Source organism: Rhizorhapis suberifaciens, from assembly GCF_014200045.1.
Classification (GTDB): Bacteria; Pseudomonadota; Alphaproteobacteria; order Sphingomonadales; family Sphingomonadaceae; genus Rhizorhapis; species Rhizorhapis suberifaciens.
The window spans coordinates 114814-172165 of the sequence record NZ_JACHOV010000008.1 but is presented as its reverse complement, the minus strand read 5'-3'; the positions used below and the strand labels follow the sequence as shown (position 1 = coordinate 172165).

50 protein-coding genes (2 of these 50 running past the window's edge) are annotated in these 57352 nt (G+C 58.9%); 25 read left to right on the top strand and 25 right to left on the bottom strand.

The genetic code is table 11. The features are described from left to right. The 4 genes from HNQ99_RS11515 to dnaN all read right to left on the bottom strand — a co-directional run. A protein-coding gene (locus tag HNQ99_RS11515) for a 2-oxoglutarate dehydrogenase E1 component (protein WP_184475797.1) crosses the window boundary here: on the bottom strand, positions 1 to 1316 show its beginning. Its footprint begins 1594 nt before the window's first position; only the first 1316 of its 2910 coding nucleotides appear in the window; the start codon lies at positions 1314 to 1316; its stop codon lies beyond the left edge, outside the window. A 92-nt stretch (positions 1317 to 1408) separates the two neighbouring features. Further along, positions 1409 to 2302 (bottom strand): succinate--CoA ligase subunit alpha, encoded by an 894-nt coding sequence (gene sucD / locus HNQ99_RS11510; protein ID WP_184475796.1) that lies wholly within the window; start codon positions 2300 to 2302, stop codon positions 1409 to 1411. Between the two features lie 199 nt (positions 2303 to 2501). Continuing rightward, positions 2502 to 3464, bottom strand: coding sequence for a malate dehydrogenase (gene mdh, locus HNQ99_RS11505; protein ID WP_184475795.1), 963 nt, complete (start codon positions 3462 to 3464; stop codon positions 2502 to 2504). Between the two features lie 230 nt (positions 3465 to 3694). Then, a complete protein-coding gene (gene dnaN, locus HNQ99_RS11500; protein WP_184475794.1) occupies positions 3695 to 4807 on the bottom strand; it encodes a DNA polymerase III subunit beta in 1113 nt (370 codons plus the stop codon). 166 nt (positions 4808 to 4973) lie between these two features. On the opposite strand from dnaN, the gene HNQ99_RS11495 reads away from it, so the two are divergent. Further along, the gene (locus HNQ99_RS11495) at positions 4974 to 5462 is read left to right on the top strand and encodes a hypothetical protein (protein WP_184475793.1); all 489 of its coding nucleotides are present in this window, start codon (positions 4974 to 4976) and stop codon (positions 5460 to 5462) included. Between the two features lie 111 nt (positions 5463 to 5573). Next, positions 5574 to 6827, top strand: coding sequence for a 23S rRNA (adenine(2503)-C(2))-methyltransferase RlmN (gene rlmN / locus HNQ99_RS11490; RefSeq protein ID WP_184475792.1), 1254 nt, complete (start codon positions 5574 to 5576; stop codon positions 6825 to 6827). Between the two features lie 20 nt (positions 6828 to 6847). Here rlmN and HNQ99_RS11485 read toward each other — a convergent pair whose 3' ends face one another. Next, positions 6848 to 7537, bottom strand: a complete 690-nt coding sequence (locus HNQ99_RS11485; RefSeq protein ID WP_184475791.1) for an alpha/beta fold hydrolase — start codon at positions 7535 to 7537, stop codon at positions 6848 to 6850. A 99-nt stretch (positions 7538 to 7636) separates the two neighbouring features. On the opposite strand from HNQ99_RS11485, the gene HNQ99_RS11480 reads away from it, so the two are divergent. Beyond that, entirely contained in the window at positions 7637 to 10372 is a 2736-nt protein-coding gene (locus HNQ99_RS11480; RefSeq protein ID WP_184475790.1) for a valine--tRNA ligase, read from the top strand. Positions 10373 to 10431: 59 nt separating this feature from the next. Here the strand turns inward: HNQ99_RS11480 and HNQ99_RS11475 are convergent, their stop codons facing one another. From HNQ99_RS11475 to HNQ99_RS11465, 3 genes are all read right to left on the bottom strand, one after another. Continuing rightward, entirely contained in the window at positions 10432 to 11628 is a 1197-nt protein-coding gene (locus HNQ99_RS11475) for a type III PLP-dependent enzyme (RefSeq protein WP_184475789.1), read from the bottom strand. A 198-nt stretch (positions 11629 to 11826) separates the two neighbouring features. Further along, on the bottom strand, positions 11827 to 12999 hold the full coding sequence (locus tag HNQ99_RS11470; RefSeq protein ID WP_184475788.1) for a carboxynorspermidine decarboxylase: 1173 nt from the start codon (positions 12997 to 12999) through the stop codon (positions 11827 to 11829). Between the two features lie 120 nt (positions 13000 to 13119). Beyond that, positions 13120 to 14325 carry a saccharopine dehydrogenase family protein gene (locus tag HNQ99_RS11465; RefSeq protein WP_184475787.1) on the bottom strand — a complete coding sequence of 402 codons (1206 nt, stop codon included), beginning with the start codon at positions 14323 to 14325 and terminating at the stop codon, positions 13120 to 13122. Positions 14326 to 14500: 175 nt separating this feature from the next. On the opposite strand from HNQ99_RS11465, the gene HNQ99_RS11460 reads away from it, so the two are divergent. Next, positions 14501 to 16105 carry an MFS transporter gene (locus tag HNQ99_RS11460; RefSeq protein ID WP_184475786.1) on the top strand — a complete coding sequence of 535 codons (1605 nt, stop codon included), beginning with the start codon at positions 14501 to 14503 and terminating at the stop codon, positions 16103 to 16105. 22 nt (positions 16106 to 16127) lie between these two features. Then, entirely contained in the window at positions 16128 to 17174 is a 1047-nt protein-coding gene (alr, locus tag HNQ99_RS11455; protein ID WP_184475785.1) for an alanine racemase, read from the top strand. Between the two features lie 15 nt (positions 17175 to 17189). Here alr and HNQ99_RS11450 read toward each other — a convergent pair whose 3' ends face one another. Both HNQ99_RS11450 and HNQ99_RS11445 read right to left on the bottom strand, forming a co-directional pair. Further along, on the bottom strand, positions 17190 to 18035 hold the full coding sequence (locus HNQ99_RS11450; protein WP_184475784.1) for a glycosyltransferase family 2 protein: 846 nt from the start codon (positions 18033 to 18035) through the stop codon (positions 17190 to 17192). Between the two features lie 8 nt (positions 18036 to 18043). Further along, positions 18044 to 19042, bottom strand: a complete 999-nt coding sequence (locus HNQ99_RS11445) for a 2-hydroxyacid dehydrogenase (RefSeq protein ID WP_184475783.1) — start codon at positions 19040 to 19042, stop codon at positions 18044 to 18046. 142 nt (positions 19043 to 19184) lie between these two features. On the opposite strand from HNQ99_RS11445, the gene HNQ99_RS11440 reads away from it, so the two are divergent. Then, on the top strand, positions 19185 to 19661 hold the full coding sequence (locus tag HNQ99_RS11440; protein ID WP_322790363.1) for an SH3 domain-containing protein: 477 nt from the start codon (positions 19185 to 19187) through the stop codon (positions 19659 to 19661). 62 nt (positions 19662 to 19723) lie between these two features. Here the strand turns inward: HNQ99_RS11440 and HNQ99_RS11435 are convergent, their stop codons facing one another. Beyond that, positions 19724 to 22054, bottom strand: coding sequence for a patatin-like protein (locus HNQ99_RS11435; RefSeq protein WP_184475782.1), 2331 nt, complete (start codon positions 22052 to 22054; stop codon positions 19724 to 19726). A gap of 40 nt (positions 22055 to 22094) precedes the next feature. Beyond that, positions 22095 to 22790 (bottom strand): endonuclease/exonuclease/phosphatase family protein, encoded by a 696-nt coding sequence (locus tag HNQ99_RS11430; protein ID WP_184475781.1) that lies wholly within the window; start codon positions 22788 to 22790, stop codon positions 22095 to 22097. A gap of 128 nt (positions 22791 to 22918) precedes the next feature. Here HNQ99_RS11430 and radA point away from each other — a divergent pair, with 128 nt between their 5' ends. From radA to HNQ99_RS11405, 5 genes are read left to right on the top strand one after another with little or no spacing between them, the layout of a single operon-like run. Beyond that, positions 22919 to 24286 (top strand): DNA repair protein RadA, encoded by a 1368-nt coding sequence (gene radA / locus HNQ99_RS11425; protein WP_184475780.1) that lies wholly within the window; start codon positions 22919 to 22921, stop codon positions 24284 to 24286. 9 nt (positions 24287 to 24295) lie between these two features. Further along, positions 24296 to 24820 carry a CvpA family protein gene (locus HNQ99_RS11420; RefSeq protein ID WP_184475779.1) on the top strand — a complete coding sequence of 175 codons (525 nt, stop codon included), beginning with the start codon at positions 24296 to 24298 and terminating at the stop codon, positions 24818 to 24820. Next, on the top strand, positions 24817 to 25254 hold the full coding sequence (locus tag HNQ99_RS11415; RefSeq protein WP_184475778.1) for an iron-sulfur cluster assembly scaffold protein: 438 nt from the start codon (positions 24817 to 24819) through the stop codon (positions 25252 to 25254). The genes HNQ99_RS11420 and HNQ99_RS11415 overlap by 4 nt, the downstream gene beginning before the upstream one ends. After that, complete coding sequence (locus tag HNQ99_RS11410; RefSeq protein ID WP_184475777.1) at positions 25251 to 27059, top strand: cation:proton antiporter domain-containing protein; 1809 nt, start codon at positions 25251 to 25253, stop codon at positions 27057 to 27059. The genes HNQ99_RS11415 and HNQ99_RS11410 overlap by 4 nt, the downstream gene beginning before the upstream one ends. Continuing rightward, positions 27056 to 27382: a DUF423 domain-containing protein gene (locus tag HNQ99_RS11405; RefSeq protein ID WP_184475776.1), complete on the top strand. Its 327-nt coding sequence runs from the start codon at positions 27056 to 27058 to the stop codon at positions 27380 to 27382. The genes HNQ99_RS11410 and HNQ99_RS11405 overlap by 4 nt, the downstream gene beginning before the upstream one ends. Positions 27383 to 27403: 21 nt before the next feature. Here HNQ99_RS11405 and HNQ99_RS11400 read toward each other — a convergent pair whose 3' ends face one another. From HNQ99_RS11400 to HNQ99_RS11380, 5 genes are all read right to left on the bottom strand, one after another. Next, a complete protein-coding gene (locus HNQ99_RS11400; protein ID WP_184475775.1) occupies positions 27404 to 28423 on the bottom strand; it encodes an arginine N-succinyltransferase in 1020 nt (339 codons plus the stop codon). Next, the gene (locus HNQ99_RS11395; RefSeq protein ID WP_184475774.1) at positions 28420 to 29628 is read right to left on the bottom strand and encodes a hydrolase; all 1209 of its coding nucleotides are present in this window, start codon (positions 29626 to 29628) and stop codon (positions 28420 to 28422) included. Before HNQ99_RS11395 ends, HNQ99_RS11400 begins: the two co-directional genes overlap by 4 nt. A gap of 63 nt (positions 29629 to 29691) precedes the next feature. Continuing rightward, the gene (locus HNQ99_RS11390; RefSeq protein WP_184475773.1) at positions 29692 to 30960 is read right to left on the bottom strand and encodes an SAM-dependent methyltransferase; all 1269 of its coding nucleotides are present in this window, start codon (positions 30958 to 30960) and stop codon (positions 29692 to 29694) included. 70 nt (positions 30961 to 31030) lie between these two features. Beyond that, positions 31031 to 32050: a 2-oxoacid:ferredoxin oxidoreductase subunit beta gene (locus HNQ99_RS11385; protein WP_184475772.1), complete on the bottom strand. Its 1020-nt coding sequence runs from the start codon at positions 32048 to 32050 to the stop codon at positions 31031 to 31033. Positions 32051 to 32137: 87 nt separating this feature from the next. Further along, positions 32138 to 34012, bottom strand: a complete 1875-nt coding sequence (locus tag HNQ99_RS11380) for a 2-oxoacid:acceptor oxidoreductase subunit alpha (protein WP_184475771.1) — start codon at positions 34010 to 34012, stop codon at positions 32138 to 32140. Between the two features lie 357 nt (positions 34013 to 34369). Here HNQ99_RS11380 and HNQ99_RS11375 point away from each other — a divergent pair, with 357 nt between their 5' ends. Together HNQ99_RS11375 and HNQ99_RS11370 are read left to right on the top strand one after the other, a co-directional pair. Beyond that, positions 34370 to 35248, top strand: a complete 879-nt coding sequence (locus tag HNQ99_RS11375) for an alpha/beta hydrolase (protein ID WP_246414915.1) — start codon at positions 34370 to 34372, stop codon at positions 35246 to 35248. Next, positions 35238 to 35717, top strand: coding sequence for an RNA pyrophosphohydrolase (locus tag HNQ99_RS11370; protein WP_184475769.1), 480 nt, complete (start codon positions 35238 to 35240; stop codon positions 35715 to 35717). The genes HNQ99_RS11375 and HNQ99_RS11370 overlap by 11 nt, the downstream gene beginning before the upstream one ends. Positions 35718 to 35741: 24 nt before the next feature. Here HNQ99_RS11370 and HNQ99_RS11365 read toward each other — a convergent pair whose 3' ends face one another. From HNQ99_RS11365 to HNQ99_RS11355, 3 genes are all read right to left on the bottom strand, one after another. Then, positions 35742 to 36455, bottom strand: a complete 714-nt coding sequence (locus HNQ99_RS11365) for an SDR family NAD(P)-dependent oxidoreductase (protein WP_184475768.1) — start codon at positions 36453 to 36455, stop codon at positions 35742 to 35744. Between the two features lie 107 nt (positions 36456 to 36562). Further along, positions 36563 to 38026 carry an amidophosphoribosyltransferase gene (gene purF, locus HNQ99_RS11360; protein ID WP_184475767.1) on the bottom strand — a complete coding sequence of 488 codons (1464 nt, stop codon included), beginning with the start codon at positions 38024 to 38026 and terminating at the stop codon, positions 36563 to 36565. Between the two features lie 179 nt (positions 38027 to 38205). Then, the gene (locus tag HNQ99_RS11355) at positions 38206 to 39003 is read right to left on the bottom strand and encodes a pseudouridine synthase (protein WP_184475846.1); all 798 of its coding nucleotides are present in this window, start codon (positions 39001 to 39003) and stop codon (positions 38206 to 38208) included. Between the two features lie 170 nt (positions 39004 to 39173). On the opposite strand from HNQ99_RS11355, the gene HNQ99_RS11350 reads away from it, so the two are divergent. Further along, the gene (locus HNQ99_RS11350) at positions 39174 to 39593 is read left to right on the top strand and encodes a response regulator (protein WP_184475766.1); all 420 of its coding nucleotides are present in this window, start codon (positions 39174 to 39176) and stop codon (positions 39591 to 39593) included. Between the two features lie 100 nt (positions 39594 to 39693). Further along, entirely contained in the window at positions 39694 to 40983 is a 1290-nt protein-coding gene (locus HNQ99_RS11345) for an AmpG family muropeptide MFS transporter (protein ID WP_407692317.1), read from the top strand. A gap of 2 nt (positions 40984 to 40985) precedes the next feature. On the opposite strand, the gene HNQ99_RS11340 is transcribed toward HNQ99_RS11345, so the two are convergent. Then, positions 40986 to 42638 carry an acyl-CoA dehydrogenase family protein gene (locus tag HNQ99_RS11340; RefSeq protein WP_184475764.1) on the bottom strand — a complete coding sequence of 551 codons (1653 nt, stop codon included), beginning with the start codon at positions 42636 to 42638 and terminating at the stop codon, positions 40986 to 40988. Positions 42639 to 42733: 95 nt separating this feature from the next. Beyond that, entirely contained in the window at positions 42734 to 45055 is a 2322-nt protein-coding gene (gene rnr / locus HNQ99_RS11335) for a ribonuclease R (RefSeq protein ID WP_184475763.1), read from the bottom strand. 16 nt (positions 45056 to 45071) lie between these two features. On the opposite strand from rnr, the gene glpD reads away from it, so the two are divergent. Together glpD and HNQ99_RS11325 are read left to right on the top strand one after the other, a co-directional pair. Further along, positions 45072 to 46592, top strand: a complete 1521-nt coding sequence (gene glpD, locus HNQ99_RS11330) for a glycerol-3-phosphate dehydrogenase (RefSeq protein ID WP_322790362.1) — start codon at positions 45072 to 45074, stop codon at positions 46590 to 46592. Then, positions 46589 to 47440: a D-amino-acid transaminase gene (locus HNQ99_RS11325; RefSeq protein ID WP_184475762.1), complete on the top strand. Its 852-nt coding sequence runs from the start codon at positions 46589 to 46591 to the stop codon at positions 47438 to 47440. Before glpD ends, HNQ99_RS11325 begins: the two co-directional genes overlap by 4 nt. 105 nt (positions 47441 to 47545) lie before the next feature. On the opposite strand, the gene HNQ99_RS11320 is transcribed toward HNQ99_RS11325, so the two are convergent. Both HNQ99_RS11320 and HNQ99_RS11315 read right to left on the bottom strand, forming a co-directional pair. Then, positions 47546 to 47998 carry an NfeD family protein gene (locus HNQ99_RS11320; RefSeq protein ID WP_184475761.1) on the bottom strand — a complete coding sequence of 151 codons (453 nt, stop codon included), beginning with the start codon at positions 47996 to 47998 and terminating at the stop codon, positions 47546 to 47548. 5 nt (positions 47999 to 48003) lie between these two features. Then, positions 48004 to 48987, bottom strand: a complete 984-nt coding sequence (locus tag HNQ99_RS11315; RefSeq protein WP_184475760.1) for an SPFH domain-containing protein — start codon at positions 48985 to 48987, stop codon at positions 48004 to 48006. Between the two features lie 81 nt (positions 48988 to 49068). Here HNQ99_RS11315 and HNQ99_RS11310 point away from each other — a divergent pair, with 81 nt between their 5' ends. From HNQ99_RS11310 to dapD, 6 genes are all read left to right on the top strand, one after another. Further along, a complete protein-coding gene (locus HNQ99_RS11310; protein WP_184475844.1) occupies positions 49069 to 49890 on the top strand; it encodes an HpcH/HpaI aldolase/citrate lyase family protein in 822 nt (273 codons plus the stop codon). Positions 49891 to 50059: 169 nt separating this feature from the next. Beyond that, positions 50060 to 51517, top strand: a complete 1458-nt coding sequence (gene guaB, locus HNQ99_RS11305) for an IMP dehydrogenase (RefSeq protein ID WP_184475759.1) — start codon at positions 50060 to 50062, stop codon at positions 51515 to 51517. A 152-nt stretch (positions 51518 to 51669) separates the two neighbouring features. Further along, positions 51670 to 52854 carry an RsmB/NOP family class I SAM-dependent RNA methyltransferase gene (locus tag HNQ99_RS11300; protein WP_184475758.1) on the top strand — a complete coding sequence of 395 codons (1185 nt, stop codon included), beginning with the start codon at positions 51670 to 51672 and terminating at the stop codon, positions 52852 to 52854. Positions 52855 to 52904: 50 nt separating this feature from the next. Next, positions 52905 to 53432 (top strand): tetratricopeptide repeat protein, encoded by a 528-nt coding sequence (locus HNQ99_RS11295; protein WP_184475843.1) that lies wholly within the window; start codon positions 52905 to 52907, stop codon positions 53430 to 53432. A gap of 95 nt (positions 53433 to 53527) precedes the next feature. After that, positions 53528 to 54193 carry a pyrimidine 5'-nucleotidase gene (locus HNQ99_RS11290; protein ID WP_184475757.1) on the top strand — a complete coding sequence of 222 codons (666 nt, stop codon included), beginning with the start codon at positions 53528 to 53530 and terminating at the stop codon, positions 54191 to 54193. A gap of 8 nt (positions 54194 to 54201) precedes the next feature. Continuing rightward, positions 54202 to 55041, top strand: a complete 840-nt coding sequence (gene dapD / locus HNQ99_RS11285) for a 2,3,4,5-tetrahydropyridine-2,6-dicarboxylate N-succinyltransferase (RefSeq protein WP_184475756.1) — start codon at positions 54202 to 54204, stop codon at positions 55039 to 55041. A 33-nt stretch (positions 55042 to 55074) separates the two neighbouring features. Here dapD and HNQ99_RS11280 read toward each other — a convergent pair whose 3' ends face one another. Further along, positions 55075 to 55845 (bottom strand): Crp/Fnr family transcriptional regulator, encoded by a 771-nt coding sequence (locus tag HNQ99_RS11280; protein WP_184475755.1) that lies wholly within the window; start codon positions 55843 to 55845, stop codon positions 55075 to 55077. Between the two features lie 594 nt (positions 55846 to 56439). Between HNQ99_RS11280 and HNQ99_RS11275 the strand changes: the two genes are divergently transcribed. Together HNQ99_RS11275 and HNQ99_RS11270 are read left to right on the top strand one after the other, a co-directional pair. Beyond that, positions 56440 to 56604, top strand: coding sequence for a hypothetical protein (locus HNQ99_RS11275; RefSeq protein WP_184475754.1), 165 nt, complete (start codon positions 56440 to 56442; stop codon positions 56602 to 56604). A 535-nt stretch (positions 56605 to 57139) separates the two neighbouring features. Then, positions 57140 to 57352, top strand: partial view of an MBL fold metallo-hydrolase gene (locus HNQ99_RS11270; RefSeq protein ID WP_184475753.1) — the 5' portion only. The gene runs 654 nt beyond the window's last position; only the first 213 of its 867 coding nucleotides appear in the window; the start codon lies at positions 57140 to 57142; its stop codon lies beyond the right edge, outside the window.

The following is a 57352-nucleotide window of genomic DNA, read 5'->3' as shown; positions in this document are numbered from 1 at the left end:
TTCACGTGGAAGATGGGCGCCTGCACCCCCTTGGCCACATCGCTGGGATAGGGTGAGGAGCGTGCGAACTGCGGCGAGGTGGTAAAGCCCACCTGGTTGTTGACGATGAAGTGGATGCAGCCGCCAGTATTGTATCCGCGAATGCCCGAAAAACCGAGGCATTCCCAGACGATGCCTTGACCTGCAAAGGCCGCATCGCCGTGGATGAGAACCGGCAGCACTTCCTTGTGCTGCGCGAGGTCGTCGCGAATCACCTGCTGCGCGCGGACCTTGCCGAGCACTACCGGATCGACGGTTTCAAGGTGCGATGGGTTAGGCACCAGCGACATGTGGACGTTGACGCCGTCGAACTCGCGGTCGGTCGAGGTGCCAAGGTGATATTTGACGTCGCCTGATCCTCCGACGTCCTCGGGATTGGCTGTGCCACCCGAAAATTCGTGAAAGATGACGCGGAAGCCCTTCGCCATGACATTGGCCAGCACGTTGAGGCGGCCGCGATGCGCCATGCCGTACACGATCTCGCGCACGCCATAATGGCTGCCATATTTAATGACGCTTTCCAGCGCCGGGATCATGGATTCGCCGCCATCCAGGCCAAAGCGCTTGGTCCCGACATATTTCTTGCCGAGAAATTTCTCATATTGCTCGGCGTGAATGACCTTGGCCAAAATCGCTTTCTTGCCTTCCGGCGTGAATTCAATGGCCTTGTCCTTGCCCTCCATGCGATCCTGAAGGAAGCGGCGCTCCTCCACGTCGGAGATGTGCATATATTCCAGCCCAACATTGCCGCAGTAGTTGGCGCGCAAGATGTCGACCAGTTCACGCACGGTAGCGTTTTCAAGGCCCAGAGCGCCGCCCAGATAAACAGGCTTGTCAAGATCAGCGCCGGTAAAGCCGTGATATTCAGGGGTCAGATCCGCAGGCAAGTCCCGCTTGCTAAGGCCGAGGGGGTCGAGATTGGCGGCCAGATGCCCGCGCACGCGATAGGTGCGAATGAGCATCATGGCACGGATCGAGTCCGCGGCGGCGGCGGCAATGTCGGAGGCCGAGACAGCAGCCTTGGCCGGCTTGGCCGACTTTCCCTCAACCACCATCTGGGTTGGATCGAGGGCAGCCGTTAAACTGTCATCGTTTACTGGGGGCCAGTTCTTCCGCTGCCAGCTCGGCCCGGAAGCGCTTTGTTCCAGCCCGTCGAACCAGCGCTGCCATTCAGGCGCGACGCTCGAGGGGTTGACGGCAAACTGGCGGTAGAGCGATTCCACGAAGGAGGGGCTCACGCCCTCAATGCCTTCGAAATCCTGACCCTCGAAACCCATGAGACTTGTCCTTGATTGCCGGCCCGCCGCCGGGAAAAGCGGCGGGCTTTCTGGCTTGTTCTGAAAACAGAACGGATCGGCGTGCTATCGCCTTAGGCGGGAACGCCCTTCAGCAACGCGGCAAGGGTGGTGCCGAGTTCGGACGGGCTGGGGGACACGCGAATGCCCGCCGCTTCCATGGCGGCGATCTTGTCCTCCGCGCCGCCCTGGCCACCGGAGACAATCGCCCCAGCATGGCCCATGCGGCGGCCCGGAGGAGCAGTACGTCCGGCGATGAAGCCGACCATCGGCTTCTTGCGACCGCGCTTCGCCTCATCCTTGATGAACTGCGCGGCCTCTTCCTCAGCGCTGCCGCCGATTTCGCCGATCATGATGATGGATTCAGTGGCATCGTCCGCCAGGAATAGTTCCAGCACGTCAATGAAGTTGGTGCCGTTGACCGGGTCGCCGCCGATGCCGACCGCAGTGGTTTGTCCAAGGCCGGCTGCCGTGGTCTGATGCACGGCCTCATAAGTGAGCGTGCCAGAGCGGGAAACAACGCCGACGCTGCCCTTCTGGAAAATGCTACCCGGCATGATGCCGATCTTGCATTCATTCGGCGTCAGGACGCCCGGGCAATTGGGGCCGATCAAACGCGACTTGGAACCGCTCAGTGCCCGCTTTACGTGCACCATATCAAGAACCGGGATGCCTTCGGTGATGCAGACGATAAGCGGGATTTCCGCGTCGATGGCTTCCAGGATGGAGTCAGCCGCGAAGGGCGGCGGCACATAGATGACGCTGGCGTCCGCGCCGGTCGCCTGCTTGGCCTCCTGCACCGTGTCGAAGTTCGGCAGGCCGATATGGGTCGTGCCGCCCTTGCCCGGCGTCACGCCGCCGACCATCTGCGTGCCATAAGCCAGCGCCTGCTCCGTATGGAACGTGCCGGTCGCGCCGGTCATCCCCTGAGTAAGCACTTTCGTGTTTTTGTTCACGAGAATTGACATCTAATTCCGTCCTTTCAGTACCCCGGCGAAGGCCGGAGCCCAGTTGCTACGCCAGAGACAAAAACAAATCGTCCCTACCGGGATTCTCCGCCTCGATCTCGCAAATTTTCGGTGCCCGGCGCCATTCCTTCATATGCATTTCCACCTAATTATCTGGACGATTGGGCAGAGCTGGACGCGCCTTGCGCCGGGATATATATCAGGCGAGTGAACCGTCGATATTCTTACAAGCGACCAACAGTTCCTTCACCGCATCGATCGACACGTCCAGATTTGCCTTGGCCTCTTCGCTGAGCTTGATCTCGATGATCTTCTCCACGCCGCCCGCGCCGATCACCACCGGTACGCCGACATAGAGGCCGTCGACGCCGTACTGGCCATCGACATAGGCCGCGCAGGGCAGGACGCGCTTCTTGTCCTTGAGATAGGCTTCGGCCATCGCAATGCCGCTGGTCGCGGGCGCGTAAAAGGCAGAGCCGGTCTTGAGCAGGCCAACGATTTCGCCGCCGCCCGAACGGGTGCGCTGCACGATCGCGTCGATGCGCTCCTGCGTTGAAAAGCCCATTTCGATCAGGTCGGGAATGGGGATGCCCGAAACCGTCGAATATTCGATGACCGGAACCATCGTGTCGCCGTGGCCGCCGAGCACGAACGAAGTAACGTCTTTCACCGAGACATTGAACTCTTCGGCAAGGAAATGGCTGAAACGCGCACTATCCAGCACGCCCGCCATGCCGACGACCATGTGGTGCGGTAGGCCGGAAAACTCGCGCAGCGCCCACACCATCGCGTCAAGCGGATTGGTGATGCAGATGACAAAAGCGTTGGGAGCGTTGTTCTTGATGCCCTCGCCAACCGCCTTCATGACCTTCAGGTTGATCCCCAGCAGATCGTCGCGGCTCATGCCCGGCTTGCGAGCAACGCCGGCAGTGACGATGATCACGTCCGCGCCCGCTATGTCGGCATAATCATTTGAGCCGGTGATTTTCGAATCGAAGCCCTCGACCGGACCGCACTGCGCCAGATCAAGCGCCTTGCCCTGCGGCACGCCCTCGACCACGTCGAAGAGGACGACGTCGCCCAGTTCCTTCGATGCAGCGAGATGCGCCAGCGTCCCACCGATATTGCCGGCACCAATGAGCGCAATCTTCTTACGGGCCATGATATCAACTCCCAAAGGGCCGGCAAACGACCGGCAGAGAAAAAGCCCCGCCCGCTTAGGGATAAATTATAAAGAGTTCAACCGCTCAAAAGCGCCTGAAGCCGATTATCTTTGCAACTCATTCGCAAGCGCAATAATCTTCAAAAAGATATCAAGGGAAGTTTGTATAAGGTCAAACAAAAACGCCCCGCTGGTGGGCGGGGCGTTCATGATTTTTACGGGGCGAAGCCTTAGACTCGCATCGGCATCAGCACATAAAGCGCCGCGCTCTTGTCATTTTCGCGCAACAATGTGGGCGCTGCGGCGTCCGCCAAGTGAAGCTCGACCAGATCGCCCTGCATCTGCTGCAATATGTCCAGCAGATAACGGGCGTTGAAGCCAATCTCAAACGCTTCGCTGCTATAGTCGCCCGGCACTTCTTCGGCCGCGGTGCCGTTTTCAGGGCTGGTAACGGAAAGAGTGATCTTGTCACGGTCCAAAGCCATCTTCACGGCGCGGGTCTTTTCCGTGGCAATCGTGGCGACGCGGTCAACGCCTTCCTCAAAGCTGCGTGGGTCGATCCGGAGCAGCTTGTCATTGCCGGTCGGGATGACGCGGCTGTAATCGGGGAAAGTACCGTCGATCAGTTTGCTGGTCAGAATCGCACTGCCCAGGCCAAAGCGGATCTTGCTGGCGCTCAAGTCGACCAGCACACTGCCGTCCACTTCGTCGAGCAGCTTGCGCAGCTCACCGATGCATTTGCGCGGCACGATGATGTCCGGCATCCCTTCCGCACCATCCGGCCGGGGAACGGTTACCCGGGCGAGGCGATGACCGTCAGTCGCAGCAGCCTTCAGCACCGGTTGGGCTTCATCCGACACGTGCAAGAAGATGCCGTTCAGATAATAACGCGTCTCTTCAGTCGAAATGGCAAAGCGCGTCTTGTCGATGATCTGGATGAGGGTAGAGGCGGGCAGCTCGAAACTGACCGGCAGATCACCCTCGGCAATCACGGGAAAATCGTCGCGGGGCAAAGTTTGCAGGCTAAACCGGGCGCGGCCTGCATTGACCTGCATTTTGCCCTCCGCCGCCGACAATGACACCTGGCTTCCCTCGGGCAGCTTGCGGACAATGTCGAACAAGGTATGCGCGGAAACCGTGGTTGCGCCAGGGGTCTCCACCTGGGCTTGAACGGTGTCAACAATCTGGAGGTCGAGATCCGTCGCCATCAGTTTGATCGCGCCGTCGGAGGTGGCCTCGATCAAAACATTGGACAGGATGGGAATGGTATTGCGCCGTTCCACCACCGATTGCACGTGGCTAAGGCTTTTGAGCAAAGTCGCCCGTTCTATTGTCGCCTTCATTCCCTGTTCCGCTTCTATTCTGACCCTGCCAAGGAATGGTGGGCCGCTGTGGTGAAAGGATTCTTTCCTTCATTACCAGCTATGATGAGCGGAGCAAGGAGGGACGAGACGCTTTTGTAGTGCCAATGCTTGCAAAGCCGCTATAATTGCGCTTGGTGGCGCGGAGATGAAGCGCGCGTTCCTTTTTTTCCTGGCGGCAATGACTCTGGTGACTCCGGCGCATGCTCGGGAATCATTGGGCGTGTTCGGAAGCTGGGGGGCGTTCCGGGATCCTGGTCCACCCCGCTGCTATGCCATTGCCGAGCCGGAAAGGCGGGCGAGCAATGGCCGCTGGCGCGCCTTTGCGTCCGTGGGCTATTGGCCAAGGAAGGGCGTTCGCGGCCAAGTGCATTTTCGCTTGAGCCGGGAACGGGACCTGAAGTCTCCAGTCATGCTGGCCATTGGAGTTCGCCGCTTTGACCTGATCGCGGGCAGCGCGGACGCATGGGCGCCGAACAAGCGCGTGGACGCCGCGATCATCGCCGCTATCCGGATGGGTGCCAGCATGAGTGTACGGGGGGCAGGCAAAAATGGTTCCCGTTTCGTTGATCTCTACGGCCTGCGCGGGGCGGCGACGGCCATTGATGCGGCGGCTTTGGCGTGTGCGAGATTGTAGCATCATCGCCACTCCGCCGGCACAGCCTGAAGCCGTCCTCTGATAGTCCGGCTTCGACGAGGAAACTGAGCCACTTCCTCGCCGCTGGCTTTTTCGCGCCTTTGCACCTATATGCGCGCCATGCAGATTCCCGGCCATATAGACCCCGTGCCAGTGCCGCGCGAAGTAACCCCGCGTGATGATGGCCGCATTGATCTTCTTGGTCTGAACAAAGTCCAGATCCGTTCCGTGCTGGAGGAGGCTGGCCTCGACGCCAAGCAGGCGAAGCTGCGGTCCAAGCAATTGTTTCACTGGCTTTATCATCGCGGCGAAACCGATTTCGAACGGATGACCGACCTCGCCAAGCCTATGCGCGGCTGGATGGCGGAGCGCTTCGTCGTTGGCCGGCCAGAGGTGGTGGAGGCGCAGGTCTCCTCTGACGGCACCCGCAAATGGCTGCTCCGTTCGGACGACGGCCAGGATTATGAAATGGTGTTCATCCCGGATGCCGACCGCGGCACGTTGTGCGTTTCCAGCCAGGTGGGCTGCACATTGAATTGCCGCTTTTGCCACACTGGCACCATGCGGCTCGTGCGGAATCTCACTCCAGGGGAGATCGTGGGGCAGGTAATGTTGGCCCGCGACGCACTGGGCGAATGGCCTCGGGGGAACATGGCCGCCGCTAATGACGCGGGCGATGACGAAGATGACGATGCGCCGCAATATACCACAGATGGACGGATGCTCACCAATATCGTCATGATGGGCATGGGTGAGCCGCTTTATAATTTCGATAATGTCCGGGACGCATTGAAGGTCGTGATGGACGGCGACGGATTGTCGCTCAGCAAGCGACGCATTACGCTTTCTACCTCCGGGGTCGTGCCGATGATGGCGCGCGCGGGAGAAGAGATCGGCGTGAACCTTGCCGTGTCGCTACACGCGGTGACCAAAGATGTCCGGGATGAAATCGTACCGATCAACCGCAAATATGGCATTGAGGAACTGTTGGAAGCCTGCGCCGCCTATCCGGGCGCAAACAATGCCCGGCGCATCACCTTTGAATATGTGATGCTGAAAGACAAGAATGACAGCGATGAGGATGCGCGGGAACTTGTCCGCCTGATCCGCAAATACCGCCTGCCGGCCAAGGTCAACCTGATCCCTTTCAACCCCTGGCCCGGTGCATCTTACGAATGTTCCAGTCATGAGCGGATCAAGCGCTTTTCCGACATCATCTTTGAAGCGGGTATATCCGCGCCCGTTCGGACTCCCCGCGGGCGCGATATCATGGCCGCCTGCGGGCAGTTGAAATCGGCTTCCGAGAAGAAGAGTCGGGCGGAGCTTGACCGGCTGGCGGAAGAAAAGCTGGCCGCGTTAGGTTAAAAGCGTCCGTCTCACAAAAATCAATCGGCAAGGAACTCCGCCAATATCCGAGTGACCGCTTCGGGCGCTTCCACCGGCAACATATGGCCTGCGCCTTCCACGACTTTCAGGTGACCCTGCGGCGCTGCCTGGGCTATGGCTTCATGCTGGGTCACCGGAGCCCATTCGTCCTCGCTGCCGGTTACGGCCAGGACAGGGCAGGTGAGAGAGGCAAAAAGATTCGTTCTGTCAGGGCGGGTCAAGAGCGCTTGCTGCTGAAGCGCAAAGGTCTCAGGGGTGCAGCGCTCCAGCATTTCTGTAATGCCATGCACCAACCCTTGGTTGCGCCGGTTCGCCGCCCCAATCATCGGCGGCAGCCAGTCCCGCGCTACCGCCGCCATGCCCTCCTGCCGGGCGGTCTCGACCAGCTTCATCCGTCCTTCCCTCTCATGTTCGCTCGGGCCGTGAGCGCCGCTGTCCAGAAGCACGAGCTTCGCGATCCGCTCCGGCGCCAGTGCCGCGACCTCCAATGCCACGCGTCCGCCCATGGAATGACCGACCACAGCCAATGGGCCGACGGTGCCGCTCACGATCCGTTCGGCCATTTGCTGCAGCGTGCCGCAGCCATCCGTCCGCGCGATCATGAGGGGCGCAATCCGGCTCAGCGCCCCGATCTGGTGGCGCCAGACCCAGCCGTCGTTCATCAGCCCTGGTATAAGGACAATTTGCATGCTTTCGGTTCTCCCTGATCTACCCATCGCTATAGCAGAATCGCGCCCGGCGCTATCCTGCCTATTTGACCTGCGCCCAGCACCCGCTAAAGCGCGATCATGACTAACGAACTGCCAAAGACCTTCGATCCCGCCGCCATGGAGGCGCGTTGGTATGCCCATTGGGAGAGCAACGGACTCTTCCGGCCCGAAAGGCCCCACGCCCAACCCTTCACCATCGTGAATCCGCCGCCCAATGTGACGGGGTCGCTTCATGTCGGCCATGCGCTGGACAATACTTTGCAGGACATTGTGATCCGTTATGAGCGGCTGCGCGGCAAGGATGCGCTTTGGGTGGTGGGCACCGACCATGCGGGCATTGCGACGCAGATGGTCGTCGAACGGCAAATGGCGCAGCAGCAGCAAAAGCGCACCGATTTCACGCGCGAAGAATTCGTCGCAAAGGTCTGGGAATGGAAGGAGGAGAGCGGCGGCCAGATCACCGGCCAGCTTCGCCGCCTTGGCGCGTCCATGGATTGGGCCAATGAGCGCTTTACCATGGATGAGGGCTTTTCGAAGGCCGTGACCAAGGTCTTCGTTGATCTGTATAACCGTGGCCTGCTGTACCGCGACAAGCGTCTCGTCAATTGGGACCCGCGTTTCAAAACCGCGATTTCCGATCTGGAGGTCGAGACCAAGGAAGTGCAGGGCAAGTTCTGGCACTTCAAATATCCGCTGGAGGACGGGTCCGGACACATCTCTGTCGCCACCACCAGGCCCGAGACGATGCTCGCCGACATGGCTGTCGCGGTGAACCCGGAGGATGAGCGGTATAAGGCACTCATCGGAAAGAGGGTGCGTCTGCCCATTACCGGCCGCCTTGTTCCGATTGTCGGTGACGAACATGCTGACCCGGAACTGGGTTCCGGCGCGGTCAAGATCACGCCGGGACATGATTTCAATGACTTTGAGGTCGGCAAGCGGGCAGGGATCAAGGCCGCCGACATGCTCAACATGCTGGATGCCGATGCGAAGGTGATTCAGACGTCGGACGGCCTTATTCCAGGCGAGCTACTAAGCCTCGGCCGGTTCGAAGCGCGGACGATGGTCGTCGCCATGATCGAACAGGCGGGGTTGCTTGAACAGATCGAAGATCGCGTGATCCAGACGCCATTCGGCGACCGTTCCGGCGTTGTGATCGAACCATGGCTGACCGATCAATGGTATGTGGATGCAGAAACGCTAGCCAAACCGGCGATAGAGGCGGTGAAGACCGGCAAGATCGAGATCATCCCCAAGACGTGGGAAAAGACCTATTTCAACTGGATGGAGAATATCCAGCCCTGGTGCGTGTCCCGCCAGCTTTGGTGGGGGCACCAGATCCCGGCATGGTACGATGCTGACGGGGATGTCTATGTCGCTGAGCATCAGGGGGAGGCCCAGGCGCAGGCCGGCAACAAGTCCCTTAGCCGCGATCCGGACGTCCTCGACACCTGGTTCTCCTCTGCCCTCTGGCCCTTTGGCACCCTTGGCTGGCCCGATGCGACTCAAAAGCCCCTTCCCTTCAGGGGAGGGGTTGGGGTGGGGCCTGTGTCCCACGACGGCACCGCACAAATGACAGCCCCCACCCCCGGCTCCTCCCCTGAAGGGGAGGGGGGGCTGTTGCAGCGCCATTACCCCAATGACCTTCTGATTTCCGGTTTCGACATCCTCTTCTTCTGGGATGCGCGGATGATTATGCAAGGCATCGAATTTATGAAGGAAGTGCCGTTCCGCCGGCTCTATCTCCATGGCCTTGTCCGCGCGGCCGATGGCCAGAAAATGTCCAAGTCCAAGGGCAATGTCGTCGACCCGCTGGGCCTGATCGACCAATATGGCGCCGATGCCCTCCGCTTCTTCATGGCGGCGATGGAAAGCCAGGGCCGCGATGTGAAGATGGACGAAAACCGTGTCCAGGGTTATCGCAACTTTGCGACGAAGCTATGGAATGCGGCGCGTTTCTGCCAAGCCAACGGCATCGGTGCGAGCGGCACGCTGCGTGCGCCCGATGCGGCTCTGCCCGTCAACCGCTGGATCATTGCAGAGACGGTGGCGACGGTTCAGGCGCTTGATCTCGCCATGGCGGAGTTGCGCTTCGATGCGGCCGCGAACGCAATCTATCATTTCGTCTGGGATCGCTTCTGCGACTGGTATCTGGAACTGATCAAAGGCCAGATGGATGATGAGACGAAGGCCGTCGCCGGCTGGGTGCTGGACCAGATCCTGGTTATGCTGCATCCGTTCATGCCCTTCGTCACCGAAGAATTGTGGCATGCTCTTGGGGAACGCGACAACGAGATCATCATCGCCCATTGGCCGCAGCCTGACGCTCATGCGCTGGACCGGTCGGCCAGTGAAGAAATCGATTGGCTGATCCGGCTCGTCTCCGGCATCCGCACGGCGCGAGCCGAACTGAATGTACCTCCAGGAGCCAGGATGGCGGTTCATGTCCGTGACGCATCGGCGGTAACAGTCGAACGTCTTGAACGACAGGCCAGCGTTCTGGCGCGGTTGGCGCGTGTGGAGAAACTGTCCTTCGATCCGGCTGCCGAAGGCGGAGCGGCGCAAGTAGTTGTCGATGAGGCGACTTATGTTCTGCCGCTCGAAGGCGTCATCGATCTTGGCGCGGAAAGGACTCGGCTCGTCAAGGGGTTGGAAGCCGCGGTAAAGGAACGCGATGCGCTTGCCAAGCGTCTCGAAAATCCCGCCTTTGTCGAACGCGCCAAGCCGGAGGCTGTTGCGAAGGCCCGTGAGGATTTTGCCGACAAGTCCGCTGAAGCGGAGCGCCTGCAGGCGGCGCTGCAACGGTTAGGGTAGGCGCTGATTTAAGGAAGTTGGGCTCCTGCCTGCACAGGAGCCCAAACCAATCGATCGGCTCAACCCTTGATGGATACCACTGTTGCGGGCCGCTTCGCCGGCATGGCATCCTCGCGGTAGAGGCTTTCCATCGGCTCGTCGGTGACTTCATGAAGCTCGCCCGAACCAAAGCCGTTGAATGCCGTACGCATGGCGCAGCCATAGGCGCCGAGCATGCCGATCTCGATATAGTCGCCGGCCTTGATGTCCGCAGGCAGCAGAAAGGGTCCTGCCATATGGTCCATGTCGTCGCAGGTCGGCCCATAGAAGCTGAATGCTTCCATGTCCGCTTCGCTCTCTTCCTCACGCAGCAGCTTGACTGGAAACCGCCAGCCGACATGAGCGGCATCGAACAGCGCTCCATACGCGCCGTCATTGATGTAAAGCTCTTCATCCCGGCGACGCTCCACGCGCACGATCAGGCTGCTATATTCGGCGCTCAGCGCCCGGCCGGGTTCGCACCATAGTTCAGCGGAATAGCTGATCGGCAGGCTTTCGAAGGCGCGGTCGATGGCGTCGAAATAAAGCTCCAGCGCGGGAGGCTCCATTCCTGGATATACGGACGGAAATCCGCCGCCCACGTCAATGACGTCGACGGTGACCGACGCGCCGACGATGGCCGCCCGGACCCGCTCCATCGCCTGGGTATAAGCGTGCGGCGTCATGGCCTGGCTGCCGACGTGGAAGCAGATGCCGAGTGCATCCGCCGCCTGACGCGTAGCCATCAGCAATTCCTTGGCCTCGCTCGGTTCGATCCCGAATTTGGATGCCAGGCTCAACTTCGAATAGTCCGATGAAACGCGCATGCGAACGCAGAGGTACAGGTCCGACGCGTTGTCCGTGGCGCGCATGATCTTTGCGAGCTCGTCCATCGTATCCAGCGAGAACACACGCACGCCATGCTGATGATATGCCTCGGCGATCGCCTCTTCAGGCTTCACGGGATGCATGAAGCACAGGACGGCCTCTGGCAGGACGCGAGCAACCAGCCGTACCTCCGCGATCGAGGCCACGTCATAATGCGTGATCCCGCCTTCCCAAAGCGTCGTCAGAAGCTCTGGCGAGGGATTGGCCTTGACTGCATAGAGCGACTTGCCCGGAAACTTCTCAACGAAGAATCGTGCGGCCCGGCGTGCAGCCTGTGGACGAATGAGCGTTACCGGATCGACCGGTTTGAGGGCAGTAGCTATCCCCAGCGCGCTATGATGCTTGTACAACTCAAGGGACCTCCAGTGTATTTCGGCGACTTAACAAGCTGCCTTGCGGTGGAAGTCCCATGGGGCAGCAGGGGCGCGATATATAAACTGGGGGTCCCCATGTAAAGACTTTGGGGGAAAGAATCTTTGCGCGGGTTTCCGGTGATAACCGGGCGTGCCGCTTTGCGTGTCCGGCGGGTCGGAAAGTGCACTTCCTTGCTATGATAGCCGATTTCGGAAGTCGTCATAATCGAACGTCCGCACCTCGCGGAGCGAGTCGGCTTCGCTGTTCCACAGATAGATTGAGGGCAGGGGCACGCCGTTGAAGGTGTTGGTCTTCACCATCGAATAGTGCGCCTGATCCAGGAAGGCGATTCGCTGTCCCACATGCACGGCTTGGGGCAGATGATAATCGCCGATCACGTCTCCGGCGAGGCAGGAGGGGCCACCAAGCCGAATCAACGGCCCATCGTTCGGTTCAGCCAGCATCGCCGGGCGATATGGCGCCTCAATGACGTCAGGCATGTGACAAGTGGCGCTGATGTCGGTGATAGCGACCGGCATGCCGTTGTCGATGACATCCAGAATTTCGCCGACCAATATGCCGGCATCCAGCGCGACCGCTTCGCCCGGTTCAAGATAGAGTTCGAGGCCGGTCGTTTCGCGAACCCCTTTAAGAAAGGCAATAAGGCTATCACGCTGATAGTCGGCGCGTGTGATGTGATGTCCGCCGCCGAAATTCAGCCATTTGAGCTGTGGCAGGTGCGGACGGACCAACGGTTCAATTGCCGCCCAAGTGCGCTCCAGCGGTAGGAAATCCTGCTCGCAGAGCGTATGAAAGTGTAATCCGGAAACGCCCTCCAGGTCAGCGGCCTTGAGTTGGCTGAGCGGATGACCCAGGCGGCTATGCCGCTGGCAGGGGTCATATTTTTCGACTTCGCCCTCCGCATGTTCGGGATTGATGCGAAGTCCGACATCGAATTGCCTGCCTTGGCGGCGCGCATCTTCGATCAGCGGACGGAAGCGCGCGATCTGCGCTGGGCTGTTGAAGATGATATGGTCGGAAAGCGCCAATATCTGGCGTAGGTCATCTGCCTTGTATCCGGCGCAATAGGTTGCAAGTTCGCCACCATAATGATCCCGGCCGAGGCGTGCTTCATAGATTCCCGACGCGCAGACTCCATCCAGATATTCGGCGACCACGCTGCCCAGCGACCACATGGAAAAGGCTTTGAGCGCGGCCAGCATCCTGATGCCTGATTGGTCCCGCACTTCTTTCAGGATGGCAAGGTTTCGCCTTATCGCGGCCTCGTCCACCACAAAGCTGGGGGAGGGAACGCGACCGAGGTCGAAATGCGCAAAGGCTCCGGGATCGCCGGCTCTGGTTTCCATGGCATTCATTCCAAAATAGGCATCATCCCCCGGGAAGGCGGGTATCCATCTCCGGTTGCCGAGCCAAGTGGATGGGTCAGCAGATGGGTTCCCGCTTCCCCGGGGACGACGATAGAAAAATCAAAATTCGAGCGGGCCCGCTAATTCCTTTACCTGCCAGGGCAGACCGTGCTTGTTCAGCATGTCCATGAAGGGGTCGGGATCGAATTGTTCAATGTTGAAGACCCCTTCGCCCTTCCACGAGCCGGTCAGCATCATTGCCGCGCCGATCATCGCGGGCACGCCGGTCGTGTAGCTTACCGCCTGGTTGCCGGTTTCTTCAAATGCGTCCTCATGGTCGCAAATATTGTAGATATAGAAGGTCTTCTGCGCGCCGTCCTTTTCGCCTGTGGCAATGTCGCCGATATTGGTCTTGCCATGTGTGGTGGGGCCAAGGCTGGCGGGCTCCGGCAGCACGGCTTTCAGGAACTGCAGCGGAATGATCTCGCGTCCTTCGTAGATCACGGGATCGATCCGCGTCATGCCCACATTCTGAAGCACTTCGAGATGCTTGAGATAAGCATCGCCGAAGGTCATCCAGAAACGGATACGCTTGATCTCCGGCAGGTGCGTTTTGAGGGATTCGATCTCCTCATGATACATGAGGTACATGTTCTTCGGCCCCACCTGGTCGAAGTCGAAGCTCTGCTTATGGGACAGCGGCGGGGTCTCCACCCACTGCCCATTTTCCCAGTGGCGAGCGACCGCCGTCACCTCCCGGATATTGATCTCCGGATTGAAGTTTGTCGCGAAATGCTGGCCATGATCCCCGCCATTGCAATCAAGAATGTCGAGCGTGTCGATCCGGTCCAAATGGTGCTTCTTGAGATAGGTGGCAAAAACGCTCGTTACGCCTGGATCAAAGCCGGATCCGAGCAACGCCATCAGCCCTGCCTCTTTGAACCGGTCGTGTAGCGCCCACTGCCATTTATATTCGAACTTGGCCTCATCACGCGGTTCGTAATTGGCGGTGTCGAGATAATTGACCCCGGTTTTCAGGCACGCTTCCATGATGGAAAGGTCCTGATAGGGAAGGGCAAGGTTCACCACCAACGCAGGCTTCACCTTTTCGATCAGCGCCGCCGTGGCCTCAACATCGTCGGCATCGACCTCGGCCGTCTTCACGATGATGCCCGTGCGCGCCCTCACGGATTCTGCGATGGCGTCGCATTTTGCGATCCGCCGACTGGCGAGCGTGATGTCGCTGAAGATGTCGGGGTTCATGGCCATTTTGTGGACAGCCACGGAACCTACACCGCCCGCGCCAATGACAAGTACCTTGCTCAATTCATGCTCCCATGGTGGAAAAAGCTAGTTCGAATGAGCCCATATAGGGGCCGCGCATGACAGAGCAAAGTCACGGCGTTACGAAAAACGTAAGGGCTCCTTGAGTGTTATGCCGCTTGCCCGCCCTTGCGAGTCATGGCTAATAGGCTCCGGAATAAAGATTATGGGGGATAGAATGGCCAGTAGCGCGGCGGTGGCGGGACAGGAGCCCAGCCAAAAGGACATTAAACTCGTTATCGGCGCATCCTCGCTTGGCACCGTTTTCGAATGGTATGACTTCTTTATCTACGGAACTCTGGCTCCCATCATCGGTCGTGTTTTCTTCCCCACAGGCAATGTGACGCTGGAGCTTCTGCTTTCCCTCGCCGGGTTCGCGATCGGTTTCGGCTTTCGTCCGCTGGGAGCCGTATTGTTCGGCTATTTGGGTGATAAGCTCGGCCGCAAATATACCTTCCTTGTCACCATCACTTTGATGGGCCTTGGCACTGCGGCAATAGGTTTCGTTCCCTCCGAAGCCGCTATTGGCATGGCGGCGCCTGTCATCATCATCCTGCTCCGGATCGTCCAGGGCTTGGCGCTGGGCGGTGAATATGGCGGCGCCGCCATATATGTCAGCGAACATGCGCCTGATGAAAAGCGCGGCTTTTTCACCAGCTTCATCCAGGCGAGCGTCGCGGGTGGCTTCATTCTTTCCATCCTCATAGTGCTGGGCACCAAGTCGGTGATCAGCGACGGCGCCTGGAATGACTGGGGCTGGCGCATTCCCTTCGTCTTTTCGCTGCTGCTGCTCGCCGTGTCGCTCTACATGCGCCTGAAACTCAGCGAGAGCCCTGTCTTCAAGGCGATGAAGGAGGCGGGGGAGACCTCTGCCAATCCGCTGAAGGAAAGTTTTACCTATCCCGGAAACAAGCGGCGGATCCTGGTGGCGCTCTTTGGCCTGGCGGCCGGCCTCACCGTTATATGGTATACCGCCATGTATGGGGTCTTGTTCTTTTTGACTGGGCCGCAGCGGATGGAAAGTTGGATAGCCGAGACGGTCGTTGGCGTCGGTGCTATGGCAGGACTTTTCTGGTTCGTTTTCTTTGGCTGGCTGTCGGATCGGATCGGGCGGAAAAAGCCGATAGTCCTTGGCTATGCAGCAACCCTGGTGCTGCTATTCCCGCTGTTCCACCTGATGGGCAACGCCGCCAATCCAGGCCTTGCCGAGGCCGCGCGCCGCGCGCCAGTGGTGGTGACGGGGAGCGACTGCAGCTATAGTCCTTTTGCCAAGGAACAGGATACCGAGTGCGGCAAGGCATTGGATATGCTTTCAAAGCGCGGGGTTGCCTATAAAACGGTCGAGACGCCAAATGCGGACCGGACGCAGATCCGGATCGGTAGCGCATTGGTATCGGAAAATACCGCTGAGGCGCTGGAGCCCGCGCTGGCCGATGCGGGCTATAATCTGGAAAAGGTCCGCCCCTCTGGCCAAAGCATTGCGCTTATCATTGTAGCCATTCTGGTCCTTAGCGCATTGTCCGGAGCGACTTACGGACCGATGGCGGCGCTGCTTTCGGAGCTTTTTCCTCCCAGGATCCGCTATAGCTCCATGTCAATTCCCTATCATATCGGCACTGGCTATTTTGGCGGATTCCTGCCGCTGGTCAGCCAGTATATCGTTGCGAAGACGGGCGATCCCTATGCCGGGCTTTGGTATACTTTCGCCGTGGTCCTGATGGCGCTGCTTGTTACCATCTTCGGACTGAAGGAAACACGCTGGCAAAGTCTCGACGCGGCGTGAAGGGCGCGCTATCGCTCCGGCGATGACTTTGCCTCCTTCGCCCCTTCGCCTCCGTCTCGACAAGCAAGCGCTCGTCTCCAACTGGCGCTGGCTGAAGGCGCAAAGCGGCATTGCCGCTTGCGGCGCGGCGATCAAGGCTAATGGCTACGGTACAGACGCCGCGGGAGTTCTTCGCCATCTGGCGGAGGAAGGGTGCCGGGACTTCTTTGTTGCCACCTGGGCCGAGGCGCTGGCGCTTTTGCCGCTTCCGGATGGAATATCGCTTTCGGTCCTGCATGGCGTGCGGGCTGAAGACATGGCGGCTGCGTATCAGGCGGGAGTACGGCCGGTGCTAAATAGCGTGGAGCAGGTTCGGCGCTGGAAGGATGGCAGTGGCGGGTTCTGTGACGTCATGGTCGATACTGGTATGAACCGGCTCGGCATCAGCCTGGATGAGGCGAGATCGCAACTGCTGGATGGCCTCAAGATCAATATCTTCATGAGCCATCTTGCCTGCGCCGATGAGGATCATCCACTCAACGCGGTTCAGCTGGAACGTTTTTCGTCATTGCGGGCGGAGGTATCCGCCAAGCGCTATAGCCTGGCAAACAGCGCGGGCATTTGCCATGGGCAGGCCTATGCATTCGATCTGACGCGCCCTGGCCTGGCGCTCTATGGCGGCATCCCCCGGCCCGAAGCGCGCCCTCATATTCGGCAAATCGCCTTTCCCGAGGCGCAAATTCTCCAGCGCAAGATTGTGCGTGCGGGGGAGAGCATCGGATATAATGCCACACGAACAGCCGAACTCGATATGGAAGTCGCGGTCCTGAATGTCGGCTATGCCGACGGCTATCTGCGTGGCTTTTCCAGCAAGGGCCATGTGCTGACCTCCGGGGGGGCTGTTCTCCCGGTTGTTGGCCGTGTTTCAATGGACCTTCTGATCGTGGATGCATCGGACGCGCCGGAGCTAAAGGAAGGCGATTGGCTTGGCCTGGATTATCGCCTGGAGAACGCCTCCGCGATCTCCGGCCTTTCTCAATATGAACTTCTATCCGGCCTGGGTGATCGTTTCGAGCGTTACTGGAAATAACCCGTCGGAGTGCATTTACGGCTCGCGCATTCGCCTCAGCGCTAGAAAGTCGAACCACGCCACATCCACGGACCGCCGAACATTAAAACTAGGCAGGTACGCAGGATATAAGGGCCGCAACTGCCCGGGTAGAGCCTCGGGGCCCGGCCCGCGCATGATGCTGGAAATGATGCGGTTCTGGAAATGCCGGACACTGTAATTGATCATCCGGCGGTACTGCATCCGCCAAGTCCGCAGGTTTAAGACGTTCACTGGCTCGCAGTAGAAGCCGGCTCCGTCGGCTGGCACAACCCGTTCCCGATCCCAGTGCGCCTCATCCTGCAAGTCCGTCGCCGCAAGCGCCGCTATGAGGCCATCATCGCCGATCAGGTCGTCAGGCAGCCTGATCTTCTTGTCCCGCATCCGCCGCAGAAAGTCGCCTCGTACAGCATAGAGATCGCCGAACAGCCCGCGCTCGCTCCGCAATATCTCCTGATAGGTAAGGTGTTTGCGCCCGTTCATTGGCATTCCGCTGGATGCGTTGGCGCCTGGATAGCGCGTCAGCGCCTCCGCCAAGGCTTCAAGAGAACCAGGAGCAATCTCGGCGTCTCCATCCATGAAGATCATGACGTCATGACTTCCATTCCAGATGTCGAAGACGAAGCGGTTCCATGTCCGCGATTTACCGCCCGGATGGAGTTCGTGAACCTGTACGTTGGTCCGTTCCGCCGCGATTTGATGCGCTATCGAGGCGGTGCGGTCGGTGGACCCGTTCACCAAAATGTGAAATTCGGTCAGGCTTTGGTCAAGTGGCAGGCTGGCAAGGCATGTGCCGATCCGGTGCTCCTCATTATGCGCGAATATGGCCGTGCACAGCCGCATACCGCCGGTCAGATCCAGCCTTCCAGCACCTGATCAGGAGGACGGTGTCCGTCCGCCCACACCCGAATGTTGGCGATCACCTTATCGCCCGACGCCGCGCGGCCTTCGAATGTGGCAGAGCCCATGTGCGGCAGCAACACGACATTGTTGAGCGCCAGCAATCTGGGGCTGACCTCCGGTTCATGGCTGTACACGTCCAGGCCTGCGCCAGCGATCTGCCCATCCTCCAGCGCTTCAATAAGCGCGATTTCGTCAACGATTTCCCCACGGGACGTATTGATGACATAGGCGCTGGGTTTCATCGACGCGATCCGGCGGGCATCGACCATTTCGTGTGTTTCGGCGTTGTGCGGGCAGTGAATGGAGATGATGTCCGACGTTTGCAGCATGGCGTCAAGTTCAGGCACATAGGTGGCCTGTAACTCCTGCTCAACGCTGAGCGGCAACCGCCTGCGATTATTGTAGAATATGGAAAGCCCAAAAGCGCGGGCGCGGCGGGCGACTGCCTGGCCAATGCGGCCCATGCCGATGATGCCCAGTGTCTTTCCGCCAATCCGGTGTCCCAGCATGCCTGAAGGGCTCCATCCGGCCCATCGGCCGCTGCGCACCAGCTTTTCCCCCTCCGCCAACCGACGCGGCACCGACAGGATCAGGGCCATCGTCATGTCGGCGGTGTCTTCTGTCAAAACGCCGGGCGTGTTGGTGACCAGAATGTTTCGCGCACGGGCGGCCTTCAGATCGATATGATCCACCCCATTGCCGAAATTGGCGATGAGTTGCAGCCGGTCGCCGGCCTCTTCGATCAGGTCGCCATCGATATGGTCCGTAACCGTCGGTACCAGGACGTCGCAATTGCGCATGGAATTGAGCAGCGCGCCCCGGCTCATGGGTTCGTCGTTCGGACTGAAGCTGATGTCAAACAACTCCCGCATCCGGGCTTCCGTGCCGGGCGGTAGCCTGCGGGTGACGATGACCTTGGGATTGGTGGGACGGGGTCGTTTCGACATGATCTGGGGCTATCCGTTAGTCGACCGGAAGGTCAAGCAACAATGAGTCCTTCGTGGGAAATGAAGATAGCAATTAATGGCGTCTTGAAGCAGGTGCGGCGAACTGGCACAGGCAGAAAATGAGATCGTGGGTGGAAGAAGCATGATGACATTTCGGCTACGCGCTGTTTTCCTTGGCATTTCCGCCGGGGTCATGCTCATGGGCACGCCAGCGGCGGGACAGATGAAGAAACCGCCCTATTGGGCCTCGATTTCCAAGACAGAGGCGCGGATGCGGACCGGTCCCAGCGACGATTATCCGGCAAACTGGATCTATCGCCGCCGCGATCTGCCGGTGAAGGTTGTAGAAATCTACTCGCATTGGCGCAAGGTTGAGGATCCCGACGGCACACAGGGGTGGATGCATGTGAGGCTGCTGAGTGATCAACCGACCGCCATTGTTCAGGGCGGTGTGCAGCCTCTCAGGCAAGCCCCTGAAAGCGGCGCGACGGTCATCTATCGCGCGGAGCCGGGAGTGGTCGGCCGAATATCGGACTGTGAGGATGGCTGGTGTCTAATCGACATTCAGGGCCGCAAGGGATTCATTGAAAAAGCCCATCTATGGGGTGCGGCGGAATAGAGCGCTGCGCCTTAAACGATGATCATCTTAAACTGTCTGATCATCATTTGAGGCGCGATGCTCTAGCCGATCTCCTTCCGCAGGTCGGCGATCAGCTCCTTTACCAGCGAAAGGCGACTCTCCTCCTCATCCAATATCGCATGAAAGGCCTTTCGCTTGTACGCCGCCGCAGCGCCTGGCGGCAGGTGAACGCCGGCAGGCAGGCTGGAAAGCATGATGTCGATCAACCGGTCCGCGCCGTGGAGCCTGCCCCAAAGATAGTCATTTTCTCGATAAGCCCTGCTAAAAAATGCTCCGAAGCTGTTGAATTCTATTCCTTTCAAGGTCGCTTCCGCACCTCCCGCTCTTATGGCGGTGGCATCGTCAGGAGCGATCCGATCCACCTTTACGGGATCATATTCGTCCAGGCCTTCCCCCTGCAGCAGAGGAAGCGTGGCAATGTCGTAAAAGGGGAAACCGAGATAGGCGAGCAGCATCGCTCTCCTCTCCTCCTTGGGCAGCGCCCACAAGGCTTCGGAGAGCATGTGCTCGGCCCGCGAGTCCATTTCTTTCAGGTTGCGCTGTTCAGACAAGAGGTCGATGGCGGCCTGCGGTGCATCTGGTAGCACGGCAGCCGCGGCCACCATGGCTTCGTTGTAGAAATCGGCGGTCTCTCGTTCCAGATAGAGGGCAAGCGCCGCGTAAATGGCGTCATGAAAGCCAGTGATCGCGTCCTGAGGCGCGCTGCTTTGGATTTCGAGCGTCTCGGCAAGTCTTCGCGCCATGAAACGAAGGCGGCGAATGCGGAAGCCCAGGTCGTGATTGCGGAAGAACAGGACGACGGAATCCGACGCTCCGCCATTTGCCTTCTCGCCGATTCGGTCAAGGCCCCGTTCGCGCAGCACTTTCCATAGGCATGAGCGGAACAGTTCCCTTTGCGAAGGACTTCCGTCACCTCCCAGCCGAAACAACAGCGCCGCCATGTCCTCGGCGATACCCGACAGTTTCAAATGGCCATAAGCGGGATAGGCGTAGCCCGCCTGCCGTGCCGCCTGTTCCTGAGCCTTTCCACGCCAGGCCGCGAGCCGTGCCGGCGTCGGTCGGTCCAGAAAGAAGGTGCCGCCGAATAGGGCCTCCACACTTTCCTCGATTTTCGGACGCAAGGCCTCGGTGATGCGGCGCATGCGGCGGATGCGTTTTGAACGGTTTTCAATGGCTTCCAGACTGTCCCGGATGGGCTGCTCCCGGGGAATGTCAGACAATGCGCCGAAGATTGTGCGAAAAAAGCCCGGCAGGTTCTGCTCGCCGTCCTCGTCATCCCCTTCACGGCGGCGGCTCCAGCGAATGCTGCGGACGCCCGGTTTTGGATCGATATAGACAAAGCGCCGGTCAACCTCGCGCCTGGCAGGCCGATTCTTTAGCGCTTCAATGGCCTGAGCGAAGGGGGCGTTGGCGAGCACCGAGCCATCGATCAGCACGGCTTCATCAGCCGCTCCGATGGCCGATTGACGGGGAAGAATGCGTTTTAGAAATGCATCGCGCCCAGGCCAGGCCCGTTCGCGCTTCTTCAAAACGCGATCGAGCTCGCGAACAGTGAATGGAGGAAAGGCACCGGGAAAGCTGGCGGTGGCCCGGGCGGCGAAAACAAGATCCGCAGCGTCGCCCAGACGGCGCTCCTCGCCCCGGACGTGAAATCCAATCGTTAATCTGTGTTCTGTTTCAACCACTTCTGATGGATTGTTGAGGCGAAGTCTCTCCGGATGACCGTCAAAGTCCGTCACGGTCACGAACAGATCGAGCGGATGGCCAGAAGGCAGTAGCGGCTGCCCGGCGTCGCTGGCCGCCATTGCATCCAGCGCGTCGAGCAGCAGATTGACGAACCCTTCCCCTCCGAACGGCGGCGCAAACCATCTCGCACGTATGAAGTTCGATAATTTGTGCCGAACCTCCTCTCGCGCCTCCGCCGCAACGGTTTGCTCGACCGTGTCATTCGGTCGCCGCGCCGCCATCCACACCAGCGGCGTGGCCCAGAATTTGGTCATCCTGCTCATCGGCCGCGCACCGGGGTCCAGCAACAGGTCCACGTCCGCATTTTGCAGCCACATCTCAGTCAGTGGATCGAGTGATTGGCCAGCTTCTATGGCTTGCGCCAGGAAAATCCCATTTATGCCTCCCGCGCTCGCCCCCGCAATGATGTCGGTCAGCACCCGCAGCTTGAGGTCGGCGTGATGCGCAATATCTTCCAATATCCGAAGATAAACTTCCTGACTGCCGCCGGATGGTTCCGATCCGTCGTGATAATCGCGACTGGCGCGGGTGAGGCGCCAAATCTCTTTGGTGATGCCGTGCATGTAAATGGCGAGGCTGATGCCGCCATAGCATACCAGCGCCAGCCTCAGTTCCTTCTCCCTCATGTAGAAGAAATGGCAGGATGGCAGTCAGTTGTCGAGTGAATCAGGCAGGCTTCAAAGCGGCCCAAATGGGTAGGTGATCAGACGCCTTCCGCGCCGAAGGACTGTCATGGACGCCGCTCTCCATCACTGTCCAGTTGGCGCAATGCATTATTCTATCCAGCCGCGCCACGGGCCGGCGGGCATGGAAGCTCTTGCCGCAATCGGCGAAGCGGAAATGATGAGCGAAGTCCCTCAAACATCCACCCTGGGCGCTCCATTCGTTGAGATCGCCCATCAATACAGTCGGCAGGCTGTCCTGATAGCTGTTGGCGTGGGCAATGACGGCGGCCGCCTGTCGTCGTCGCCACAGGCCGGAAAGGTCGAGATGCATTCCAAAGGCGCGCATTGTTTGTCCCTTTAACAGCACCTCCGCCATCACCGCCCCGCGCGGTTCGAGATAGGGAATATGGAGGACTTCGTGCCGCAATATCTCCGCCGACTTTCGCACCAGAAGCGCATTTCCATGCCACCCCATGCTTTCGATATGGACGTCGAGCGGAACCGGTTGATAGTCGCTATGCAAGTCCAAAAGGTGCAGCGGGATCGCCGCCGTGCGTTGTCCAAATCGCCGATCGGCCTCCTGTAGCGCTATGACATCGGCGTCGATTTCACGCAGTACCTCCAATATGCGCTCAGGGTTCCGGCGTCGGTCCGTCCCAATGGCTTTGCGCATATTATAGGTGGCGACCTTGATCATTCGTCGATTGTGCCTTTGGTTGGTCGAATAAGGCAAGACTTCCAAAGAATTTGACTGCGCAGGCGCAAGGTTTCCAAGCCCTCCAAATTTCTTCTGGTGTTCCCTCTATGTTCTGATACATCCACCTCATGGCCAAGGTGAAGAAAAAATATGTCTGCCAGCTCTGCGGTTCGGTTTCTTTCCGCTGGCAGGGTCAGTGCGACGATTGCGGCGAATGGAACAGCCTGATCGAGGAAGCAGGAGAGACCGTCTTCAGCGCGCGTCATAGCCTTCAAGCGGGAGGGCGGGCCGTCAATCTGGTAGCCCTCGACAGCGATGTCGCCTTGCCGGCGCGAGAGCCTACAGGGATTGCCGAGTTCGACCGGGCCTTGGGCGGTGGCCTAGTGGCGGGATCCGCTACGTTGATTGGCGGCGATCCTGGTATCGGCAAATCCACCTTATTGCTGCAGGCGGCCGCAAGGATGGCGGCGAGGGGCCTTGCGGTAGCATATATCAGCGGAGAGGAGGCGGCGGATCAGGTGCGGCTGCGCGCGCAGCGGCTTGGGCTCGGCAAGGCTCCGGTGCAGCTGGCGTCCGCGACTTCGGTGAGGGACATTCTCACGACCTTGAGCCAAGGCGCTCCCCCGGCGTTTCTGGTCATCGATTCGATCCAGACGATGCACAGCGATTTGATCGAGGGTGCTCCTGGTACGGTCAGTCAGGTACGCGCCTCCGCTCAGGAACTTATTCGCTTCGCCAAAGAGCGGGGAACGGCGTTGGTTCTTGTTGGCCATGTAACCAAGGACGGCAGCATCGCTGGACCTCGCGTGCTTGAACATATGGTGGATACGGTGCTGAATTTCGAAGGGGAAAGGAGCCATCAGTACCGCATTCTCCGCGCGATCAAGAATCGCTTTGGCGGCACGGATGAGATTGGCGTCTTCTCAATGGAGTCCGAGGGATTGTCGGAGGTGGCAAATCCTTCGGCGCTATTCCTCACCCATCGGGACGAGAGCGTCACTGGTGCAACTGTTTTTCCGGCGCTGGAGGGTACGCGCCCTGTGTTGGTTGAAATTCAGGCTCTGACCGTTCGCCTCGCAAGCGGCGCAACCCCTCGGCGCGCTGTCGTAGGTTGGGACAGTGGACGTTTGGCAATGATCTTGGCGGTGCTTGAGGCGCGGTGCGGCCTCAGCTTTTCGACATGCGAAGTCTATCTCAACATCGCGGGCGGTTATCGCATATCCGATCCGGCCGCCGATCTGGCAGTGGCAGCAGCTTTGATATCGGCCCTTTCGGAACGGCCCGTTCCAGCCGATTCCATATTGTTCGGGGAAGTTGCACTTTCGGGAGAGATCAGGCCGGTCGCCCATGCTGCCTTGCGCCTCCGGGAAGCGGTCAAGCTTGGCTTTGCCCGCGCGCTGATTCCCGCCTCGGTCGCCGACAAGGCCTCCGGCGTTTCGAACACTGGATTCAGAACGCTCGCGCAATTTGTTGACCATATGCTCGGCCGCGATTAGCCAGCAGTCATGACAGCTCTCGATATAATTGTACTGCTCTTGATTGGCGGTGGCGCGATATTCGGTTTTATGCGCGGTTTCGTAACGGAAACGCTCTCGCTTATCGCCTGGGTGTTGGCGATTTTTGCGATAAGGATGTTGCATACGCCAACCACGGAATGGTTGACAGGACCCGTGGGAACCCAGGCGGGGGCGGCCGTATTGGCCTTTGCCCTAGTGTTCGGCGTTACGTTCGTGGTCGGGAAATTTCTGGCACGCTCACTTGGCGCCAGAACGCGTCAATCAGTGCTCGGCCCAATTGATCGGATATTGGGATTGGGGTTCGGCGTCCTAAAGGGCCTTATTGGCGCGACGCTGCTCTTCATGCTGGCAAGTCTGGTTTACGACACCATATATGGCGGGGGTGCAGAACGGCCCGAATGGATGTCCTCGTCGCGGAGCTATCCCCTGCTCAACGCCAGCGGTAAGGCAATGAGCGATTTTATTGCGGAGCGACGCGGTGTCCCAGCTAGTGAGGCAATGACGGACGAATGAACGCGCCTCTCTATAATTCTGATATATTGCGGTTGGCCGCTTCCATCCCTCATCATAAACGGTTGAAGGATCCGCAGGGCAGCGCTGAGAAGCGCTCGCCCACCTGCGGCAGCCGGGTGACGGTGGACGTGCGGCTCGATCGCGATGGGCGACTTTGCGATCTTGGCCTGGAAGTCCGCGCCTGCGCTCTGGGACAGGCGTCTGCCTCTCTCATGGCGGCACATGCCATGGGAAAAACTCAGGCGGAATTGGTAACGGCCCGGGACGGGCTTGCAGCTTGGCTGGCGGGGATTAGCGCCGAAACAGATTTCTGGCCCGGCTTTGAGGTTATTGCGCCGGCCCGGGGCTATCCGGCACGTCACGCCTCAATTCGTTTGGGATTTGAGGCTGTTGCCGAAGCGGTCGCTATTGCAAATGAGCATAGCGGATCATGAATCCGGCGGTCCCGGAAGCGGCCAGCGCCACCGACATGCTGCTGACCGAGGGGGTTGTCCTCCTTGGCGTGGCATTGCTGTTCGTGATGCTATTCCGTCGCCTTGGCCTGGGTGCGGTGCTTGGATATCTGGTTGCAGGTGCTCTGGTCGGTCCTCAAGGTTTTGGCCTTGTGGGAGGCGCGGAGTCGAAATTGGCCATTGCCGAAATCGGCATAGTGCTACTGCTGTTCCTTGTTGGCCTGGAACTCAATGTCCAACGATTATGGCGGCTGAAGCGGGATATATTCGGACTGGGGCTCATGCAGGTCGTGCTGTGCGGTGCAGCTTTGGCGGCTATCATCTATTTGACTACGGAGTTTACATGGGGTGCGGCTCTCGCGCTGGGCTTACCCCTTGGCCTGTCGTCCACGGCCCAGGTTCTTCCCAGCTTGAAGAATAGCGGCCGGATCAATTCGCCCTTCGGTGAAAAGGCTTTTTCGATCCTGCTTCTGCAGGACCTGTCGATTGTTCCGCTGATCACCATTGTCGCTGCGCTGTCTCGCAATCCGATAGATGCGCTCGCACCTCCCGGCTGGCAGCTCGCTCTCTACACGGTAGGAGCGATCATGGGACTGGTGCTGGTTGGGCATTTCGTACTGAATCCCATGTTAAGACTGGCTGGGCGCCTGGGTGAACGCGAACTGTTTGTAGTGGTGGGACTTTTTACGGTCCTTGCGAGCGCTGCGTTAATGCATTCTCTGCACCTTTCGACTGCCTTGGGGGCCTTTGTGGCAGGCGTGATGTTGGCGGACTCTCCCTACAGGCATGAGATCGAGGCTGATGTCGAGCCGTTCCGCTCAATCCTGCTCGGGCTGTTCTTCCTTGCTGTAGGCATGGTTCTGGACATCCAGACGGTGCTTGCTCACCCAATCTTTGTGTTCGGGATGGCGGCGGTGCTCGTCCTGGTCAAAACCGTCATTATAATGCTCGTTGCGCGCCTTTTTGGGATGGAAGGCAAGCAGGCTTTTGCCTTGGGCCTGCTCCTGAGCCAGGGGGGTGAGTTTGGCTTTGTACTCTTCTCGCAGGCTCAAGATGCTTTGCTGATTGAGCCGAGCGCCGCAAGCATCTTCAGCGCTATAGTGACAGTTTCCATGGCAACCACGCCGTTCCTCCTGCTGTTGGCTCGTAAGCTTGAATTTGCTCGCCCTTCACGAGAGATCGAACCGGAAGGGCCGGATGAAGCGCCCCAGGGTGCGGCGCTGGTAATCGGTTATGGTCGGTTCGGGCAAACGGTCGCCCAGATGCTGATGGGTAATGGCTGCGACGTTACGTTGATTGACAAAAAACCAGCCCAGATCGAATTTAGCAGTCAGTTTGACGTGAAGGTTTATTATGGCGATGGGACCCGTGTGGACCTGTTGCGCAGGGCGGGGGCAGAAAAGGCGCAGATCATAGCGTTCTGCATTGACGGAGACATGCTGGCCCCCAAGGACTTGGAACCGATATTGGAGGCTTTTCCTCAGGCGGCGGTGTTTGTGCGCGCATATGACAGGCAGCATTTGCTAACGCTCAGGACCCTGGACATTGCCGGGTCTGTTCGGGAGGTATTCGAGTCCGCTGTCCATATGGGACTGCAAGCGATGAAAGCCTTAGGCATACCGCAAACCGAAATCGCGCAAGTCGAAAGGCGTTATCGGGAAAACGACCAGCAGCGCCTGGCTGCCCAGGATGCTTCAGGGTCCTTGCACGCAGGCAAGGATATGTTGTACCGGCCGGGCCACAGCATGCGCGATCCGGATGGTCAGTTCGATGGGGAATTTGGGTGATCGCAGTTCTTGCAGCTCTGTCTGCCGCCATTGCCGTTGGGGCAGGGGCCTTTGGGGCTCATGGCGCCTCCAATCCGCAGGCCTCTGAATGGCTGAGGACCGGCGGTATGTATCAAATGGTTCATGCGATCGCCGCCCTCGCGATAATGGGTGTGGCCCGTGGACCCGCAATCCTGCTGTTGCTGGGTGCAGCAATTTTTGCCTTCACCCTCTACGCGATGGCTGCAGGAGCGCCGCGCTGGCTGGGCGCCGTTACGCCAATTGGGGGAACCTTGCTTATTCTTGGCTGGTTATGGGCGGCCTGGATATTGTTCCGCCGATAGCTTTGCCCTTCATGCCGTTTACTACCACCTTTGAATCATCGTGAAGGAATCGCCGACGTTGAGTTGCAACAAGGTTGCGCAGCTGCCGTCCAGCAGTACGGCGCCATCCGGCTGAACCACGGCATAGCCATAGCAGCAGCGGAAGTCCTTCAGCCTGCCAGCGGTTACCAGCATTTTTTCGCCTTTTTCAGAATGGGTGCCCGCCAGCGTCGCATCTTTGGCCTCTGCAATCGTCCGAAGCCGATCGGTTTGAGCCGTCATTGTGGGGCCGCCGTCGAAAATGTCGATATAACCTTCGCGCCTAAATCCTTCCGTTTCCAGCATCCGCATGGCAGCGCGTCCGGAAGGATGCGGCACGCCAATTACCATGCGCGCACTTTCAGGCAGCATAGCGGTGTAGATTGGATGCTTTGGCATGAGGTCCGCGATAAACTGGTTTCCATGAATTGCGTTGAAGTCGTCCGCGTCCTGAAAACCCATGCCGAAAAAGCGGCCGGCAAGCCCGTCCCAAAAGGGCGAACCTCCGGCATCGTCAATGACGCCGCGAAGCTCGGCGAGGATTCGATCTCCAAACCGCGCGCGATGCTGGCGAATGAACAAATATCGGCTGCGGGCAAGCAGAAGGCCCAGGCCTTCGGCTCTTTCTCGCGGGTGGAGGAACAAGCCTCCGACTTCGCTGGAGCCTTCAAGATCAGTGGTTAAGTTGAGGATTTCTGCCCGGAAAGTCCGGCCGAGTTCGCGGCTATTCTGCGAAAGGACGCCGACGCGATAGCTGTAGAATGGCCAAATTTGACCCACCTGAGTGAATAACTGGCAGGTTCCCCGAACATGCTTGGTGTCGCTATTTTCAAGCACCAGCACGATCAGTTCGTCTTTTATGATCTCATCGTCATGGGAAAGTGCTTGTTCGGTCCGCTCCAGCTTCGCCTTTAGCGCCTCACGGTCCGCTGGCAAATTAGTGAAACCACCGCCGGTCAGCTTGGCCATTTCATAAAGGGTCTGGAGATCGCCATGGTTGGCGGGGCGAATGAAGAAGCTCATATGCGGCCTCTTTCAGCTATTCGCATGAGGACCAACGCCGACAAGCTGGCTCGTTCGGCAAGGCTTTCCACGATCAGGAATTCACCCGAACTGTGAATGGCGCCTCCCCTGACGCCCATTGTGTCGACCACGGGGGTTCCGCAGGCCGCAATATTGTTGCCATCGCAGACTCCTCCGGTGTCCCGCCAGTCCAGCGATAGCCCCAGGCAGGATCCGCACTGCTTCACCAGCGTGAAGAGACGTTCTGCCCCCGAATCGATTGGCTTTGGCGGGCGGCGGGAGCCATGATGGATATTGTGAGAGACCCCGTGTTCTCGCGAAACGCTGCCTGCGCTCTCTTCAAGTAGTGCAAGGGCGGCTTGCTCGTCATCCGCCGTTCTGGAGCGGAAATTGACACGGAGAATGGCATGATCGGGGACGACATTATTAGGACCGCCGCCGTCGATCTTGGCAGGGTTGCAGCTAAAGCCCCGTCCGCTTCCGCGCTTCAGGCGCACCGCCAGATCAGCGGCCGCAACTATGGCGTTACGGCCTTCATGTGGATTTCGGCCGGCATGCGCGCTTTTGCCGGTCACGATCACGGAGAAGTTGCTGCTGCCGGAACGAGCGCCCGCAAAGGTGCCGTCCGGCAGCGCGGGCTCATAGGTAAGCGCGGCGATCTTCCCTGCGGCGGCTTTTGCGATCAGGGAAGCGGAAGAAGGCGAGCCCACCTCCTCATCGCTATTGATAATAATTTCGTAGCCGATCCGCGAGGCGAGAGGGCTGCTTTCGAAAGCTGAAAGGGCGGCGAGCATGACGCTCAATCCTCCTTTCATATCGGCTACTCCAGGGCCGTTAAGTGTCCCATCGTCCAGCCAGGCAAGCGTCTGGAACGGATTGTCCGTCCCGAAAACCGTATCCATATGGCCTGTGAGCAATATGCGCGCTGGCGCGTCGGGCCGGACGGTCAGGTGAAGATGTGCACCATGATCCATTTCGGCCAGGCGCCCATCTGGCAACAGCATCTCGACAGGATCGGTGGATACAAGCTTCACCTTACCGGGCAGGAGCGAAAATGCGTCCGCCAACCTTGTGGCCATGAGCGCCAATCCCGAAAGATTGCGGGAGCCGCTATTGATCGCTGCCCAGCTCTGCACCTGCTCCAGCATTGAAGCACTGGCGGCAAGCTCAAGAACGCCATGTTCGGCTTCTGAAATTGCGCTCATGCGTAATCTTGTAACTCAAATCGGCTGATCGCTCCAGCCAATTTGCAGCGGTTAAAACGACCGTCAGGTCTTCACCAGCGTCACTTGTGCAACATCAATGCCGCCGCCGCGAAAGCCCCCTTCACAGTACATGAGATAATATCGCCAGAGTTTTACGAATTGCTCATCGAATTGAGAAGGAATTCGTCCATCATCCAGTGCTCTGTCGAAATTTTCCCGCCACCTGCGTAGGGTTTCCGCATAATGTTGGCCGAAATGATTCTGGTCGTGCCATTCGAAGCCCATGTCTTCAGCTAAATTCCGGAAGCGGCCTTCTGAAATCAGCATGCCTCCGGGGAAAATATAGGTCTGGATGAAATCCGCGCTGGCGGCGTAGCTGTCGAACAGGGTATCGTTGATGCAAATATACTGGATCGCCGCCCGGCCGCCAGGCTTCAGTAGGCGATGGATAGCCGCGAGATAGTCGGGCCAATAACGCTGCCCCACGGCTTCCACCATTTCAACGCTTGCAACGGCGTCATATTGCCCCTTGGCGTCGCGATAGTCGGTAAGAAAGATCTGTGCACCGCCGGAGGAGATCGCGCTCGACAGCCATTCCTCCGCAAATGCCTTTTGGCGCGGCGAGAGAGTCAGTCCGTCATAACGCAGGCTGGCATGTTTCAATGCGGCGGCACCTAATGCGCCCCATCCGCAGCCGATTTCAATAAGCGAATGGCCATCGTGCAGCCGTAGCCGCCCTAGAATGGCGTTTAATTTTCGCTGCTGCGCACTTTCCAAGGATTCCTGTATAGTATTAAGATCCTCAAACAAGGCACTGGAATAGCACATGCTTTTGTCAAGCCATGCGCTGTAGAAGTCGTTGCCGAGATCATAATGAAATTCGATGTTCCGGCGCGCCCCGCTTCGGCTATTCATGCGCAATGCGTGCGTTGTCTTTGCAAGCAGCCTCGACAGACCACGCGCGCGAGCGACGCCTCCCAGAGTCTCGGCATTGCGCATGAATAGGGCAAACAGCGGAACGGGGTCAGGACTTTCCCATTCGCCTGCCTCCCATGCGCGGTACCAACCGGTCGATCCTGAACCGATGAGGCGTATCAGTGCACGCCACCGGTTTAGTCGTACCTCACAAACCGGTCCCTGGCATCGCCCGCCCAAAATGCGTGTTGTGCCGTCGGGCAGCCAGGCCTCCAGCGCCCCTGCCTCAAGACCAGCGTCAATGCGGTCCAGTATCTTGTGAAAAATGGGACCGAGCAGACGGCTGATCCTGTTACCGCTTGCAAAAGGCTTGATGCTGGGCAGCTTGCGGTTACGTCCAGGTGAAATGGCGTTCATACGGGGACTTTGCCCGAGCCCCGCGTGGGAGGCAATCGGGCAAAGTACCGAAATTGCAGTTCTCGTCAGCTTAAATCGGCTGCTTCCCAACGGTCCAGGTCTGGCCCTTCGAGACCAGCTTTTGGAGGTCGGGCGTCTTCCCCTGAGCGACTGTCCTGTTCTGTTCGATGACCACGCTGTCGAATGTCGGCGCAGGATCATTGTACAGGACGCCAAGCGCCATCGGGAAAGAGCCGAAGGGCATTTCGACAAGCATATGGGCTACCGCGCGGTTACGGACGTCGTGAACCAGAACGCCGGCGGTTTCCCAATCACCATCCACGACATCCACCACTTCCAAATGGAGGTGGTCGAGATTGAGCTTAAGGCCCTTGGTTCCCTTGTCGAACAGCATGGGCTTGCCGTCTTCAAGCCAGAGCTGACCAAGATCGGCATTCTTTTTCTCGGTAAAGTCCGCAAACACGTCCTTGTTGTAAACAATGCAGTTCTGGAAGATTTCGACAAAGCTTGCGCCCTTGTGCGCGTGTGCGGCCTTCAGCACATCGGGAAGCTGCTTCGACACGTCATAGGCACGTGCTACGAAACGCGCGCCGGATCCTAGCGCGAACGCAGCCGGACGGGTAGGGCGATCCACCGAGCCGAAAGGCGTGGATGGACTTTGTGTTCCCACTCGGCTGGTCGGGCTGTACTGACCTTTGGTCAGGCCATAAATCTCATTGTTGAAGAGCAGGATCTGGCAATCGACATTTCGGCGCAGCACGTGCATCGTATGATTGCCGCCAATCGACAATGCGTCGCCGTCACCTGTGATAATCCAGACATCGAGTTCCGGATTGGCTAGCTTGACGCCCGTCGCCACGGCCGGAGCACGGCCGTGGATCGTGTGGAAGCCGTATGTTTCCATATAGTAGGGAAAGCGGCTGGAGCAGCCTATGCCACTAACGAACACGACATTCTCTGGTCTTACGCCGAGTTCCGGCATGGTGCGCTGCACGGCCTTGAGGATCGCATAATCGCCGCAGCCGGGGCACCAACGCACTTCCTGATCGGTTTCAAAGTCCTTGATGCTCAGTTTGGTCATCTCATTCATTCTTGGTCTCCGTTCGTCCCGAGTGAAGTCGAGGGACGTTGGCGCGGACGTGTCTCGACTTGCTCGACACGAACGGCTCAGGAAGTGCTATTTCAGTTCTTCGTCTATCGCGGCCTCGATCTCCGCGATGCGGAAGGGTTGGCCGGAAGTCTTGTTCAAAGGCTTGGCGTCGACCAGATACTGGTCACGCAATACGGTCTTAAGCTGGCCGGTGTTCATTTCCGGCACCAATATCCGGTCATAGCCCCCCAGCAACGCCCCTAGATTTTTGGGCAGCGGCCAAATGTGGCGGATGTGGATATGGCTCACATTTTGGCCCTTGGCGCGGGCGCGGCGTACGGCCTGGTGGACCGGGCCAAAGGTGGAACCCCATCCGACAATCGCCAGCTTGCCGCCGGGCTCGCCAAGGCAAACATCCTGATCGGGAATGTCGTTCGCAATTCCCAGCACCTTGTCGCGGCGAATTTCCGTCATCGCCTGATGGTTGGCAGGGGAATAGTCGATGTGACCGGTCCCGATCTGCTTTTCGATACCGCCAATCCGATGGAGCAGGCCAGGGGTGCCGGGCTTGATCCAGGGACGCGCCAGCTTCTGGTCGCGGCCATAGGGTTTCAGGCCGCCTTCCTGAGGCTCTTCCAGGAAGCGCACGGGGAACGGCTCATAAGTGCTCATGTCGGGCACTTTCCAAGGTTCGGCCGCATTGGCGATATAGCCGTCGGTCAACAGCATGACCGGCGTCATATACTGTGTCGCAATGCGGCAGGCCTCTATCGCGCAGTCAAATGCGTCGGCGGGCGAGCTTGCGGCGATCACCGGCATCGGCGCATCGCCGTTGCGGCCATAGACGGCCTGATAAAGATCCGATTGCTCCGTCTTGGTCGGCAACCCCGTGGAAGGCCCGCCCCGCTGGGAGTTGACGATGACCAATGGCAACTCGGTCATGATTGCCAAGCCGATGGCTTCGCCCTTCAGCGCAATGCCCGGACCTGAGGAGGATGTGATGCCAAGCTGGCCCGCATAGCTTGCGCCAATGGCCGAAGCGATGGCCGCAATCTCATCCTCAGCCTGGAATGTGGTGACGCCAAATTCCTTAAGGCGGGACAGGTGGTGAAGGATTGCCGATGCCGGAGTGATTGGATAGCCGCCAAAGAACATCGGTAGACCGGCCAGTTGCGCTCCTGCCACCAAACCTAAGGAAATGGACTCCGCCCCAGTAACGGTGCGGTACAGTCCCTCCTCTTGTTGCGCGGCGGCGACGTGGTACTGCTTCATCGGTCCGCCGATTTCTGCGGTCTCACCATAGGCATGGCCAGCGTTCAGCGCCGCAATATTGGCGTCGGCGAGCACGGGGTTTTTTGCGAACTTGCTCTTCAGCCAATCAATGATCGGCTGGCGGTCACGATCGAACATCCAAAGCGCCAGACCCAATGTCCACATATTCTTGCAGCGTAACGCTTCCTTGTTGCCAAGGCCGAATTCCTTCACGCTGTCGAGCGTGTGCTGCGAAATGTTGAAGGCCAGCAATTGCCATTTGGCAAGACTGCCGTCCGTCAGCGGATTGTGGTCATATTTGGCTTTGGCGAGATTGCGGTCGTTAAACTCGCCTTCATCAGCAATGATCAGGCCGCCCGGTTTCAGCGCGGTGACATTGGTCTTGAGTGCGGCCGGGTTCATCGCGATCAGCACATCGGGTTCATCGCCCGCCGTGTTGATCTCAGTCGAGCCGAAATTGATCTGGAACGCCGACACACCGAACAACGTCCCCTGCGGCGCCCGAATCTCTGCCGGAAAATCCGGGAAGGTCGCCAGGTCGTTTCCAGCCAGCGCGGTCGACAGCGTGAACTGGCCGCCGGTTAGCTGCATGCCGTCGCCGCTGTCGCCCGCAAAGCGGACCACTACCGCTTCGGGCGCGGGGGCAGCCGAGACATCCTCGGTTGTAATATTCTGGGCGGCTGTCGCCATGTCTGTCACTCGTCCTGTTACTAACTGTATGGCCTACTTCTTGGGCGCTGTCCTACGCCGGGAAGCCCTGCACTTCAAAATAGAAAATATGCGGACAGAGCAATCTCCCTTTTCTGGTTGCAGAAGCATTTGCTTCTGGCTCCATGGGCATGTGACCCCGTGGGCAATTAATCGTCGGTTGCCGTCGGACGCGACATGCTCTTATGGAGATATGGATTCACAGGCTCATCGGCAATCGGGAGAAATGCTTTGGACCATCTTTTTGTTCGGCCGGATGTCCGGGCGTTTCTGGATTTTGTGAACACCGCACCCCGACCAAAAATGGCAGAACTTTCTTTAGCGGAGGCCCGAGGGGTAATGCGCGATATGGGGCAGCTTGCCGATGTTGCGGTGGGCGAATTGGCGGTTATCAGAGATCTGAGTTGCAAAGGGCCGGCCGGTGAAATTCCGCTCCGTCTGTTCGATGCTCGTTCCCATCGTGAGAAGGGGCCTGCCCTCGTCTTCTTTCATGGCGGCGGTTTTGTGTTGGGTGATTTTGATACGCACGCGCCTTTTTGTGCAGAGGCTGCTCGCCAACTCGACATGCCGGTGATCGCTGTCGATTATCGGCTTGCCCCCGAACATCCTTTCCCAGCAGCGCCGCTCGACTGCGAAGCAGCTGCGCGCTGGGTGGCGGCCAGCCCGCCGGAGCTAGGCTTCGATGTGACCGCAATTGCCCTCTGTGGCGACAGCGCCGGCGGCTTGCTGTCCATCGTGACCTCAATGGCGCTGCGGGACGAGCCGGCACAGGCGCCAGTCCTGGCGCAATTTTCGATTTACCCGGCCACAGACCTCAAAAACCGCTACCGCAGCAATCAGCTGTTCGCCGAGGGCTATTTTATTGGCGACGCTGAAATGAAATGGTTTGATCAGTGCTATGCGGCCGACATGGATCAGTGGCGCGCATCCCCGTTGATGGGCAGCCAGAATTCAATGCCGCCGACCCTGATCGTCACGGCCGGGCTGGATCCCCTGCGAGACCAAGGTCGGCGCTATGCCAAGGCGTGCATCGAACAAGGCGTGCCGCTGACCTATCGTGAGGCGAGGGGCAATATTCACGGTTTTATTAACCTGGCCAAGGCGATACCTTCATCAGTCGACGATATTCGGGAAGGACTCGCCTTGTTCAAGAATATGGTCCGACATCAGGCCGAACGGCTCGGGAGTTCAATGAGCGAAGGACTTTATGGACGCTAAGCTGAATGCCCTTCCATATCGCCCCTGCGCAGGGGTCATGCTCGTAAATTATGAAGGCAAGGTTTTTGTTGGGCAACGGCTCGATTCGAGCGTCGAGGCGTGGCAGATGCCTCAAGGCGGCATTGATGACGGCGAGGACCCCCGCACGGCTGCCATTCGCGAAATCCGGGAAGAGACGGGTATCGCGGAAGAGCATTTGCAGTTTCTGGCTCAGGCGAAAGATGAACATTTCTACGATCTTCCAGACGAGTTGATCGGTAAAATATGGAAGGGCCGATATCGCGGGCAGAGGCAAATCTGGTTTCTGGTGCGATTTACCGGCACGGATAATGACATCGACATCGAAACAGAGCATCAGGAGTTTCGCGCCTGGAAATGGGCGGATCCTGATACACTTCCCGATCTGATCGTTCCCTTCAAACGTAAGCTTTACAGGGATGTGCTCCGGGAATTCCGGGATATTATCTAGACGCTGCTGACTTCAGCGCGGCCGTCAAGCTTCAACCCGGGTGCGATAGCCTGTTATGGGGTCCTGCTCCACTAGGTGCACCAGCGCCTGCGCAACCACTTCGGGAGTCTTCAGCGTTGCCGGATCTTCACCTGGAAAGGCTTTGGCCCGCATGGCGGTGCGCGTCGCGCCGGGGTCCACAATCGCGGTCCGAATCTTGCTGATGTTCTTTACTTCCTCGCCATAGGCCGTGACCAGCGTCTCCAGCGCGGATTTGGACGCGCCATAGGCTCCCCAATAGGCCCGGGGTCTTTGGGCGACGCTGGACGTGATAGCTATCACCCGCGCGTCCGCACTATTGCGGAGCAACGGATCGAAGGCAGCGATCAGCGCCTGCTGCGCCGTAAGGTTCAGCGTGATGAGACGAGCAAATTCCTTGGGATCAATGGTGTTCACAGGAGTTAGCGTTCCGAGCATCGCCGCGTTTAGAATCAAGACGTCGAGCGTGCCCCAACGCTCTGCTACCGCGCCGGCGAGACGCCCGATACTTTCGCCGTCAGTCAGGTCCAGCGGGGCGATTGTGGCGTTGCCGCCGAAACCGTGAATGCGCTCTTCGACTTCCTCCAAAGCGCCAGCAGTGCGGGCGGTAATGATGACATGCGCGCCTTTTTCAGCGAATGCCAATGCGGTGGCCGCGCCAATTCCACGGCTTGCGCCCGTGACGAGGGCCAGTTTTCCTGCGAGGGATTTGTTGGTCATGCCGTTATCTTTGTATGCCGTTTCTGTTCATGTTCAGTGTCGCCGGGACATGTTGATCCGCGCCAGCGTCTCTCGAATAAACTCGGGCCGAATGCCGTGTGATTTGACTAGGAAACCACCCGTTCCTGCAGCAGCGAGAATTGATCCGTCACCTGCGCTTCATCCTGGTCGGTAAGCGTGGTTGGATAATCCCCCGTGAAGCAGGCATCGCAATATTGCGGACGGATGTCGGCGCGCTTGGCCTCACCAAGCGCCTTGTAGAGACCGTCAATGGAAAGGAAGGAAAGACTGTCTGCGTGAATGAAGTCGCGCATGCCGTTCACATCCAGCTTATGGGCAAGCAGCTTGGCGCGTTCGGGCGTATCGACGCCATAGAAACAGCTGTGCCGGGTGGGCGGGCTGGCGATACGCATATGCACCTCGCTTGCGCCGGCTTCGCGCATCATTTGCACGATCTTCAGCGAAGTGGTGCCGCGCACGATGGAATCGTCGATGAGCACTATGCGCTTGCCGTCGATGAGGGCGCGATTGGCGTTGTGCTTCAGCTTGACGCCAAGATGACGAACTTTGTCGCCGGGCTGGATGAAGGTGCGGCCGACATAGTGGGATCGAATAATGCCGAGTTCAAATGGAATGCCCGATTGCTGGGCGTAGCCGATGGCAGCAGGAACGCCGCTGTCGGGCACCGGAATCACATAATCCGCTTCAACCGGGTTTTCGATCGCCAACTGGGCGCCGATGGACTTGCGCACCGAATAGACTGACGAGCCGTCCACAATCGAATCTGGCCGCGAAAAATAAACATGCTCGAAAATGCAGGGACGGGCGTGATGATCGCCGAAGGGGCGTATGGAGCGGGCCTCGCCCTTATTTGGCACGATGACCAGCTCGCCCGGTTCAATGCTGCGTACATAATCCGCGCCAACAACGTCCAGGGCGACCGTTTCAGAAGCAAAGATCGTCGCATCGCCGAGCTTGCCCATCACCAGCGGACGAATGCCCAGCGGATCGCGGCAGGCAATCATTCCTTCGGGCGTCATCACGATGAGGGAGTAAGCACCCTCGACCTGTTTCAGCGCATCAATGAACTTGTCGAGCAGTGTACGATAGGTCGAGGTGGCGACCAGATGAATGATGACTTCGGTATCGGACGTCGACTGGAAGATTGAACCGCGACGAATGAGCTCGCGGCGAAGTTTCATGGCATTTGAGATGTTGCCATTATGGGCTACCGCAAAGCCGCCAGACGAAAGCTCTGCATAAAGTGGTTGAACGTTGCGGAGGGCAGTTTCCCCTGATGTCGAGTAGCGCACATGGCCGCAGGCAACGCCGCCCGGCAAACTGCGGATGATATCGTCCCGATCGAAATTTCCCGCGACATGGCCCATTGCCCGATGCGTGTGAAATTCCGTGCCGTCCCAACTGGTGATTCCGGCTGCTTCCTGCCCGCGATGCTGCAGGGCATGAAGGCCCAGCGCAACGATGGCGGCCGCCGTGTCAGCGCCGCTGATCCCGAAAACTCCGCATTCCTCGCGCAGTTTGTCGTCATCGAAAGGATTGGTCGTAAGCATGTATCGCAAACCCGATTGCCGCAGCATCAGCGGCCCTTGCCGCGTCCTGCCGCGCATATAGAGAGAAGCAAGGCGTTTGTCGCCCTATTGTAGCAAAAAAGCTGCTTGGCAGGTGGGAAGATTTCATTTTGCCGGGATAGCCGGGTTTCCCCGTTCTCGAACTGCCCCTTATGATCCTTTTATTTCAGTGCTTTCCTGAAGACCACCAAGTCGTGCTGCCGTACTTCGTCCACGCCACCTGCGGGCAGATCGCCAAGGACGAACGGACCATAGCGCGTACGGATAAGACGGCTGACTTCGAGGCCCAGATGCTCCAGAACGCGGCGAACCTCGCGGTTTTTCCCTTCGGTAAGAGTCATTTCGATCCATTGGTTGCGACCAGTCCGCCGCTCCAGATTGGCGTCGATCTTGCCGTAGCGAATGCCGTCGATCTCAATGCCCTCGATAAGGTCTTCAAGCTGTGCCTGGCTGACTGTACCATAGGCACGGGCCCGATAGGTGCGTTCCACCCCGACCGAAGGCAACTCCATCTGGCGCTTCAGGCCGCCATCGGTGGTGAGAAGCAGCAGCCCCTCGGTATTAAGGTCCAATCGCCCGACCGGCATCACCCGGGGCAAATCGGCAGGCAGCTTGTCATAGATTGTGAGCCGACCCTTCGGGTCGCGCTCGGTGGTGAGCAGGCCTGTGGGCTTGTGATAACGGAACAGGCGGGCTGGCGCTGGCTCGCTGACCGGATTGCCGTCGACTGTGATGCCGTGGAGCGACTTCAAAAGCGTTGCTGGAGTGTCGATCACTTCGCCATCGCGTGCGATACGCCCTTCCGAAATCATCCGCTCAATTTCGCGGCGAGATGCAATGCCGGCCCTCGCCAGCAATTTGGCTATGCGATGTTCGCCCTTGTCGGAGTGAGTAACCGCGGGACGGACATGCGGCACCGTCCCCGGCCTGCGCGGTCGCCCGGGACCGCGCCTGTCCATAGAGCCGGGCTTGCGGCGTGGGGCGTCCTTTTTCTGAGACAAGAAAATTTCCTTTTCCACGCGGAATCCCGGCGACCTCCCGCGGGTCTTGTGCGTTTACGACTTGTGGCCGCACCAAATGAGGCCGGGCAACCCGCCGCGACTGATGGCGGAAAGGGACGAGGACGGCAATGCTTTTCGGACATGACGACCGGATCATCACCAAGATTTTGATCGTAGAGGATGAGCCGCTTGTCGCGTTCGACAATGAGCACTTACTGGCTCAGGCTGGTTATCAAGTCGTGGACACCGTGGACAGCTATGCCCATGCCGAACTGGTCATCCGGAGCGCGGATATCGACCTTGTCCTCGCAGACGTTCGTTTGCGTGGCAGGAGAACCGGCGTGGATGTTGCGCAACTGGCCCGTGACCGAAATGTCTCAGTATTGTTCGTGACGGCCAATTGCCCTACTGAGGCAAGGCATTTGGCGGTTGGCTGCCTTGTAAAGCCCTATGCTCCCAAGGAGTTGCTGGCTGCGATCGAGGCCATTGACGCTATCATGGCGGGAGGAAGTCCCGCACGACTGCCCCAGGCATTGATGCTGTTCTGACTGGTCAAAGCCGGAATTTCCTATAGGTTTGCCCGTGACTTGTAGGGAAGGGGCTCGGTGAATGGAGGTAGTGGAGGAAGCGAGAGGTTGGCGCGCGGCGATGCCGGAAGGGTTGCGGCCTTATACCGAATCTGCTCCGATTGCCGCCTTTTTCCTGGGCATTTCATCGGGCTTTCCCTATGCGATGATCGGCGCGACATTGACGACCCGTCTGGCTCAAGACGGCATCGACAAGAAGGCGGTGACGGCCTTTTCGCTCGCTTTCCTGGTGTATAATCTGAAATGGCTTTGGGCGTGGGTCGTCGACGGCGTCCACATTCCGGTGCTGGGGCGTTTGGGACAGCGCGTCTCATGGCTGATCCTGGCGGGGCTGTTTGTGATCGGCGCAGTGGCCAATCTCGCATTGGTCAATCCGGAGGCAAGTTTGCTCAAGACCGCCTATGCCGCGGTGTTGGTGGGTCTTGCCGGCGCGACATTCGACATTGTTATCGACGCCTATCGGATCGAATTGCTGAAGCCGCACCAGTTGGGCGTGGGTTCCGGCATGTCGCAATATGGCTGGCGCATCGGATCCGTTGCCGCTGGAGGGTTGGCGCTGGTACTCGCTGCGCGTGTGGGATGGGAGGGGGCCTATCTTGCCTGCGCCATGTTCGCCCTTCCGGCCATGCTGACGGGCTTGGCCATGGGGGAGCCGGCGCGTCATCGCGAACCTGGCGGCCGGCGGGGTGCGGGCGAAATATGGCAATCCATCGTAGGGCCGCTGACGGAGTTCTTCAAGCGGCGTGGAGCTTATCTGGTCCTGCTCTTCATCCTGCTGCACAAGATCGGGGATACGCTGGCGAACCTCACCTTTCGGTTGCTGTTCAATGATATGGGTTACAGTAATGACGAAATCGCGATCTACGATGTCGGGCTTGGCTTTTGGGCCTATCTGATCGGCATATTCGTCGGCGGCATCCTCTACTCCCGGCTGGGCATGAAGCGCTCGGTGCTATTCAGCCTGGTGCTGATGGCGGTGTCCAATTTCAGTTTCGCGGCTCTCGCGGCGGCAGGTCACAGCAATTGGGGCATGGCTGGCGCGATAGGATTTGAAAATTTCGCGAGCGGCGTGGGCGGTGTGACGGTGGTCGCTTACTTCTCGGCGCTTTGTGACCTGCGTTTTACAGCGGCCCAATATGCTTTGATCTCCGCGGCGGCGAGCATAGTTGGGCGTTTCCTGACCGGCACGACCGCAGGCTCGTTGATCGAGGCATTTGGTTATGTCAATTTCTATCTACTGACAACCTTGGCCGCCTTTCCCGGAATCATCCTGTTCTGGCTGATGATGCGGGCCGGACTGATAGACAGTTCCGTAGGAAGCGCGGGAAAGGAAAATGGCGGTGGAGCATAGCTTTACTCAACCAGCTGTCGTTCCAGAATTGCATTGATATCCGCTGATGCAGGCAGGGTCCCGAAGCTGCGGCCACCACCATGGCCAAGGCGGGTTTCGCAAAATGGATCGGCGATCTTGGCCGGGGCATGCTGGGTAAGGAGGGCTCCTTGAAGAACGAGAGCAAGTCGTTCGGCAATGGTCCGCGCGCCGCTCTCATCGAACTTCCCTGCGCGGATATGCTGCATCAGTGATCGAGCCGCGCGGTCCAGACAGGCATTGCCGCCATTGGCCCGATTCACTTCCTCCGAATATCTCGAAAGCGCGTCCGGTTCGCGGCGCAGCGTTCGCAAAATATCAAGGGCGATGACGTTCCCGGAGCCCTCCCAGATGGCGTTCACGGGGGCTTCCCGATACAGGCGAGGCAGGGGATTGTCCTCGATATATCCCACGCCCCCCAAGCATTCCATGCATTCGTAGACGAAATTCGGACAGCGCTTCGTGAGCCAATATTTGGCGACGGCGACGGCTAGCCGGGCAAAAGCGCGGTCGGGCGCATCGGTCCCGTCGAAGGCGCTGGCTACTCGCATGATGAGCGTGGCAGCCGCCTCATATTCCAATGCGAGATCGGCAATAACGGCGCGCATGACAGGCTGTTCGATCAGCCGCATGCCAAAAGCCGCGCGGTGCTGAACATGGTGCACAGCTTGGGCCAGCGCCATTCGCATCAGTCCCAATGTGTTGGCGATGGTGCCAAGGCGGGTATGGTGCACCATGTCGATGATGACGCCGATGCCTCCTCCTTCTTCTCCGATCAGCAGCGCGAAGGCATCATGATATTCGATCTCCGCAGACGCATTGGAACGGTTGCCGATCTTGTCCTTGAGGCGCAGCAAGTGGATACCGTTGCGCCTTTCATCGGGGGTGACGCGGGGAACAAGAAAGCAGGAGAGGCCTCTGTCAGTATATGCGAGAGTCAGGAACGCATCGCTCATCGGTGCTGAGCAGAACCATTTATGGCCGACGAGTCTCCAGGCGCGCTCGCTATCACCCAGGCGAAAGGCGCGAGTGCTGTTGGCACGCACGTCACTGCCACCCTGCTTTTCAGTCATCGCCATGCCAATGGTGATGCCACTCTTGCCGGCGATAGGCCTCAGTTGAGGATCATATTGGCCGCCGATCAGTCTTTTGAGCCAGGGGCCCGTGAGGTCAGGTTCCTTGCGCAGCGCTGGGACCGACGCATAGGTCATGTTGATAGGGCACATGACGCCCGCTTCCGCCTGGGTAAAGACGGCAAGCATGGCGGCGTGGGCGACGTGCCCGCCATTGCCCTTGTGCATCCAGGCGATGTCATGGATGCGGTGCTCCATCGCGAGCTCCATCAGATCATGATAGGCGGTATGGAACCGCACCTCATCGATGCGGCGCCCCTGGGGGTCATGGCTCGCAAGTTCTGGTGGATAACGATTAGCCTCGATCCCAAGGTTCAGCACATGGTCGGAACCGGCGAGTTCACCAAGCTGGATCAGCGGTGCGTCGATCCACTCTCCGGCTTCACGCAGGACAGCTTCCCGCAAAGCCGTATCGCCGGTGTACAGGTTACGGCTGGCAAAGGGGGGTGGCTGATTGGTGACTTCGTGCGTGGCGAGTTGGCTCGTCGGCGCGAATGGGGGCATGACGGCACCTGCGGCTATTTTGCCTGGACCGAGTTTAGCGCGAATTAAGCAGGATTGCCATTCATCTCCTCTGCGGGCCCGATCTCGCCATCCCTTTACCGCCGCTTTCCCCTTGGCTTACTCTGATGCCGGATGTTCGCTGGCCGGCCGCGCTGTTTGATCGGGCGGGGGCGGCCGGGGGGTCGTTTGCCACGGCCTGACAAGGGAAGGTGGTTGACGCCTTCAAGCAGTTCGAAGCGGAGCGCTCCGCTGATCGGGTTGGCTTCGACCAGGCGCAGCTTCAGGCGCTGGCCCAGCTCATAGCGGTCGCCGCTTTCCTCTCCTTCAAGCGCGCGGCCCGCTTCGTCGAAGTTGAAACGTTCGGCGCCCAGGGTGGAGACGGGAACAAGACCATCGCCGCCAAGCCCCTCCACAGTGGCGAAAAAGCCGAAATTCTGAACGCCAGTGATGCGGGCGTCGACGATCTCTCCGGTTTTTTCCGCAAGGTAGGCGGCGACATAGCGGTCCACTGTTTCACGTTCGGCCTCCATCGCACGCCGTTCATATTGGCTGATGAGTTCGCCTATTCGGCTCATATCCTCGGTATCTTCGCGACTTAATATGGTCGCTGGCGGGATCGCCGTGTCTTTGGGCTTTGGAAGTTCAAGGTCATAGCTGCCGACCAGAGCACGATGCACCAGAAGGTCGGCATAGCGGCGGATCGGCGAGGTGAAATGACCGTAACTGCCGAGCGCCAGTCCGAAATGGCCGGCATTGCGCGGACCATAATAGGCCTGGGTCTGCGTGCGGAGGATCTGCTCCATGATTTGCGGGCGGTGCGCTACATCGCCCACACGTTCCAGCAGGCGGTTGAAGGTGGCGGGTTTGATCACTTGTCCCATGGCAAATTCGATGTCGAAGGTGCCAAGATATTCCTTGAGCGCCGCCAGCTTTTCGCGCGAAGGCGGCTCGTGGATGCGGTACATGACGGGCGACTTCTTCGCCTCAAGCGCTTTTGCAGCCGCAACGTTGGCGGCGATCATATAATCCTCGATAAGGCGGTGGGCGTCGAGCCGCTCGCGAACTGCAACGCTCAATATGCGGCCGTCCTCATCCAGCACCACCCGCCTTTCGGGAAGGTCCAGATCCAGCGGCTCCCGCTTGTCTCGCGCTTTGGCGAGCAGGTTCCAGCACGCCCAAAGTGGCTTTAGCGCCTCTTCCACCAGATCGACGCCGTCCGCTTCCAGATGATGCCCTTGCCCGTGCGTCGCGGCATCGATAGCGGCCTGCGCCTGTTCATAAGGGATGTTGTGGGCGACCCGGATGAGCGCGCGGGTGAAGCGCCAATCCTTTACCTTCCCAGTCTTGTCGATTGTCAGATGGCAGGCCAGCGCCGCGCGGTCCTGCCCAGCCTTGAGCGAACACATATCGGAGGACAGGCTGTGGGGCAGCATCGGGACTACGCGATCCGGGAAATAGACGCTGTTGCCCCGCTTCCTGGCCTGCTTGTCCAGGAGGCTGCCTGGGCGGACATAGTAAGAGACATCCGCAATGGCGACGATGGCCTTATATCCCCCGGCATTGGCTTCGCTCTCATCGGGGGCAGCCCAGACGGCGTCGTCAAAATCACGAGCGTCTACCGGGTCGATCGCAACGATCGGAAGGTGGCGCAGGTCCTCGCGCGTGTCCGGATGGAGCGGAAGGCTCGCGACCTTTTCCGCCTCTCCCTCCACCTCTTCGGGGAATTCGAAGGGGATGCCGAACTTGTGAATGGCGATCAAACTGAAGCTTTTGGGCGCAAAAGGATCGCCCAGAATATCGGTGACGCGGGCGTTGACCCGCGGTGGGCGGCCGGACGGCTCCGCTAACACAAGATCGCCCGGCTGAGCTTCGCCCGCATCGCTGATGCGAATGTCGTGGCGGGCCTTTTTGTCGATCGAGCGGAGCCAAAGCCTGTCCTCGGGGTCCTTGTCGACCACGCCCATCAGCAACTCCGCCGACCGGGCGAGCTTCTTCATGGGATGGGCAAGCCAGCCATTCCCCTTTTCCTCTGTACGGGCGAGGATACGATCCCCAACCCCCAGAGCGCTGCGGCGGCTGCGTTCGACGACGCGGAGACGTGGCGGGGGCTTGCCATCGGCTTCCCAGCGTTCGGGTACGGCGATGGGATCGCGGCCATCAATATCCACGATGCGCAAAACCGTGACCTTCGGCACGCCCCCCATCTTGTGAAAGGCTCGCCCTGGAGCGCTGTCGATCAGACCTTCATCCGTCATGTCCTTGAGCAACGCCTTCAGCGCAATCTTGTCCGCGCCATGGAGACCGAAGGCTCGGGCGATTTCCCGCTTGCCTGCCGGCTGGTCGGAAGAGCTGATGAAGTCCATCACTTGCTCCCGCGAGGGGAGGCCAAGGGGCTGTGATTTTTTCGGGCGTGGCATGGGAGAGCTATAGGGATTGACATGGCCCGACGCCAGTGATGCCGGTGCATTTTCGTTTCAGACGTGGCATAAGGCGTTGATGGTCCATGACTTGCTTATCATCGGGGGCGGCATAAACGGGGCGGCGCTCGCACGGGAAGCGGCGATCAATGGCCTTTCCGTACTGCTGGTGGAGCGTGGCGACCTCGCTTGCGGCACTTCATCAGCCTCGACCAAGCTGATCCATGGTGGTCTGCGCTATTTGGAACATGGCGATTTCGGTTTGGTCCGAGAGGCGCTGCATGAACGAAGGCGCTTGCTTGAGGCCGCGCCCCATGTAATCCGGCCGATGCGTTTCGTGCTGCCATATGCTTTGTCAGTACGGCCGAAATGGATGCTTCGGCTAGGCTTGCGAATTTATGATTTCCTGGGAGGCAAAAGCCGTTTGCCCCGTTCGTGCAGCCTGCGGCAATCGGATAGGCGGCTGCAGGCCCCATTAAAGCGGCCATTTGGCGGGTTTGTCTATACCGACTGCGTGACCGACGACAGCCGCCTGACGCTGCTAAACGCCTTGGATGCGGCGCAGCATGGGGCGGAAATCCGCACGAGGACCGAACTCATTTCAGCACGGCGCGACAAGGATGTGTGGCGGGCCGTACTCACCCAAGCCGGGGAGGTTCGGGCAAAGGTGCTGGTGAACGCAACCGGCCCCTGGGTAAATGAAACGCTGACCCTTCTGGGCAAGCAAAGCACTGCTCATGTGCGGCTGGTGAAAGGCAGTCATATCGTCGTGCCGCGAATAGATGAGGGCGACCATGCCTATGTCCTGCAACAGCCCGACCGGCGGATCGTCTTCGCCATCCCCTTTGAGCAGCGTTTTACATTGATCGGCACAACGGAAATCAGTGTTCAATCAGCGGAAGCGGAGGCGCCCTCCCCCCAGGAAATTCAGTATCTTTGCGACTCTGTGAACCGCTATTTTTCTCAATCCATCTCACCTGGAAATGTAGTGCACGCCTATGCTGGAGTGCGCCCGCTTTATGACGATGGCACGACCGACGCTCATATGGTGACGAGGGACTATGTATTGGAACTGGACGAGTCTGGACCCCTGTTGCTGTCAATTTTCGGCGGCAAGATCACAACGGGGCGGCGCTTGGCCGAAGAGGCGCTGGCGCTGCTCGCAGAGCCAGCCGGCTGGCAGTTTTACAGGAGCAGCCGGGCGCTTGTCTTTCCAGGCGGAGCAATCGCGAATTTTGATGAGTTCCTGTCGCACGTGCGAACTTTCTGGCCGTTCCTGGGCACTGACCGGTCGCTAAGAATGTCCCGCGCCTATGGCACGCTGCTGCACGAAATGCTGGGGCAGGTGCGCGAAGAAATCGATATGGGCCGGAATTTCGGCGCTGGCTTTACCGAAATAGAGGCGCGCTGGATGCGGGATTGCGAATGGGCGAAAACCGCTGAGGATTGTCTTTGGCGTCGAAGCAAACTGGGCCTTCACATGACCGATAATGAACAGCGTGAATTTGAGCTTTGGTGGGGGGAGAATTTCAGTTGAACCGCATTGCTTATGTGAGTGGAGAATGGGTGCCGCTGGACCAAGCGCGGGTTTCGGTTCTTGATCGGGGTTTTCTGTTTGCCGATGGAATTTACGAAGTTTGGGCCGTACTGGAAGGCCGGCTGACGGACAGCGCGTCCCACATTGCACGGCTGGAACGGTCGGCGAGGGAGATAGCACTGCCACTGCCCCTTGGTATCGCCGGGATCGTGGCCGAGGCGGTGGAACGCAATGCGCTCTCGAGCGGTCTTGTCTATCTGCAGGTGACGCGCGGGGTAGCCGAGCGAGATTTTCCCTTTCCCGCAGCAGTTGAACCCACCTTGGTGGTGTTTACCCAGCGCAAGGATATCCTTAATGCCCCGGCTGCCGGGATTGGCATAAAGGTGAAGACTGTTCCCGATCTGCGCTGGGCGCGACGAGATATCAAGAGCATTGCATTGCTGGCCCAGGTACTCGCCAAGCAGGCGGCGGCGGAGGCCGGATGTCAGGAGGCCTGGTTGGTGCAGGATGGGTTCGTTACGGAAGGCGCCTCATCAACCGCGTTTATCGTCAAGGCAGAAGGCGTGCTGGTGACTCGGCCCAATTCCACGGACATATTGCCGGGTTGCACGCGACAGTCTGTCCTGGCGCTGGCTGAGGAGGCGGGACTCGTTGTGGAAGAACGACCCTTCTCTGTGGAAGAGGCAGCAGACGCGTGTGAGGCTTTCATCACCAGCGCGTCCAATTTCGTCCTGGCGGTGGTGGAGATCGACGGACGGAAGCTGGGTACTGGCACGCCGGGTCCGATTGCGAGACGATTGCGCGAAATCTACATCGCAATGGCTTTGGCTTCAGTGGGCGACGGCTAGAGTATCCGTTTGTGTCGGGGCGAAGTCGAGACACGTCTGTCCAGGCCAACATGCCTCGGTGAGCCTCCGATCTTGCGCAAGCGGCCTTAAATTTTTCGCTGAGCCCTATTCTGATGTTTTCACCACCAGAACGCCATCTTGGAAGCCGGTAACTAGCGCCACCGCTCCTTCGGGCAGGTCCGGTCCTGTCGCTGGCCAGACGCTGTCGCCTACTTTCACCCTGCCGCGCCCATGCACGATGGGTTCGGCGATAGTGACTGTGCGCCCTATCAATCTGGCGGCGCGGTCGTTCAGCAGCGGATCGGAGGACATCACGGGATTGCCAAGATACCAGCGCCTTCCAAACCATGCCGAAACGAGCGAGGTCAGCGCGAAAATCAGCAACTGCGCCGCCGTTGGCACACCAGTCAGGAGCGTGACCAAACCGGTAAACGCCGCCGCAGCTGCAACCCATATGAGGAAGACGCCGGGGCTCAATATTTCCCCGATTCCTAGCAGTACGGCCAGGATCAGCCACCACCATTGGGCATCGAGTTGCAACTGGTTAAGCCACTCCATCTCGCTTACTCCGCCGGTTCGAACGGACCCCGCCGCCGTGGCGCAGGCGCGGTTGGCGGTGCAGAGGGCGTACCGGCCGATCCATTGCCCAGCGCCTCCTTGGCAATTTCACCAATGCCGCCCAATGTGCCGATAAGCTGCGTGGCCTCCACGGGAAAGAGGATGGTTTTGGCATTGGGAGAAACGGCGAACTGGGCCACCGCCTCGACATATTTCTGCGCGATGAAATAGTTGATCGCCTGCGTGTTGCCGCTGGCGATGGCGTCCGAGACCACTTGCGTCGCCTTTGCCTCCGCCTCGGCGGCGCGCTCACGGCCCTCGGCATCCCGGAAGGCCGCTTCGCGCCGCCCCTCGGCCTCCAGAATCTGAGATTGCTTGGCGCCTTCTGCCCGGAGGATCTCCGCCGCGCGAAGCCCTTCAGCTTCAAGCACATTGGCGCGCTTTTCGCGCTCCGCCTTCATCTGCCGGGCCATCGAATTGATAATGTCCTGAGGCGGACGAATGTCCTTCACTTCGACGCGAGTGATCTTGAGGCCCCAGGGACTGGTTGCATCGTCTACGACATGCAGCAGCCGCGCATTGATCTCGTCGCGCTTTGATAATGTTTCATCTAGGTCCATCGAGCCCATCACGGTGCGAAGGTTCGTGGTAGCGAGGTTCAGGATGGCGACGTGCAATTCTGATACCTCATAAGCCGCCTTGGCGGCATCCAGCACCTGAAAGAAGACCACGGCATCGACGGCCACCATGGCATTGTCGCGGGTGATGATTTCTTGACTGGGCACGTCGATGACCTGCTCCATCATATTCACCTTGCGCCCAACCTGATAGAAGAAGGCCGGGAAGAAGTTGAACCCCGGTTGCGCTACGGTCGTGAAGCGGCCGAAATATTCTATGGTGTAATGATAGCCTTGTCGAACGATCTTGATACTGGCGGCGAGATAGATGAAAACCAGCAAGACAATGAAAAAGGCAACAGCCACGCCCATACTAACTCTCCCCCCTATAGATGACCGGGAGTATGGCGGCTAAACGGCTGGCAGCAAAGCGGAATCGGACAAATGCCTCCTATGAAACTGGAATATGCGCGTTCCCTACTCTTTGTTCCGGCATCGAACGCCCGGGCGATTGAAAAGGCGCGTAGCTTATCATGCGACATGGTGATACTGGACCTGGAGGACGCCGTTCCAGACCCATTGAAGGCCGAAGCGCGGCGTGCGGCGGTGACGGCAATTGCCGAGGGGTTCGGCAACAAGTTGATTGCAGTGCGGCTTAACATGGCTGGCACACGCTGGCATCAAGAGGATGTCGCGGCCTTTTCCGGTTCAGCCGCTGACTATCTGGTGCTTCCCAAGGTGGAGAGCGCTGCACAGGCCGAGCGTGTCTATCGTGAGTGCGGCCGGCCGGTCATTGCGATGGTCGAATCGGTGAAAGGCCTGGTCGAAGCCAACGCCATAGCGGCCGCAGCTGGTACGGCGGGCTTGTTTGTCGGGACGAACGACTTGCGCACCGATATGCATATTCCAGAAGGCGTAGGCCGTGGCGGATTGACGACGGCACTGCAATTGATCGTGATGGCGGCCCGCTTGTCTGGCAAGGCTGTGTTCGACGGGGTCTATAACCGTCTGGACGATGCCGACGGCTTCATCGCCGAATGCCGCGAAGGCCATGAATATGGTTTTGACGGTAAGACATTGATCCATCCCAGCCAGATCACACCGGCAAACACCCTCTTTGGACCGTCCTTGCCGGCGGTAGAGGACGCCTATCGCCTGATCGCGGCTGCAAGCGGCGGGGCGGAGCGGTTTGAAGGCCGCATGATCGAGGCAATGCACGTTACCGCCGCAAGGGCGCTGATTGCGCGTGCGGAAGCGTCCGGCATGAGGCGGTAAAGAAAAAGGGCGCTCTGTCTCCGAGTGAATGCATGAGCGCAGAACAGCAGAAGCTGGGCCTCTACCTTCCGCTACCGCAAAATAACCCGACGGCCGCACTAGCGCCCTTCGGCCGGAATGGTTACATGGACCGCCACGAATCCTCCCGCGAAAGAAAGTGGCGCAATCCATGGATATCCGCCTTGGCCTTACATTTGACGACGTACTCCTGCAGCCGGGGGAGTCGGACGTCTTACCGAGTCAGGCCGATACCCGGACCTATGTGACCAAATCGATCGGACTGAATATTCCGATCCTTTCGTCCGCCATGGACACGGTGACAGAAGCCGACATGGCGATTGTGATGGCCCAGCTTGGCGGTCTTGGGGTGCTCCACCGGAACTTGTCGATCGAGGAACAGGCGGACGCCATTCGGGCGGTCAAGCGCTTTGAATCCGGCATGGTCGTCAACCCCATCACCATCGCTCCCGATCAGACGCTTGCTGATGCACAGGCGTTGATGGAGCGCCACAAGATCTCCGGCATTCCGGTGGTGGAAAATAGTGGTAAGCTGGTAGGCATCCTGACGCACCGCGATGTGCGCTTTGCTGAAAATTCCGCTCAGCCAGTTCGCGAATTGATGACGAAAGACAATCTGGCGACCGTGACGCCTGGTGTCACACAGGAGGAGGCTCGCCGACTTCTGCATCAGCGGCGGATTGAAAAGCTGCTAGTGGTCGACGGCGACTATCATTGCATCGGTCTCATCACCGTCAAGGATATCGAAAAGGCCGTGACTTACCCACAGGCGACAAAGGATGCCTCGGGTCGGTTGCGTGTGGCGGCGGCAACAACCGTGGGTGACAAGGGCCTGGAACGGACTGAAGCGCTGATCGACGCTGAATGCGACTTGATTATTGTCGATACAGCGCACGGGCACAGCAGCATGGTTCCCCAGGCGGTTGAACGGATCAAGAAAATTTCCAACAGCGTGCAGGTGATCGCGGGCAATGTAGCGACTGCCGAAGCCACCCGCGCGCTGATTGACGCGGGTGCCGATGGCGTGAAGATCGGCATTGGGCCAGGCTCCATTTGCACCACGCGGGTCGTCGCCGGGGTAGGAGTGCCGCAGCTTACGGCCATATTGGAATCGGCAGAGGAAGCGGCCAAATTCGGTATTCCGGTCATTGCCGACGGCGGTATCCGCACCTCGGGAGATGTTGCCAAGGCGCTTGCAGCCGGTGCGGGAGCGGTAATGATCGGCTCTTTGTTGGCCGGAACGGCCGAAGCACCCGGCGAGACGTTCCTCTATCAAGGACGCGCCTATAAAAGTTATCGCGGGATGGGCAGTGTTGGCGCAATGGCGCGCGGATCGGCCGACCGTTATTTTCAGCAGGATATCAAGGACCAGATGAAACTGGTCCCGGAAGGCATAGAGGGGCAAGTGCCCTACAAAGGCCCGGCCAAGGACGTGATCCACCAACTTGTCGGAGGTGTCCGCGCCGCAATGGGCTATACGGGCGCACGCACCATAGAGGAACTGCAGAAGCGCGCTCGCTTCGTGCGGATCACCAACGCGGGGCTGAGCGAGAGTCATGTTCATGACGTCACTATCACTCGCGAGGCTCCCAATTACCCGACGCGGTAAGGGGAAACGTGCGGATAATCTGATCCACTTTCCGTTCGTGTCGAGTGAAGTCGAGACAGGTAACACGGCGCCGTTCGACTTTGCTCGGGAAGAACGGGGTGATACTCGCTGCGAAGCAATAGACTTGGCACAAACAAAGGGGATGCGCTGAAATGACCCCGTCGGCGCGCGTACAGGCCGCAATCGAGCTTCTCGATGAAATTATCCTTTCCGCTCGCGATGGTGGTCCAGCCGCGGATACGCTGATCATGCGCTATTTCAAAACGCGCCGATATGCAGGTTCTAAGGACCGGAAAGCAGTGCGCGATTTGGTGTACGCGGCCGTCCGCCGGACTGCTGATCGACCGGAGAGCGGACGCGCGGCGATGCTGGGGCTCGCGTCAAACGATTCGGAGCTTGCGGCAAGATTCGACGGATCGCCCCATGGCCCGCAGCCCCTTTCCAGCGATGAGCCGGTCGCCTCCGCGGGAGCCGCGCCTTCATGGCTGCAGCCGCTGTTCTCAGCTTTGGCGGATGAGGCAGAGCAGGCTGCGCTTCTTGAGCGGGCTCCGTTGGACATCCGCGTTAACCTATTGAAAGCCAAGCGGGAAGAGGTACTGCCGCAACTGCCGGACGGCACCGTCACGCCGCTTTCCCCGGATTGCATTCGCCTCCCTGAAGGCGCCCCGGTCGAGCAACACGCCCTTTGGCTGGAGGGCAAGATAGAGGTGCAGGACGAGGGCAGCCAACTGATTGCGCGCTTGTGTAGCGCGCAGGCGGGACAAACCGTGATTGATCTTTGCGCGGGTGCGGGCGGTAAGACGCTCGCTTTGGCGGCGCATATGGGCAATGAGGGAAAGCTTATCGCCGCCGACACGGTTCGGAGCAGGCTGGCACGGTTGGAGCCTCGGGCAAAGAGGGCCGGGGCAACCATGATCGAAACGCTATTACTTGATCAGGGCCATGAGCAGCGCCAGCTTGCCTATCTGGCGGAAGCCGCAGACTGCGTCTTGGTGGACGCGCCCTGCTCCGGGACGGGAACCTGGCGGCGCAATCCCGAAGCGCGCTGGCGGCTTACTGCCGCCCGGCTGGAACGGCTGGTTGCAGAGCAGGCCAGGATCATGGATAGTGGAGCCGGTCTCGTAACAAGGGGCGGAACCATGGTCTATGCGGTATGTTCCTTACTTGACCGGGAAGGGCGCGATCAAGTGGATGCGTTCCTGCAGCGGAATCACGGTTGGACGGTGGAACTTCCCGCGCACATTCCCGCACGGCGCTGGGGTGCGGGGATGTTGCTTACCCCTCGGCATGATGGGACCGACGGCTTTTTCTTCACACGGATGAAGAAGTCGTGTTAATAGGTAGGCAACCAGTTCCGGTCGAGGCCGAAACGCTGCTGGAGAAGATTATGCGCTTTACCCCTGCTTCCATTGCCTTGGCTCTTGCATTGGCAACGGTTTCGAGTGCGGGAATTGGGCAGAAGCCGGACGCGCAGATTGAACCCCTTTCGGTGGCCTGGCTTGAAAAGGGCGAAGCGGCGCAAAAGGCGGGAAACCTTCAGGGCGCCAACGATGCCTATGAAACAGCGCTGGCCATCGATCCCCGGAATCGCAAGGCTTTTTCCGCACTTGGCGAAGTCGCACGGGTACAGGGACTGACCGGAAAATCGATCCGTTTCTATCGCGAAGCGTTGCTGCTTGATCCCACCGACCTGGACGCACTCGCCGGGCAGGGCGAGGCGATGGTGGACAAGGGTGCGATTGAAAAGGCGAAGGAAAATCTTGCCAGAATGAAAAATATTTGCAGGGCCAGCTGCGGCGAAATCGGGCAACTGGCGGCGGCCATCGAAAAGGGCGGGGCCGCGCCGCAGCTTACCGCCAAGAATGTCGCTCCACCCCAGTCCGCCGTATCCATACCCGTGGCGGAAAAACCCTGACCTGAATAATATCCAATGTGGGCCCTTATTGGGGTGACGCAAGAAATAGAACTGGCCATCTTGCCCTCCCATCATGCCGTGTTTAGGCAGGCGCCATGCTTCCCGCCCTAACGCACATCGATAATTGGATTTTCGACCTGGATAATACGCTTTATCCGGCAAAAGCGGATCTATTCGGGCTGATTGACATCAAAATGGGCGAATTCATCCAGGGTTTGCTGGGTTGCGATGCTCATGAGGCAAAGCGGGTGCAAAAGCAGTATTTCATGGAGCATGGGACGACCCTGTCCGGGCTCATGCGCCACCATGGCACTGATCCCACGGAGTTCCTGGAATATGTCCATGACATTTCGCTCGACCGCATTTCATCCGATGCCGAGTTGAACACGTATATCCGGGCGTTGCCTGGACGCCGGTTGATCTTCACCAATGGCGACGCGCTATATGCACAGAGAGTGTTGAAAAAACTTGAGATCGGCGATGCATTCGAGTTCATCCACGACATTCACGCCTGTCAATATGTGCCCAAGCCAGACCCGTCTGGCTACCGGGATTTATGCGAGCGTTACGATCTTGATCCTGGCGCCAGCCTTTTCTTTGAGGACATGGCCCGTAATCTAAAACCGGCCAAGGCCATCGGCATGACCACCGTTTGGGTGAATAACGGGTCGGAAGCGGGGCATATGGATGCCCATCCGGACTTTATCGATTATGAAACCCATCATCTCGCGCCGTTCCTGGCGGATATTCTGAAGAACTGAGGACGAATATGAACGAAACGCTGATCTCCACCATCGAAGCTGCGTGGGAAAACCGTGTCGAGCTGAACTTTTCCACGGAGGGTGCGGAACGCGAAGCGGTGGCCGAAGCGCTGAACCTTTTGGACCATGGCACGGCGCGTGTGGCCGAACCCGCGGGGGAGGGCTGGAAAGTCAATCAGTGGCTGAAGAAAGCGGTGCTGCTTTCGTTTCGGCTGAACGACAATGGCTTGATCCCTGGCGGACCCGGCGGCTCCTTTTGGTGGGATAAGGTCCCATCAAAGTTTCAGGGTTGGGGGGAAGCCCAGTTCCGTGCAGCCGGCTTTCGCGCGGTGCCGGGCGCGATTGCGCGCCATGGTTCGCATGTCGCCCGAAATGTCGTGCTGATGCCTAGCTTCGTCAACATTGGCGCCTTCGTCGATGAAGGCACCATGGTTGATACTTGGGTTACGGTCGGTAGCTGCGCGCAAATCGGAAAAAATGTACACTTGTCCGGCGGCGTTGGTATAGGCGGCGTGCTCGAGCCGTTGCAGGCTGATCCTGTGATTATCGAGGACGATTGCTTTATCGGCGCACGTTCGGAGGTTGTGGAGGGTGTACGCATCGGACGCGGTTCGGTGCTGTCGATGGGTGTGTTCATCACGTCCACCACAAAAATCGTCGACCGCAACACGGGCGAGATCTTCGTTGGACATGTGCCGCCCTATTCGGTCGTGGTGCCAGGCAGTCTGCCGGGCAAGCCGTTACCTGACGGTACACCGGGTCCAAGCCTTTCCTGCGCCGTCATCGTAAAGCGTGTCGATGCGCAGACCAGGTCAAAAACGGCAATCAACGATCTGTTGCGGGATTGATCTGCGGTGGGACGAAGGGATCACCTACACCTGCTAGGCTAATGAGGACAAGCTAAAGACCTGCGGGGCATTCCACGCCTTTGCCAGCGGTGCGCCGAGCAGCCGTTCATATTCCTGCTCGGCAATACCATAAAGGCCATCGGCATAGTCGATAAGAGCAGGCAGATCGACAATGGTCACAATGCCGCGTGTTGCGCGGATCAGGCCTGCGCCCTCCAGATTATGCAACGCGACCGTAACGCCAGCCCTCCTTACGCCCAGCATTGTGCTTAGAAATTCGTGCGTCAGAGGCAGGGAATCGTTGTATCCTCGATCATGGGCCATAGCCAGCCATCTAGCCAGCCGTTGCTCGACATTGCCCTTGCCGGTCGCCAGTGCAGTTTGCGACACTTGAATGAAGAAGGACTGCACAAAATTGCTGAAGCGCCTACGCATGGCCGGGCTTTTTTCGGTAACGGAGTGAAAGTGCGCGCAATCGATGCTAAGCGATGATCCGGCGAGTTGTATGATGCCTGTATTTGTCGAGCCCCCCGCCCCCAAAATGCAGGGCATGCCGGACATGCCCTCCCGACCGATAATGCCGACCTCAACCTGCCGGTCGGGTGCTGCTGTCGCGACAATCGATAAAATGCCGGACTCTAGGAAGTGAATTCGAGTTATGGCTTGATCCCGTGCTTCTATGACTGTCCTAACTGGAAGTTCATGCCATTCCAGAAACGGGTGAATCAAATCCATGTCATCGGGTGACAATCCAGCCAAAAGCCTGTTCTTTGATTGCGAAAGGTCGCTGGGGACGCCGGACATCGGCTAATATTCCTTTTGGTCAAAGGGCCAGGCTGGAAGAAAGTCCCTCAATAAACACAAACTTAGCATCCCGTTATAGAAACATTGTCGGGCCGCAACACAAAGTACGCTTTCGTACGTAAATGGGAGCTGTTAGCTGGAATCGCGCTGTAACGCTTCAGTCCGCATATTTTTGTTTCGGTTGCGAGAGAGAGTACGAATGCGTACGCTAAAACAGTTTGAAGTTTCGGATCATTTTCAATATTGTGTCGTCAACACCGTTATTTCCTACACATAGCATATGTGAATAGGAAATGCGAGATATAATCCTGATCTAAACTGTCTGGTCCGCAAACGGACGCGGTGCGGTTGTTAATATTTTATAAGATTGGGAGCGTAACAAGCATCAAAAATTGGGGTGGCCCCGATTAGTGATGCGAGTTGGTGCCGAAATTGCGGGCCGGATCGATCTAGACAGTAATATCGCTGCTTTCGTGATTGGCTCGCTATCGAAATGGAGCCTAACCGAATGGATTTTCCTACAACAAACGTCTTTCCCCTCAGATAGGCTTGGCGGCTTTAAGGGCGAAAAGCGGATCGAAGGTGAGGTTGGGCATGCCCGGTGAAAATGATATCGAATATTTCGCGCGAAGGCTCCGTAGCGAGCGGCGCATGGCGCATCAAGCTGTCGACGAGGCAGCACGTCAGCTTCATATCCGGCTAGCAAGCGAATATGCCCGACGCGCGCGCAAGGCCGGGGTCTATGTAATCGGCGCCTGAATGGCATTATCGCTTTAAGTTTAGTGACAGTTAAGGTTGGACGCGCGTGTCGGCTTCTGCGACCCAGCAGGCCGTGTGTCAGACTGCCATCGTCCTCGACCTGATGGTCGGGGACATGGCCTTTCCATCGAAATCTCGAAACTTATCAGCCCTCGAGTCATCTAGCTTGAACAGCATTGCGTGCGTCGAGGTAGCGCCTTCGTCCCTGACGAGATGAGTGCGGGTCATTCGCCCCTTTAGGACCTGCGTCCGGGCGAGATAAGTCACTTCAGGCTTTCGAGCAAGGCGAGAGGGTCCGGGGTGGGGGCCGGGGCAATGTGGTCTAGGCATCGCTGTCATCCGACCCCCGTTGAAGCGAAACGCTCAGGGACATCTTCGGACATGCACTGCCCGTGCCAACAACAAAAAAGCGGGAACTACGGCCGGGGGCGGTGGTGAAGTCAAATTAACCAAATGTTCCTTCTGTCAAATCGACCGACAGCGGTATGGCACCAGGCCTCTTGTTTCTTGCGGGGAAAGTGGCACATGACAGTGCATGGACCTGACAGAATTTCCGACGGGCGAACTGATGCAGCTTTCGCCACTGGTGGCGCGGGTGCTTGCTCCCAATCCTTCCCCGTTCACCTATACTGGAACCCAAAGCTATATTGTGGGGACCAGCGATCTGGCGGTCATTGATCCAGGGCCCGAAGATCCGGACCATCTGGCGGCGCTGCTGCGGGTGATAGCGGGACGTCCGGTCCGTGCC

Excerpts from the sequence above, each read along its gene's own strand:
- rlmN (WP_184475792.1), top strand. The coding sequence starts at position 5,574 with ATGCGCGCCATGCAGATTCCCGGCCATATAGACCCCGTGCCAGTGCCG.
- HNQ99_RS11295 (WP_184475843.1), top strand. The coding sequence starts at position 52,905 with ATGCGCTTTACCCCTGCTTCCATTGCCTTGGCTCTTGCATTGGCAACG.
- purF (WP_184475767.1), bottom strand. The coding sequence starts at position 38,026 with ATGCTTACGACCAATCCTTTCGATGACGACAAACTGCGCGAGGAATGC.
- HNQ99_RS11485 (WP_184475791.1), bottom strand. The coding sequence starts at position 7,537 with ATGCAAATTGTCCTTATACCAGGGCTGATGAACGACGGCTGGGTCTGG.
- dnaN (WP_184475794.1), bottom strand. The coding sequence starts at position 4,807 with ATGAAGGCGACAATAGAACGGGCGACTTTGCTCAAAAGCCTTAGCCAC.
- HNQ99_RS11410 (WP_184475777.1), top strand. The coding sequence starts at position 25,251 with ATGAATCCGGCGGTCCCGGAAGCGGCCAGCGCCACCGACATGCTGCTG.
- HNQ99_RS11460 (WP_184475786.1), top strand. The coding sequence starts at position 14,501 with ATGGCCAGTAGCGCGGCGGTGGCGGGACAGGAGCCCAGCCAAAAGGAC.
- dapD (WP_184475756.1), top strand. The coding sequence starts at position 54,202 with ATGAACGAAACGCTGATCTCCACCATCGAAGCTGCGTGGGAAAACCGT.
- rnr (WP_184475763.1), bottom strand. The coding sequence starts at position 45,055 with ATGCCACGCCCGAAAAAATCACAGCCCCTTGGCCTCCCCTCGCGGGAG.
- HNQ99_RS11320 (WP_184475761.1), bottom strand. The coding sequence starts at position 47,998 with ATGGAGTGGCTTAACCAGTTGCAACTCGATGCCCAATGGTGGTGGCTG.
- HNQ99_RS11445 (WP_184475783.1), bottom strand. The coding sequence starts at position 19,042 with ATGTCGAAACGACCCCGTCCCACCAATCCCAAGGTCATCGTCACCCGC.
- HNQ99_RS11390 (WP_184475773.1), bottom strand. The coding sequence starts at position 30,960 with ATGAACGCCATTTCACCTGGACGTAACCGCAAGCTGCCCAGCATCAAG.
- HNQ99_RS11350 (WP_184475766.1), top strand. The coding sequence starts at position 39,174 with ATGCTTTTCGGACATGACGACCGGATCATCACCAAGATTTTGATCGTA.
- HNQ99_RS11400 (WP_184475775.1), bottom strand. The coding sequence starts at position 28,423 with ATGAGCTTCTTCATTCGCCCCGCCAACCATGGCGATCTCCAGACCCTT.
- HNQ99_RS11375 (WP_246414915.1), top strand. The coding sequence starts at position 34,370 with ATGCGCGATATGGGGCAGCTTGCCGATGTTGCGGTGGGCGAATTGGCG.
- HNQ99_RS11480 (WP_184475790.1), top strand. The coding sequence starts at position 7,637 with ATGACTAACGAACTGCCAAAGACCTTCGATCCCGCCGCCATGGAGGCG.
- HNQ99_RS11395 (WP_184475774.1), bottom strand. The coding sequence starts at position 29,628 with ATGAGCGCAATTTCAGAAGCCGAACATGGCGTTCTTGAGCTTGCCGCC.
- HNQ99_RS11450 (WP_184475784.1), bottom strand. The coding sequence starts at position 18,035 with ATGCGGCTGTGCACGGCCATATTCGCGCATAATGAGGAGCACCGGATC.
- HNQ99_RS11470 (WP_184475788.1), bottom strand. The coding sequence starts at position 12,999 with ATGGAAACCAGAGCCGGCGATCCCGGAGCCTTTGCGCATTTCGACCTC.
- HNQ99_RS11315 (WP_184475760.1), bottom strand. The coding sequence starts at position 48,987 with ATGGGCGTGGCTGTTGCCTTTTTCATTGTCTTGCTGGTTTTCATCTAT.
- HNQ99_RS11385 (WP_184475772.1), bottom strand. The coding sequence starts at position 32,050 with ATGAATGAGATGACCAAACTGAGCATCAAGGACTTTGAAACCGATCAG.
- mdh (WP_184475795.1), bottom strand. The coding sequence starts at position 3,464 with ATGGCCCGTAAGAAGATTGCGCTCATTGGTGCCGGCAATATCGGTGGG.
- HNQ99_RS11495 (WP_184475793.1), top strand. The coding sequence starts at position 4,974 with ATGAAGCGCGCGTTCCTTTTTTTCCTGGCGGCAATGACTCTGGTGACT.
- HNQ99_RS11280 (WP_184475755.1), bottom strand. The coding sequence starts at position 55,845 with ATGTCCGGCGTCCCCAGCGACCTTTCGCAATCAAAGAACAGGCTTTTG.
- HNQ99_RS11355 (WP_184475846.1), bottom strand. The coding sequence starts at position 39,003 with ATGGACAGGCGCGGTCCCGGGCGACCGCGCAGGCCGGGGACGGTGCCG.
- alr (WP_184475785.1), top strand. The coding sequence starts at position 16,128 with ATGACTTTGCCTCCTTCGCCCCTTCGCCTCCGTCTCGACAAGCAAGCG.
- HNQ99_RS11340 (WP_184475764.1), bottom strand. The coding sequence starts at position 42,638 with ATGCCCCCATTCGCGCCGACGAGCCAACTCGCCACGCACGAAGTCACC.
- radA (WP_184475780.1), top strand. The coding sequence starts at position 22,919 with ATGGCCAAGGTGAAGAAAAAATATGTCTGCCAGCTCTGCGGTTCGGTT.
- HNQ99_RS11290 (WP_184475757.1), top strand. The coding sequence starts at position 53,528 with ATGCTTCCCGCCCTAACGCACATCGATAATTGGATTTTCGACCTGGAT.
- HNQ99_RS11310 (WP_184475844.1), top strand. The coding sequence starts at position 49,069 with ATGAAACTGGAATATGCGCGTTCCCTACTCTTTGTTCCGGCATCGAAC.
- HNQ99_RS11275 (WP_184475754.1), top strand. The coding sequence starts at position 56,440 with ATGCCCGGTGAAAATGATATCGAATATTTCGCGCGAAGGCTCCGTAGC.
- guaB (WP_184475759.1), top strand. The coding sequence starts at position 50,060 with ATGGATATCCGCCTTGGCCTTACATTTGACGACGTACTCCTGCAGCCG.
- HNQ99_RS11380 (WP_184475771.1), bottom strand. The coding sequence starts at position 34,012 with ATGGCGACAGCCGCCCAGAATATTACAACCGAGGATGTCTCGGCTGCC.
- HNQ99_RS11440 (WP_322790363.1), top strand. The coding sequence starts at position 19,185 with ATGATGACATTTCGGCTACGCGCTGTTTTCCTTGGCATTTCCGCCGGG.
- HNQ99_RS11300 (WP_184475758.1), top strand. The coding sequence starts at position 51,670 with ATGACCCCGTCGGCGCGCGTACAGGCCGCAATCGAGCTTCTCGATGAA.
- HNQ99_RS11435 (WP_184475782.1), bottom strand. The coding sequence starts at position 22,054 with ATGAGGGAGAAGGAACTGAGGCTGGCGCTGGTATGCTATGGCGGCATC.
- HNQ99_RS11420 (WP_184475779.1), top strand. The coding sequence starts at position 24,296 with ATGACAGCTCTCGATATAATTGTACTGCTCTTGATTGGCGGTGGCGCG.
- HNQ99_RS11365 (WP_184475768.1), bottom strand. The coding sequence starts at position 36,455 with ATGACCAACAAATCCCTCGCAGGAAAACTGGCCCTCGTCACGGGCGCA.
- sucD (WP_184475796.1), bottom strand. The coding sequence starts at position 2,302 with ATGTCAATTCTCGTGAACAAAAACACGAAAGTGCTTACTCAGGGGATG.
- HNQ99_RS11370 (WP_184475769.1), top strand. The coding sequence starts at position 35,238 with ATGGACGCTAAGCTGAATGCCCTTCCATATCGCCCCTGCGCAGGGGTC.
- HNQ99_RS11415 (WP_184475778.1), top strand. The coding sequence starts at position 24,817 with ATGAACGCGCCTCTCTATAATTCTGATATATTGCGGTTGGCCGCTTCC.
- HNQ99_RS11345 (WP_407692317.1), top strand. The coding sequence starts at position 39,694 with ATGCCGGAAGGGTTGCGGCCTTATACCGAATCTGCTCCGATTGCCGCC.
- HNQ99_RS11430 (WP_184475781.1), bottom strand. The coding sequence starts at position 22,790 with ATGATCAAGGTCGCCACCTATAATATGCGCAAAGCCATTGGGACGGAC.